The 57,671-nt window shown below is 67.4% G+C and carries 46 protein-coding genes and 1 riboswitch (1 of these 47 running past the window's edge); of the genes, 18 read left to right on the forward strand and 28 right to left on the reverse strand.

Going from position 1 to position 57,671, the window contains the following annotated elements; translation table 11 throughout:
* Nucleotides 1-87: 87 nt before the first annotated feature.
* The 3 genes from F2Q65_RS07795 to F2Q65_RS07805 are packed head-to-tail and all read right to left on the reverse strand — an operon-like array spanning nucleotide 88 to nucleotide 5,566.
* The gene (locus F2Q65_RS07795; RefSeq protein ID WP_150092110.1) at nucleotides 88-3,159 is read right to left on the reverse strand and encodes an efflux RND transporter permease subunit; all 3,072 of its coding nucleotides are present in this window, start codon (nucleotides 3,157-3,159) and stop codon (nucleotides 88-90) included.
* Nucleotides 3,159-4,310 carry an efflux RND transporter periplasmic adaptor subunit gene (locus F2Q65_RS07800; RefSeq protein ID WP_150092112.1) on the reverse strand — a complete coding sequence of 384 codons (1,152 nt, stop codon included), beginning with the start codon at nucleotides 4,308-4,310 and terminating at the stop codon, nucleotides 3,159-3,161. Before F2Q65_RS07800 ends, F2Q65_RS07795 begins: the two co-directional genes overlap by 1 nt.
* A complete protein-coding gene (locus tag F2Q65_RS07805; RefSeq protein WP_150092114.1) occupies nucleotides 4,307-5,566 on the reverse strand; it encodes a TolC family protein in 1,260 nt (419 codons plus the stop codon). The genes F2Q65_RS07800 and F2Q65_RS07805 overlap by 4 nt, the downstream gene beginning before the upstream one ends.
* 146 nt (nucleotides 5,567-5,712) lie before the next feature.
* Here F2Q65_RS07805 and F2Q65_RS07810 point away from each other — a divergent pair, with 146 nt between their 5' ends.
* The 4 genes from F2Q65_RS07810 to rpmG all read left to right on the forward strand — a co-directional run bounded on the left by F2Q65_RS07810 (nucleotide 5,713) and on the right by rpmG (nucleotide 7,395).
* On the forward strand, nucleotides 5,713-6,342 hold the full coding sequence (locus F2Q65_RS07810; protein WP_150092116.1) for a cytochrome b/b6 domain-containing protein: 630 nt from the start codon (nucleotides 5,713-5,715) through the stop codon (nucleotides 6,340-6,342).
* 161 nt (nucleotides 6,343-6,503) lie between these two features.
* The gene (locus tag F2Q65_RS07815) at nucleotides 6,504-6,740 is read left to right on the forward strand and encodes an EF-hand domain-containing protein (RefSeq protein ID WP_150092118.1); all 237 of its coding nucleotides are present in this window, start codon (nucleotides 6,504-6,506) and stop codon (nucleotides 6,738-6,740) included.
* Between the two features lie 222 nt (nucleotides 6,741-6,962).
* Nucleotides 6,963-7,199, forward strand: a complete 237-nt coding sequence (gene rpmB, locus F2Q65_RS07820; protein WP_150092120.1) for a 50S ribosomal protein L28 — start codon at nucleotides 6,963-6,965, stop codon at nucleotides 7,197-7,199.
* Nucleotides 7,200-7,227: 28 nt separating this feature from the next.
* Nucleotides 7,228-7,395, forward strand: a complete 168-nt coding sequence (rpmG, locus tag F2Q65_RS07825) for a 50S ribosomal protein L33 (protein ID WP_150092123.1) — start codon at nucleotides 7,228-7,230, stop codon at nucleotides 7,393-7,395.
* 89 nt (nucleotides 7,396-7,484) lie between these two features.
* Here rpmG and F2Q65_RS07830 read toward each other — a convergent pair whose 3' ends face one another.
* Nucleotides 7,485-9,515 (reverse strand): hydantoinase/oxoprolinase family protein, encoded by a 2,031-nt coding sequence (locus tag F2Q65_RS07830; RefSeq protein WP_150092125.1) that lies wholly within the window; start codon nucleotides 9,513-9,515, stop codon nucleotides 7,485-7,487.
* Nucleotides 9,516-9,635: 120 nt separating this feature from the next.
* Between F2Q65_RS07830 and mutM the strand changes: the two genes are divergently transcribed.
* Nucleotides 9,636-10,451 carry a bifunctional DNA-formamidopyrimidine glycosylase/DNA-(apurinic or apyrimidinic site) lyase gene (gene mutM, locus F2Q65_RS07835; RefSeq protein WP_150092287.1) on the forward strand — a complete coding sequence of 272 codons (816 nt, stop codon included), beginning with the start codon at nucleotides 9,636-9,638 and terminating at the stop codon, nucleotides 10,449-10,451.
* Nucleotides 10,452-10,587: 136 nt separating this feature from the next.
* Here mutM and F2Q65_RS07840 read toward each other — a convergent pair whose 3' ends face one another.
* From F2Q65_RS07840 to F2Q65_RS07865, 6 genes are all read right to left on the reverse strand, one after another.
* The gene (locus F2Q65_RS07840) at nucleotides 10,588-11,499 is read right to left on the reverse strand and encodes a Tim44 domain-containing protein (protein WP_150092127.1); all 912 of its coding nucleotides are present in this window, start codon (nucleotides 11,497-11,499) and stop codon (nucleotides 10,588-10,590) included.
* Nucleotides 11,500-11,668: 169 nt separating this feature from the next.
* The gene (locus F2Q65_RS07845; RefSeq protein WP_150092129.1) at nucleotides 11,669-11,920 is read right to left on the reverse strand and encodes a YfhL family 4Fe-4S dicluster ferredoxin; all 252 of its coding nucleotides are present in this window, start codon (nucleotides 11,918-11,920) and stop codon (nucleotides 11,669-11,671) included.
* A gap of 71 nt (nucleotides 11,921-11,991) precedes the next feature.
* The gene (gene coaD / locus F2Q65_RS07850) at nucleotides 11,992-12,468 is read right to left on the reverse strand and encodes a pantetheine-phosphate adenylyltransferase (RefSeq protein WP_150092131.1); all 477 of its coding nucleotides are present in this window, start codon (nucleotides 12,466-12,468) and stop codon (nucleotides 11,992-11,994) included.
* Between the two features lie 75 nt (nucleotides 12,469-12,543).
* Nucleotides 12,544-13,158 (reverse strand): 16S rRNA (guanine(966)-N(2))-methyltransferase RsmD, encoded by a 615-nt coding sequence (gene rsmD / locus F2Q65_RS07855; RefSeq protein WP_246156056.1) that lies wholly within the window; start codon nucleotides 13,156-13,158, stop codon nucleotides 12,544-12,546.
* Nucleotides 13,145-14,629, reverse strand: a complete 1,485-nt coding sequence (locus tag F2Q65_RS07860) for a M16 family metallopeptidase (RefSeq protein WP_150092291.1) — start codon at nucleotides 14,627-14,629, stop codon at nucleotides 13,145-13,147. The genes rsmD and F2Q65_RS07860 overlap by 14 nt, the downstream gene beginning before the upstream one ends.
* A gap of 52 nt (nucleotides 14,630-14,681) precedes the next feature.
* Nucleotides 14,682-16,100, reverse strand: a complete 1,419-nt coding sequence (locus F2Q65_RS07865; protein WP_150092133.1) for a M16 family metallopeptidase — start codon at nucleotides 16,098-16,100, stop codon at nucleotides 14,682-14,684.
* Between the two features lie 188 nt (nucleotides 16,101-16,288).
* On the opposite strand from F2Q65_RS07865, the gene ftsY reads away from it, so the two are divergent.
* The 6 genes from ftsY (at nucleotide 16,289) to F2Q65_RS07895 (ending at nucleotide 22,836) form a co-directional block, all read left to right on the forward strand.
* A complete protein-coding gene (gene ftsY / locus F2Q65_RS07870; protein ID WP_150092135.1) occupies nucleotides 16,289-17,599 on the forward strand; it encodes a signal recognition particle-docking protein FtsY in 1,311 nt (436 codons plus the stop codon).
* The gene (gene ftsE / locus F2Q65_RS07875) at nucleotides 17,596-18,264 is read left to right on the forward strand and encodes a cell division ATP-binding protein FtsE (RefSeq protein ID WP_150092137.1); all 669 of its coding nucleotides are present in this window, start codon (nucleotides 17,596-17,598) and stop codon (nucleotides 18,262-18,264) included. The genes ftsY and ftsE overlap by 4 nt, the downstream gene beginning before the upstream one ends.
* A gap of 7 nt (nucleotides 18,265-18,271) precedes the next feature.
* Nucleotides 18,272-19,465: a cell division protein FtsX gene (locus tag F2Q65_RS07880; RefSeq protein ID WP_150092139.1), complete on the forward strand. Its 1,194-nt coding sequence runs from the start codon at nucleotides 18,272-18,274 to the stop codon at nucleotides 19,463-19,465.
* A gap of 289 nt (nucleotides 19,466-19,754) precedes the next feature.
* A complete protein-coding gene (gene rpoH / locus F2Q65_RS07885) occupies nucleotides 19,755-20,615 on the forward strand; it encodes an RNA polymerase sigma factor RpoH (protein ID WP_150092141.1) in 861 nt (286 codons plus the stop codon).
* Between the two features lie 254 nt (nucleotides 20,616-20,869).
* On the forward strand, nucleotides 20,870-22,507 hold the full coding sequence (locus tag F2Q65_RS07890; protein ID WP_342782228.1) for a hypothetical protein: 1,638 nt from the start codon (nucleotides 20,870-20,872) through the stop codon (nucleotides 22,505-22,507).
* A 38-nt stretch (nucleotides 22,508-22,545) separates the two neighbouring features.
* Nucleotides 22,546-22,836 (forward strand): integration host factor subunit beta, encoded by a 291-nt coding sequence (locus tag F2Q65_RS07895; RefSeq protein ID WP_150092143.1) that lies wholly within the window; start codon nucleotides 22,546-22,548, stop codon nucleotides 22,834-22,836.
* 130 nt (nucleotides 22,837-22,966) lie between these two features.
* On the opposite strand, the gene F2Q65_RS07900 is transcribed toward F2Q65_RS07895, so the two are convergent.
* Nucleotides 22,967-23,371, reverse strand: coding sequence for a PilZ domain-containing protein (locus F2Q65_RS07900; RefSeq protein WP_150092145.1), 405 nt, complete (start codon nucleotides 23,369-23,371; stop codon nucleotides 22,967-22,969).
* Nucleotides 23,372-23,583: 212 nt separating this feature from the next.
* Between F2Q65_RS07900 and F2Q65_RS07905 the strand changes: the two genes are divergently transcribed.
* Entirely contained in the window at nucleotides 23,584-24,768 is a 1,185-nt protein-coding gene (locus F2Q65_RS07905) for an efflux RND transporter periplasmic adaptor subunit (protein ID WP_246156058.1), read from the forward strand.
* Nucleotides 24,765-27,893, forward strand: coding sequence for an efflux RND transporter permease subunit (locus F2Q65_RS07910; RefSeq protein ID WP_150092150.1), 3,129 nt, complete (start codon nucleotides 24,765-24,767; stop codon nucleotides 27,891-27,893). The genes F2Q65_RS07905 and F2Q65_RS07910 overlap by 4 nt, the downstream gene beginning before the upstream one ends.
* 42 nt (nucleotides 27,894-27,935) lie before the next feature.
* Here F2Q65_RS07910 and dnaE read toward each other — a convergent pair whose 3' ends face one another.
* The 6 genes from dnaE to gloA all read right to left on the reverse strand — a co-directional run bounded on the left by dnaE (nucleotide 27,936) and on the right by gloA (nucleotide 37,154).
* A complete protein-coding gene (gene dnaE, locus F2Q65_RS07915; protein WP_150092152.1) occupies nucleotides 27,936-31,586 on the reverse strand; it encodes a DNA polymerase III subunit alpha in 3,651 nt (1,216 codons plus the stop codon).
* 69 nt (nucleotides 31,587-31,655) lie between these two features.
* Nucleotides 31,656-33,416: a bifunctional isocitrate dehydrogenase kinase/phosphatase gene (aceK, locus tag F2Q65_RS07920; protein ID WP_150092154.1), complete on the reverse strand. Its 1,761-nt coding sequence runs from the start codon at nucleotides 33,414-33,416 to the stop codon at nucleotides 31,656-31,658.
* 3 nt (nucleotides 33,417-33,419) lie between these two features.
* Nucleotides 33,420-33,929: a ribonuclease E activity regulator RraA gene (rraA, locus tag F2Q65_RS07925; protein ID WP_150092156.1), complete on the reverse strand. Its 510-nt coding sequence runs from the start codon at nucleotides 33,927-33,929 to the stop codon at nucleotides 33,420-33,422.
* Between the two features lie 147 nt (nucleotides 33,930-34,076).
* Complete coding sequence (gene aceA, locus F2Q65_RS07930; protein WP_150092158.1) at nucleotides 34,077-35,393, reverse strand: isocitrate lyase; 1,317 nt, start codon at nucleotides 35,391-35,393, stop codon at nucleotides 34,077-34,079.
* Between the two features lie 172 nt (nucleotides 35,394-35,565).
* The gene (locus tag F2Q65_RS07935; protein WP_246156070.1) at nucleotides 35,566-36,717 is read right to left on the reverse strand and encodes a glycerate kinase; all 1,152 of its coding nucleotides are present in this window, start codon (nucleotides 36,715-36,717) and stop codon (nucleotides 35,566-35,568) included.
* A gap of 53 nt (nucleotides 36,718-36,770) precedes the next feature.
* On the reverse strand, nucleotides 36,771-37,154 hold the full coding sequence (gene gloA, locus F2Q65_RS07940) for a lactoylglutathione lyase (RefSeq protein WP_211353998.1): 384 nt from the start codon (nucleotides 37,152-37,154) through the stop codon (nucleotides 36,771-36,773).
* Between the two features lie 258 nt (nucleotides 37,155-37,412).
* Between gloA and F2Q65_RS07945 the strand changes: the two genes are divergently transcribed.
* Nucleotides 37,413-38,021: a SagB/ThcOx family dehydrogenase gene (locus tag F2Q65_RS07945; protein ID WP_170265598.1), complete on the forward strand. Its 609-nt coding sequence runs from the start codon at nucleotides 37,413-37,415 to the stop codon at nucleotides 38,019-38,021.
* A 207-nt stretch (nucleotides 38,022-38,228) separates the two neighbouring features.
* Here F2Q65_RS07945 and fba read toward each other — a convergent pair whose 3' ends face one another.
* The 6 genes from fba to F2Q65_RS07975 form a co-directional block, all read right to left on the reverse strand.
* The gene (fba, locus tag F2Q65_RS07950) at nucleotides 38,229-39,293 is read right to left on the reverse strand and encodes a class II fructose-bisphosphate aldolase (RefSeq protein WP_150092166.1); all 1,065 of its coding nucleotides are present in this window, start codon (nucleotides 39,291-39,293) and stop codon (nucleotides 38,229-38,231) included.
* 106 nt (nucleotides 39,294-39,399) lie between these two features.
* Nucleotides 39,400-40,842, reverse strand: coding sequence for a pyruvate kinase (pyk, locus tag F2Q65_RS07955; RefSeq protein ID WP_150092168.1), 1,443 nt, complete (start codon nucleotides 40,840-40,842; stop codon nucleotides 39,400-39,402).
* A 47-nt stretch (nucleotides 40,843-40,889) separates the two neighbouring features.
* Nucleotides 40,890-42,071: a phosphoglycerate kinase gene (locus tag F2Q65_RS07960; protein ID WP_150092170.1), complete on the reverse strand. Its 1,182-nt coding sequence runs from the start codon at nucleotides 42,069-42,071 to the stop codon at nucleotides 40,890-40,892.
* 169 nt (nucleotides 42,072-42,240) lie between these two features.
* Nucleotides 42,241-43,242 (reverse strand): type I glyceraldehyde-3-phosphate dehydrogenase, encoded by a 1,002-nt coding sequence (gap, locus tag F2Q65_RS07965; RefSeq protein ID WP_150092172.1) that lies wholly within the window; start codon nucleotides 43,240-43,242, stop codon nucleotides 42,241-42,243.
* Nucleotides 43,243-43,392: 150 nt separating this feature from the next.
* Nucleotides 43,393-45,405: a transketolase gene (gene tkt, locus F2Q65_RS07970; protein WP_150092174.1), complete on the reverse strand. Its 2,013-nt coding sequence runs from the start codon at nucleotides 45,403-45,405 to the stop codon at nucleotides 43,393-43,395.
* A 300-nt stretch (nucleotides 45,406-45,705) separates the two neighbouring features.
* Nucleotides 45,706-46,263: a thioredoxin family protein gene (locus F2Q65_RS07975; RefSeq protein WP_150092176.1), complete on the reverse strand. Its 558-nt coding sequence runs from the start codon at nucleotides 46,261-46,263 to the stop codon at nucleotides 45,706-45,708.
* A gap of 207 nt (nucleotides 46,264-46,470) precedes the next feature.
* Between F2Q65_RS07975 and metK the strand changes: the two genes are divergently transcribed.
* From metK to metF, 3 genes are all read left to right on the forward strand, one after another.
* Nucleotides 46,471-47,640: a methionine adenosyltransferase gene (metK, locus tag F2Q65_RS07980; RefSeq protein ID WP_150092178.1), complete on the forward strand. Its 1,170-nt coding sequence runs from the start codon at nucleotides 46,471-46,473 to the stop codon at nucleotides 47,638-47,640.
* Between the two features lie 35 nt (nucleotides 47,641-47,675).
* Nucleotides 47,676-47,758: riboswitch (S-adenosyl-L-homocysteine riboswitch) on the forward strand.
* A 21-nt stretch (nucleotides 47,759-47,779) separates the two neighbouring features.
* Nucleotides 47,780-49,186 (forward strand): adenosylhomocysteinase, encoded by a 1,407-nt coding sequence (gene ahcY, locus F2Q65_RS07985; RefSeq protein ID WP_150092180.1) that lies wholly within the window; start codon nucleotides 47,780-47,782, stop codon nucleotides 49,184-49,186.
* 370 nt (nucleotides 49,187-49,556) lie between these two features.
* Complete coding sequence (gene metF, locus F2Q65_RS07990) at nucleotides 49,557-50,447, forward strand: methylenetetrahydrofolate reductase [NAD(P)H] (protein ID WP_150092182.1); 891 nt, start codon at nucleotides 49,557-49,559, stop codon at nucleotides 50,445-50,447.
* Between the two features lie 510 nt (nucleotides 50,448-50,957).
* Here the strand turns inward: metF and F2Q65_RS07995 are convergent.
* From F2Q65_RS07995 to lptG, 5 genes are all read right to left on the reverse strand, one after another.
* On the reverse strand, nucleotides 50,958-52,487 hold the full coding sequence (locus F2Q65_RS07995) for an ABC transporter substrate-binding protein (RefSeq protein ID WP_246156060.1): 1,530 nt from the start codon (nucleotides 52,485-52,487) through the stop codon (nucleotides 50,958-50,960).
* Entirely contained in the window at nucleotides 52,484-52,951 is a 468-nt protein-coding gene (locus tag F2Q65_RS08000; protein WP_150092186.1) for a CYTH domain-containing protein, read from the reverse strand. The genes F2Q65_RS07995 and F2Q65_RS08000 overlap by 4 nt, the downstream gene beginning before the upstream one ends.
* A gap of 27 nt (nucleotides 52,952-52,978) precedes the next feature.
* Complete coding sequence (gene rlmD, locus F2Q65_RS08005; protein WP_150092188.1) at nucleotides 52,979-54,355, reverse strand: 23S rRNA (uracil(1939)-C(5))-methyltransferase RlmD; 1,377 nt, start codon at nucleotides 54,353-54,355, stop codon at nucleotides 52,979-52,981.
* A 5-nt stretch (nucleotides 54,356-54,360) separates the two neighbouring features.
* Entirely contained in the window at nucleotides 54,361-55,251 is an 891-nt protein-coding gene (cysM, locus tag F2Q65_RS08010; RefSeq protein WP_150092190.1) for a cysteine synthase CysM, read from the reverse strand.
* Nucleotides 55,252-55,536: 285 nt separating this feature from the next.
* The gene (gene lptG, locus F2Q65_RS08015) at nucleotides 55,537-56,598 is read right to left on the reverse strand and encodes an LPS export ABC transporter permease LptG (protein WP_150092192.1); all 1,062 of its coding nucleotides are present in this window, start codon (nucleotides 56,596-56,598) and stop codon (nucleotides 55,537-55,539) included.
* A 130-nt stretch (nucleotides 56,599-56,728) separates the two neighbouring features.
* On the opposite strand from lptG, the gene F2Q65_RS08020 reads away from it, so the two are divergent.
* On the forward strand, nucleotides 56,729-57,671 hold the 5' portion of the coding sequence (locus F2Q65_RS08020) for a leucyl aminopeptidase (RefSeq protein WP_150092194.1). The gene runs 560 nt beyond the window's last position; the window shows 943 of its 1,503 coding nt (coding positions 1-943); it begins with the start codon at nucleotides 56,729-56,731; the stop codon falls past the right edge of the window.

Genomic DNA, 57,671 nt, shown 5'->3' on the forward strand with positions numbered 1-57,671 from the left:
GTTGTGGCCTGTGGCGGATGCGCTTCGCTTATCCGCCCTACCGTGCATCCGTGTAGGTTATTTCTGAATCGTGCCTAAGCGGTTTCCTTAGGTGTCGCGCGCGCCGAAGCGCCGGTAGAGGATCGGCAGCAGGATCAAGGTCAGCGCCGTTGCTGTGACCAGTCCGCCGATGACCACGATGGCCAGCGGACGCTGGATCTCCGAGCCCGGCCCGGTGGAGAACAGCAAGGGCACCAGCCCGAAGGCGGCGATATTCGCGGTCATCAGCACGGGTCGCAGGCGGCGGCGCGCGCCTTCCACCACGACCTCGTCCATGGGGCGCCCGAGGGCGCGCAGCTGGTTGAAATAGGTCACCATGACCACGCCGTTGAGCACGGCGATGCCGAGCAGGGCGATGAAGCCCACCGAGGCCGGCACCGACAGGTACTCCCCGGTGATGGCCAGACCGAAGACCCCGCCGATGAGGGCGAAGGGGATGTTGGACAACACCAGCACGGCCTGGCTCACCGAGCGGAAGGTGGAGAACAGCACCAGAAAGATCAGCCCAAGCGCGATCGGTACCACCAGGGCCAGCCGGGCGGCGGCGCGCTGCTGGTTCTCGAATTGACCACCCCATTCCAGCCAGTAGCCGGTGGGGAGGTCGACCTCAGTGCTGACCAGGCGGCGCGCCTCCTCGACAAAGCCCACCAGGTCGCGTCCGTCCACATTGGCGATGACCACCGCCATCTGGTTGCCGCGCTCGCGCGTCAATGCGACGGGCCCCTCGATGCGCTCCACACGCACGAGATTGCTCAGCGGCACGACGCGTCCATCAGCCAATGCCAGCTGCAGCCCGGTGAAACGCGCCGGCGAATTGCGCTGCTCCTCGGCACCACGGATGACCAGCGGCCGGCGCTTGCCCTCCAGATAAACGGTGCCGATGGTGATTCCCTCGACCTGCGCACGTAGCAGGCCTGCCAGCGCGTCGGCATCGATGCCGAGGCGGCCGGCCTCCAGCGGATCGATGACAAGATTCAGATACTGGGCGCCCTCGTTGCGCGGCGTATAGACGTCCCGTGCGCCGCTGATCCCCTCCAGCACGGCCACGACCCGCTCGGCGGTCTGGTTCAGCCGGTCCTGGTCGGTGCCGAAGATCTTCACCGCCAGATCGCCGCGCACCCCGGTCAGCATCTCCGAGACGCGCATCTCGATGGGCTGGGTGAAGGCGTAGTCCACGCCGGGAAAACGCTCCAGCACCTGTCGGATGGACGCGATCAGCGCATCCTTGGTGGCAAAGCGCCATTGCTCCCGGGGCTTGAGCACCAGGAAGCTGTCCGTCTGGTTGAGCCCCATCGGGTCCAGGCCCAGTTCGTCCGAGCCGGTGCGGGCGATGATGGCCGCGATCTCCGGCACCTCCGCCAGCAGCGCCCGCTGGACGCGCTGGTCGATGGCAATGGACTCGGCCAGATTGATCGACGGCAGCTTTTCCAACTGCACGATCAGATCACCCTCGTCCATGGTCGGCATGAAGCTCTTGCCGATCTGGGTATAGACCGCGCCGGCGCTGATCAGCAGCGCCAGGGCCGCGCCGATCACCAGCGGCTCGCGGCGCAGCGCCCAGCCGAGCACGGGCATGTAGATACGGGTCAGCTGGCGCGGCAGCCAGGGCTCATGATGACCGCCGCCGGCGCCGAGCAGGTAGGAGGCAAGGACCGGGATCACCGTCAGCGACAACAGCAGCGAGCTGGCCAGTGCGAAGACGATGGTCAGCGCCACTGGCACGAACAGCTTGCCCTCCAGCCCTTGCAGCGTCAGCAGTGGCAGGAAGACGATGATGATGATGGCGATGCCAGAGGTGACCGGTACAGCCACCTCGCGCGCGGCCCGATAGATCAGGTGCAGTCGCGGCAGCCGTCCGCCCGCGGCGCCCCGGCCAAGCTGGGTAACGATGTTCTCCACCACCACCACAGCGGCATCCACCAGCATGCCGATGGCAATGGCCAGACCGCCCAGGGACATCAGGTTGGCCGAGAGACCGAACTGACGCATGAGGATGAAGGTGGCCAATGCGGACAATGGCAGGATCAGGGCAACGGTGAGCGCGGCGCGCAGATCGCCCAGGAACACCACCAGCAGCACCAGCACCAGCACCGTTGCTTCGATCAATGCCTTGGAGACGGTATGCACGGCCTTGTCCACCAGCACGCCGCGGTCGTAGAAGACATCGATATGCACGCCTTCGGGCAGGCTCGGTGCGAGCGCGTCGAGCTTGGCCTGGACCGCCTTGACCAGGGTGCGGGCATTGGCCCCGCGCAGCCCCAGCACCAGACCCTCCACCGCCTCTCCCTGGCCATTGCGGGTCACCGCGCCGTAGCGGGTGAGGGCCGACAGACGGACATCGGCAACATCGGCCACGCGGATCGGCTGGCTGGGCTCGCCGCCGACGACGATGGCGCCGATGTCGTCCAGCGTCTGGATGGCGCCCTCGCTGCGCACCAGCAGCACCTCCTCGCCCGCGTCCAGGCGTCCGGCGCCGTCATTGCGGTTGTTGGCCGCGATGGCTGCGTGCAGGACGTCGAAGCGAATACCGCGCGCCGCCATGCGGACGTTGTCGGGCACGACCTCGAAGGTGGTCACGAAGCCACCCAGAGAATTGACCTCGGCGACCCCCGGCACCGAACGCAGCGCAGGGCGGATGGTCCAGTCGAGCAAATCTCGGCGCTCAGCGAGCGTGAGATCGCCGCCTTCGATGCTGAACATGAACATCTCCCCAAGCGGCGTGGTCATGGGGGCGATGCCACCCTCCAGCCCCTCGGGCAGATCGGCCCAGATGGCATTCAGCCGCTCGGCCACCTGCTGGCGCGCCCAGTAGATGTCGGTCCCTTCGGCAAAATCCACGGTGATGTCGGTCAGGGCATACTTGGCCACCGAGCGCAGCATGGTCTGCCGCGGAATGCCGAGCATCTCGACCTCGATGCGACTGGTGATGCGGGCGGCCACCTCCTCCGGCGTCATACCCGGCGCCTTGACGATCACCTTGACCTGCGTGGTCGAGACATCCGGAAAGGCATCGATGGGCGTCTGCTGGAAGGCATTCCAGCCGCCGCCGACGAGCAGCACCACCGCCAGCAGCATCAGCAGCCGTTGGGTGAGCGCGAACTGGATCAGGCGCGCAAGCATCAGTCACCTCCGGATGTGGTACCGGCACCGGTTCCGGTCTCTGTGCCGGTCTCGGTTTGCCCGGGGGCCTGCAGCCAGGCGGCCTTGAGGGCAACGATGCCGCTGACCGCCAGCCGATCGCTGGCGCTCAAGGGCCCGCTGACCAGCGCAGTCTGTTCTTCCTCGCTGAGGAGCTCCACCTCACGGGCCTCGAACGCGCCCTCACGCGCAACGAAGACGACACTTTGCTCACCCTGACGCGCCAGGGCGGCGGCGGGCACACGCCAGCCGCTGTGGTCGGCCACGGCCGCCAACTGCACCTCCACGAACTGGCCCGGCCGCAGCTGTTCGGCCCCGGCGCGCACCTCTGCGATCACGGTCACGCCCTGGTCCTGTCCGTGGACCAAGCGACCAACGGTGACAACTGCACCCATCACATCGAATCTGGGCAGCACCACCCGGCTGCCGACATCGATGCCCGCCAGCTGAGCGACCGGAACATGTACCTGCAACCAGAGTGGCTCCAGCTGGGCAAGCCGATACAGCGGCTCGGCAATTTCCACGGACTGTCCAGTGCTCACCAACTGTTCCAGCACCACAGCATCCATGGGCGCATGGATCGGTAGCAGACTGCTGAGCCGTCGCTCCCGGGTCAGCGTCTCGATATCGCGCGGATCCAGGCCGATGAGTTCCAGGCGTTGTCGACGCTGTTCCAGCAGCATCGCCAGTTCGCGCTGCCTGGCCGCCGTCTCCAGCAGGCGGCGCTCGGCGATCACCCCTTCCTGATGCAACTGGCGGTCACGGGCAAGCTCGCCGTCGGCGAGTTCGAACCGGATCAGGGTCTCCAGATAGGCACTCTGGCCTTCCAGCAGACCGGGGCTGCGCAGTTCCGCCAGCACTTGGCCTGCGCTCACCCGCTCGCCCTCTGCCACCAGCAGGCTCTCCAGTACCCCGCTCTGCGCGGCCGCAACCACCCGCATCTGTCGATTGGGCACCTGCACCTCGGCGGGGTAGCGGGACGACAGCGTCTCGCTGGCGGCCACCGGTGGCGCCAGCACGATGCCGAAGGCGCGCTGCTGTTCGGCGTCGAATGCAATCAGGTCGCCTGCCCGGGCGGTACCGGACAGGAGCGGAATCAGCACGGCGAGTGCGTAGATCAACGGATGGCTCATTGCGGAATGACTCCCAGGGCTTGATTGAGTCTGGCCTGCGCACGGCCGCGCTCAAGGCGACTCAGCTCCAGCGCGATGCCGGCCTCTCGCGCACGCTCCTCGGCGCGCAATAGACTGGTCAGATCGGTCTCTCCCAGATCGAATGCGCGCCGCACCAGGCCCAGGGCCTCCTGCGCCAGCGCGTGGCGCTGCTCGGCCACGGCCAGGGCCGCGTCAGCGCCCTGCCGCTCGAGTCGGGCCAGCGCCAGGGAGCGCTCGGCCTCCAGTTGCACCTGATGTCGCTGGGTCGATCGCTCGGTGTAGGCGCGTTCGGCGGCGGCCAGTTCCGGAGCCGACTGCGCCGCCAGGCCGAAGGGGATGTTGATCTCCATCTGCACCATGTTCTGGATGTCGCCACCGCGCTGGTCCTGGGCGCGCTTGCCGCCAAGGCTCAGCACCGGGTGACCGACGCGGTCGCGCTGCGCCCGATCACGCTCGGCGCGGGCCAACACCAGGGCACCCTCGGCATCGCCGAGCAGGGGGTGATCCGCCGGCAGCGATCCGGCATTGCCCACCGGCTCGAGCAGGGGGGCCGGCAGCGCGGTTCGCCCGGTGAGCTGTGCATACCGGGCCATCGCATCCTGTGCCTCCAACGAGGCGGCCTGCCGCTCGGCCTCGCGCTCCAGGGCATCCTGGCGGGCGAGCAACAGGTCGACCCGCGGCAGTTCACCGGCTTCGACACGCGTCGCCACGTTATCTTGCAGGGCCTGCGCGGTCTTGAGCGCCTGCTCGGTCTGACGCAGTCGCCCCAGCGCAAGGGCTGCGCTCCAGGCTACCTCGCGCACGCGTCCAGCCATCTCCCAGCGCAGCAAACGGTCCAGGGCATCGGCCTGTCCGCCCAGCGCTGCGGCAATCTCCCGACGCACGCCGCGCTGCCCGGGCATCCATAACGGCAGGTCCACCATCGCCTCCCATTCATAGGCGCCGGTGTCATCCGTGAGTTGGTCGGACAGATACTTGAGGCGCAGGCTTGGATCTTCCGCCACCAGACTTTCTGCATGGCGGCGCACGGCCTGGCCCTCGCCGCGGATGGCGGCGACACGGGCCTGCTCCGCTGCACGGGACAACGCGGCGGAGACGTCCTCGCCAAGGGTGACGGCAGTGGCCGGCGGAACGGCCAGCGGGAGCGCCAGACCGAGGGCAAGACTGAGGACAAGACGGGGTGCCGATCGGCGCCCCTGGATCCGGCTTGCGGGAGATGACGAATGACTGTTCATGCGGTGTATTGTGCTTGTCGCATCCTGACCAATCGCTGACAACGCCCGACAGGCTCCGGTCAGCGCCTGGGGGCTAGGCTGTGCCCCGGTCGCGATCCGACGCGGTGCAGCGACCGACCACCTACACTGAATGCGAGGAGCCTGCCATGACAGCACACGCCACCGATGTCACCCGTAGCCCCACCGGGGCGTCGCAGCAAACAACCTCCGCTGCGGAGGCCCAGGTCTGGGACCCCCTGGTGCGGGTCTTCCACTGGAGCCTGGCCGCGGCCTTCGCCGTCGCCTTCATCGTCGAGGACCATCTGCTCGGCGTGCATGTCTGGGCCGGCTACCTGATGCTCGCACTGATCGCCGTCCGGCTGGTCTGGGGTCTGGTGGGCACGCGGCACGCGCGCTTCAGCGACTTCGTGCGCGGACCGCGCCAGGTGCTCGCCTACCTGCGGGATGCCGTCCGATTCCAGGCGCCGCGCCACCTGGGACACAATCCCGCCGGCGGGGCCATGATCGTGCTGCTGCTGGTGGTGATCACGGCAACGGGCGTCAGCGGCCTGGCGTTGTACGGCGCCGAGGAACTCGCAGGTCCGCTGGCGTCGCTGATGCAAGGCCTGCCGGCGGACTGGGGACACGCCCTGGAAGAGGTGCACGAGTCCCTGGCCAACCTCGCCCTGGGACTGATTGCCCTGCACCTGCTCGGCGTGGCGGTCTCCAGCCTGAGCCACCGGGAAAACCTGGTGCGCGCGATGCTGACCGGCCGCAAGCGCAGCGCACACCTGTAAGCACGCGCCACGGCGCCAGCCTTGCATCCAACGGGAGATGACCTGTGAAAACGACCCGACCGAACCCGACCCACCGCCCATCCGCACTGCTGCTCGCCGTGGTCGGATGTCTCGCCGCCGCTCACACCGCCCTCGCCCAGCCCGGCGGAGGACGCGGCCCCATGGGCTTTGCAAACTTCGATCGGAATGCCGACGGCGTCATCACCGAGCAGGAGTTCCAGCAGGCACGGGCCGAGCGCATCGCAGAACGCTCGCAACAGGGTTACCGCATGCGTAACCTGGCCGCCGCGCCACCGTTCACCGACCTGGATCTGGACGCCGACGGAGAGTTGAGCCCGCAGGAGTTCGCCGATGCCCAGGCCCGACATCGGCAACGAATGATGCGCCCGCCCCGGTAGTTACGGCCATGCGCCTACGTGACTGCAGCCGCCCGCAGCTTGACCGGCCCGGCTTAAGGCTGTATTTTAGGCGGTCTTGTTTCGGCTGGGCGTAGCCGTATGCCCGCCTCCCCGGCCGAACAGTCAGACGCATCAGGCCCCGGGGCCGTTCGTTCGATTTCCTGACACATCGGGCCGCCGATTCCACGGCGGTCTTGCAGTTTTCTCTTGAGGAGAGGGGCCATGTCGAAAGTCTGCCAGGTGACGGGCAAGCGTCCGATCACCGGAAACAACGTCTCGCACGCGCACAACAAAACGCGTCGTCGCTTCCTGCCCAACCTGCACTACCACCGCTTCTGGGTGGAGAGCGAAAAGCGCTGGGTCCGCCTTCGGGTCTCCACCAAGGGCATGCGCATCATCGACAAGAACGGCATCGACTCGGTGCTGTCGGACCTTCGCGCCCGCGGCGAGAAGTTCTGAGTCCAGGCACCCCTTCGGAGAACACACCATGGCTAAGGCAGCACGCGAAAAGATCCGCCTGAACTCCAGCGCGGGTACCGGTCACTTCTACACCACGACCAAGAACAAGCGGAATCAGCCGGGCAAGATGGAGATGAAGAAATTCGATCCCGTCGTCCGTCAGCACGTGATGTACAAGGAAGGCAAGATCAAATAATGATCCTGCCTGCCGGTTGCGCCCCGCGTACCGGAAGCAGTCTTCCTGAAACCCGCCTCGGCGGGTTTTTTCATGGGTCGAGATCCCAGTCAGTCATCCGACAGGGCCAGCGGATCATCGCCCCGCCACAGGTGCAGGTTGCTGGCGCGATCCCGCAGCAACTCCCAGCCGGGGGCCAGCCAGGTGGTGGCCACGGGATCCAGAACGATGGCCGGGCCGTGCAGCTGGGCGCCGACCGGCAACGCGCTCCGCGACAGCACGGGCACAGGCGCCTCGCAGCCGAAGACCTGAGTGGTCTCTGCGGTCGGTCGCTTTCCCTCCGAAAGCGGCTCTGAATTGGATGCAGACTCCAGCTCCTCCACCTCCGGCAGCATCACCGCCGGCGCCGGCGCGGTGAGGCGCACCCGCAGGTTCACCAGCTCCACCGGCAGGTCCAGGTCGTGCCCGTAGCGCTCGCGATGCAGCCGACGAAAGGCATCCGCCGCTGCTGCGCCACCCTGCCAGGGCACGTTCAGCGTGCAGGACTGGCCCCGATAGCGGAGGTCCAGGCTTTCTTCCCGCGTGATGCTTCCGGCTGTCACGCCTTCGGCGCCCAGGGCCGCCGCGCCTTCATCGCCGAGTTCGCGCAGGGCCGCGGCGATCTCCGCATCGCTACGCCGGGCCAGTTCGCCGAGCCAGGTACGGGTCAGCAGCCGTCCTGGCGGCGTCACCAGCATGCCCAGCGCCGACAGCACCCCCGCCCGCTCCGGCACCAGCGCTCGGGTCATGCCCAGGGCGTCGGCCAGGGCGCACACGTGCAGCCCCCCTGCCCCGCCGAAGGAACACAGATGGCTATCGCGCGGGTCCAGCCCCCGTTGCACCGAGATCACCCGCAGTGCACGTGTCATGTGCTCGTTGGCCAGATCGATGATGCCCAGGGCCGCCTGCTCCGCCGACAATCCCATGCGCCGACCGAGCCCGGACAGCGCGTCGCGGGCGGCGGCTAGGTCCAGTTGCATGCGCCCGCCGAGGAAGGCCGCTGCACGCAGCCGCCCCAGCACCAGGTTGGCATCCGTGACCGTGGGTTCGCGACCACCCTTGCCGTAGCAGACCGGGCCCGGGTCGGCACCGGCGGACTCCGGCCCTACCAGCAGCGCGCCGCCGGCATCCAGCCGCGCGATCGAGCCGCCCCCGGCGCCGATGGTGTGCATGTCCACCATGGGCACGGCCACCGGGTAGCCAGCGATGCGTCCCTCGGTGGTCAGGTGCGGTGCCCCGTCCACCAGGGCCACATCCGTCGAGGTGCCGCCCATGTCGAAGCTGAGCAGGCGCCGGATGCCGGCACCGCGGCCGACGAAGCCGGCACCGGCGAGCCCGCCCGCGGGCCCGGACAGCAACAGTCGCACCGCCTGGCGGGCGGTCTGCCCGGCGGCGACGGCCTCGCCGCTGGACTGCATCACCGACAGCCGTGCATCCGGCAGTTGCGCCTGCAGCCGACGGATGTAACCGCCCACCAGCGGCCCGAGCCGCGCATTCAGCCAGGTGGCGATGCCGCGCTCGTACTCCCCCAGCAATGGCAAGACCTCGGACGAGCGCGAGACGAACAGCGACGACGGCAGCGCCTCGGCGATGGCCCGCTCGGCGCTGTCGTCGATGAAGGAAAACAGCAAGTTGATCGCCACGGCCTCGGGACCGCGGGCAGCGACGACACGACCCAGCGCGTCCAGGTCCGCCGCCGTCAGCGGCTCCACCAGCGTGCCGTCAGCGGCCAGCCGACCGCCGGTCTCGACGCAGTCCGCCGCGGGCACCGGCGGCGGCCGGTCCTGGGGCTGCAAGGCATACAGCTCCGCGCGGGCCTGGCGACCGATGGCCAGCAGGTCGGCCAGCCCGCGATTGGCGACATACAGCGTCCGCGCCCCCTTGCCCTCCAGCACGGCGTTCGTTGCCACGGTGGAGCCATGCACCACCTGCAATGGCGTCCCGGTATCAGCCAGCGACAACCCCAGGTCGGCGATGCCCTGCAGGATGGCGCGCTCCGGCGCCTGCGGTGTCGACAGCACCTTGTGCACGCGCATGCGCCCGTCCTGCCAGAGCACGAAGTCAGTGAAGGTGCCGCCGGTGTCGATGCCAAGCCGTATCATGGGGTGAAGCATCGCAAGCCACAGGCGAGTCGGCAAGCCCGAACCGCAGAACACTTGGCAGCGACGGCGTCACGCGCTACTGTCCGACCCTATGCAAACCCCGCGATGGACCAGCCCCTGATGCCCGAACTGCCGGAAGTGGAGACCAGCCTGCGAGGCATCGCACCGCATCTGCAGGGGCGGCAGATCGAGCAGTTGATCGTGCGCGAGCGACGGCTGCGCTGGCCTATCGCACCCGACGTGGAGGCCGCCGTGGCCGGACAGCAGGTCCGCGATCTCCGGCGCCGCGCCAAATACCTGCTGCTGGACCTGGACACCGGCGCGCTGATGCTGCACCTTGGCATGTCCGGCAGCCTTCGCGTGCTGCCCGCGGATACACCGCCCGGCGCCCATGACCATGTGGATCTGCGGCTGGACGACGGCCACTGCCTGCGGCTGCGTGATCCGCGCCGCTTCGGCAGCCTGCATTGGGTGCCACCGCCGGTGGAGCAGCACCCGCTGTTGCGCGCCCTCGGGCCGGAGCCGCTGTCCGACGCCTTCCACGGCGACTACCTGTATCGCCTGTCCCGCGGGCGTCGCAGCGCAGTGAAGTGCTTCATCATGGACAGCCGGGTGGTGGTGGGCGTAGGCAACATCTACGCCAGCGAATCGCTGCACCTGGCGGGCATCCATCCCGTCCGGGCGGCTGGACACGTCGGCCGCGCGCGCTACGAGGCGCTCGCCGACGCCATCAAGGCGGTGCTGAACGCCGCCATCGAACAAGGCGGGACCAGCCTGCGCGACTTCGTGCGCGAGGACGGCAATCCCGGCTACTTCAAGCAGGCGTTGCGGGTCTACGGGCGGGAGGGGGCGCCGTGCCCGGGCTGCGGGCAGGCGGTGCGTCAGCGGCGCATCGGGCAGCGTTCCAGCTTCTTCTGCCCGCGCTGCCAGCACTGAGGATGGCGGCAGGTTACAACCGCTGAGGCGCGGAGAGCGCAGCGCAGCGCAGGCAGCAGCCTTGTCAAGTCTCTGCGCGTTCTCCGTGCTTTCAGCGCCTTTGCGCTAAGGGCGCCTTAGCAGTTTGCCTTCCGCGTCAGCCGGCCTGCTGGATGCCGTTGATCAGCCAGTCGCCGTCGGCGCTGTCCCAGGCGTGGGCCACGTGCCAGACCTCGTCAAGCGGTTTGGCCGGGCTGTTCTCGTCCTCGCGGATCAGGCCGGTGAAACGCACGCTGGCCACCACCTGATCCCCGTCGCGCTGCACCGACACCAGCTCGGCGTTCAGCGTGACCACCTCGGTGTAGTTGGGCGCATCGCCCAGGGATTCGCGCTCGCGCTTGATCTCGGCGAACAGCTGCGGAGAGGTGTATTCGCGGATGTCGCGAAAATCCGATTTGTCCCAGGCCGTCTGCAGGCGCACGAAGTGGGTCTTGGCACCATCGGCAAAGGTTCCGGCATCGAACCAGCCCGGCGCCTGAGACTCGCCGGAGGTCGCTTGTGCAACAGGCCCCTGGCCAGACATCGAGCTGGAAGTCCCGCCGAAGGGCGACGCGGCCTCGCGCGCCTGGACATCCGGCATGGCCGCACCCTGACCACCGTAGCCCGCCGCGGCCGCGGCAGGCGCCGGCCCTGCGGTCTTTCGGCGCAGCATGCGGAACAGCATGAAGCCGCCGAACACCAGCAGCGCAATGATCAGGAAGTCCATGATCTGGAAGCCCTCGAAGCCGTCGCCGAAGAACATCGACGCCAGCAGGCCGCCAGCGGCGAGACCGGCCAGGGGTCCGAGCCAGCGACTGGCACCGCTCTTCTGCGCACCTTGGGCGGCAGCCTGCGAGGCCGCCTGCTGCCGCGACGGCTGCGCTGACTGTCGGTCGGGGGCGGCGCGGGGGGTGGAATACTGCTTGCCCAGGCTCTTGCCGGAGCCGAAGCGCTTCGCCTCGGCGGCATCGGGCAGCAGCAGCGCGCCCGCGAACAAGGTCGCCATCAGGGTGACGATCAGGGTCTTCATGGGGTGTTCCTCAAAGCTTGGCCGTCAGGGTCGATTGGCCGCCAGAATCCATGGGCCGTCAGAATCGATGGGGCCCACAGGCTCGGTGGACCGCCAGCAGGGAAAGACGTGACCGCGCCGGGCGCAGGCCCCCGCGAGGGCCCGCACTCGGCGGATCGGCAATCGGCGCTCAGTCGCCGCCGGTGATGCGCTCGTACTTGGCGCGCAGTTCATCCTCGGTCTCGGTGTGGTCCGGATCGACGATGATGCAGTCCACGGGACAGACCTCGACGCACTGGGAGGTCTCGTAGTGGCCGACGCACTCGGTGCAGAGGTCGGGCTCGATGACATAGATCTCGTCGCCCTGCGAGATGGCCCCGTTCGGACACTCCGGCTCGCAGACGTCGCAGTTGATGCATTCATCGGTAATCAGCAATGCCATGGGAAAGGCTCCTTGGGCTACAACGGATGGTCATTGGATGTGTATTGCGGCACATTGGGATGCCGCGCAGTTTATCCAAACCGCTGGCGCAATGCAGCATGCACCTCGGGCGCGACAAAGGCGGAGACATCGCCGCCGAGCCGTGCGATCTCCTTCACCAGGGACGAGGAGATATAGGCATACTGTTCCGCCGGTGTCAGAAACAGGGTCTCGATGTCCGGCGCCATGCGTCGGTTCATGCCCGCAAGCTGGAACTCGTACTCGAAGTCGGAAACCGCGCGCAGGCCGCGCATGATCACATGCACCTGCAGGCGCCGGGCGAACTCCACCAGCAGACCGGAAAAGGCGACGACCTCGACATTGGGCATGTCGGCGCAGATGGTGCGCGCCAGGGCCACCCGCTGCTCCAGATCGAATGCCGGCGCCTTGCCGGTATCGCGCGCTACCGCCACGACCACGCGATCGAACAGCTTCGACGCCCGAGAGATCAGGTCGGCATGGCCGTTGGTGATGGGATCGAAAGTACCAGGATAGACGACGCTGCGCATGGGAACCACGGGTTCGGCTTGAATTGAGGCGCGAAGGATACCAAAACCGGCGCCCTGTCAGGGCATCACAACGGTCTAAGGCACCACCTCCGCCAGCGCATAGCGCACTTGCCCCGCCCGCTTGTCGCGGATCAGTTGCCAGCCGGCGGGCAGATCCGGCAGCGCCCGGGCGCCGTCCGTTTCCAGATAGATCAGCGAGCCGGGGCCGACCCAGCCGCGGCGCGCCAGCAGCTCACAGGCGGGCCCCAGCAGGTCGCCGTCGAACGGCGGATCCAGGAACACCAGGTCGAACCGGCGCGATGTCTGCCGACGCAGCCAGTCCAGCGCATCCGCCTGCGCCACCTCGATCTGCACGTCGGCCGAATCGGCAGCCAGCGCCGCCAGATGCCCCCGCAACTGCCGCGCGGCGGCTGCCGCCTGCTCCAGCAGCACCACACTGGCCGCGCCGCGGGAGGCCGCCTCCAGGCCCAGGGCGCCGCTGCCGGCAAAGCAGTCCAGGCACTCGCTGCCCTCGATCACCGGCGCCAGCCAGTTGAACAGGGTCTCACGTACCCGATCGCTGGTCGGACGCAGCCCCGGCTGCTCGACGAAGGCCAGGCGGCGGCCGCGCCAGCGCCCGCCGATCAGCCGCAACACACCGGGGCCGCGGCTACCCTGCCCCTTCGGCGTCTTCGGCCTATCCCTCGCCACCGGCGGCCCGGATCAGCGCCCGCACCGGAGCCTGGATTGGAACCTGCATAGGAGCCCCTGCCGAAGCCGGCGTCGCGGTCGCAGTCGCATCCCCCCCGGCGACGGACGGCGGCGCGGCCTCGGCGGGGGCCGATGCCCCGTTGTTCACCGTCTGACTCCGGCTGTCCTGTTCACCGCCCACCAGCACGGTGGCCAGCCGGTCCGGATGGATGCGGCGACGGTAGGCATCACGGATCTGCTCCGCGGTCACCGACGACACCCGCTCGTTGAAGCGCTCCAGATAGTCCAGCGGCAGATCGTAGAAACCGATCACCGCCAGGTAGCGGACCACGCTGCGATTGCTGGCGATGCGCAGCGGGAAGCCGCCGGTGATGTTCTTCAGCGCCGCATCCAGTTCGTCGGCGGTGGGACCGGAAGCGACGAAACGCTGCAGGGTCTCGAGCATGACCGAACGGGCCTCCTCGGCCTGTTCGTTCCTGGTCTGCAGGCCCATGACCATGGGCCCATTCTGCGACAGGGGCAGAAAGTAGCTGTAGGCGCTGTAGGACAAGCCGCGCTTCTCACGCACCTCGTCCATGAGCTGGGACACCAGCCCACTGCCGCCGAGGATGTGGTTACCCACATACAGCGGAAAGTAGTCCGGATCGCCCCGGCGCATGCCGGGCTGGCCCAGGTAGACGTGCGTCTGGCTGGAGGGGAAGTCGATGCGCTGCAGCTGGCCCTGGGACAGTGCCGCCACCGGCGGCAGGTCCGCCGGTCGCTCCCCCGCGGGCAGCCCCAGGCTGACCAGCTCGGCCACCACTTCGGCCTGCTCCCTCGTGAGGTCCCCCACCAGGGCCAGAGTGGCGTTGGCCGCGGTGTAATGGTGGCGGTGGAAGTCCCGCAGATGCGCCGGCCGCAGCGCCGAGACGGTCTCAGCCGTGCCGGACGGATCATCGGCGTAGGGGTGATCACCGAACACCATCCGGTACAGCGCCTTGCTGCCGACGGTCTTCGGGTCCTGCTCGGCCAGGCGCAGGGCAACCAGGGTGTTCTGCTGCACCCGCTCGAAGTCCTCGGCCGGGAAGTCCGGCGCCGTCAGCACCTTGGTCAGCAGATCGAGGGCCCGTTCCAGCGCCTCGGGGTCGGTCAGGGTGCGCAGGCTGACCCAGGCCATGTCGCGATCTGCACCGCTGCCGAGCTCGGCGCCGACGGATTCGATGCCCTCGGCGATGGTGTCGGCGCTCAGGCCGGCCGCGCCCTCGGTGAGCATGCCGGCGGTCAGGGACGCCAGCCCGTGGCGGTCGCCGTCGCGCGCACTGCCGGCGTCGAACACCACGCGCAGGTCCAGCATGGGCAGGTCGGGCGCGGCCACGAACAGGACCTCGGCGCCGTTGTCGGTGCGCCAGGTCTCGATCTGCGGCACCGCCGACGCCAGCGTCGGCAGGAGCAGCATCAGCGCACCCAGGGCCGCGGCGGCCCGACGCGCCATCAGGTGTGTCACCAGGCGCGCCATCGGGCGAGCCATCGCTGTCGTGGGTCGATTACTGCGCATCAGTCTGTCCTCTGCTCTGTCCGGCACGGGCCATGGCCGTCTGTGGCGCATCGCCGTCCAGCGGCTGCGGTTCGAGCACGGCGACGGTCCGTGCCTCCGGCACCAGGTACTTGCGGGCCACCGCCTGGATCTGCGCCGGGGTCACGGCCGACAGCTGCTCGACGTAATCGTCCACCAGTTCCCAACCCAGCCCCACGGTCTCCAGCTGGCCGAGTTGCATGGCCTGATAGAATACGCTGTCTTTCTCATACACCTTGTCTGCGATCAACTGGCTGCGGATGCGGGCCAGCTCGTCCGCCGCCACCGGCTCGCGGCGCAGACGTTCGACCTGCGCCAGCAGGGCCTGCTCCAGCGCCTGCACATCGCGGCCCTTGGCCGGAGTGCCGTCCAGCAGCAGCATGCCGGGCAGACGGGAGAAGGCGCTGTAACTGGCCCCGGCGGACGCAGCAATGCGCTCACCGCGCACCAGCTCCCGGCTCAGGCGCGCGCTGGTGCCGCCATCGAGCACCGACGACAACATCTCCAGCGCATAGGGCTCCCAGGGCGCTTCCGCATGCCCGAGGGCCGGCGTCTTGTAGCCGATGAGCAGGTAGGGCTCCTTGGCCGGCGCCTGCACTCGCAGCCGCTTCTCGCCGCGCTGGGGCGGCTCGACCCGCGGCTTCGGTGCCGTGATCGGCTCCGGCGCCAGCGGACCAAAGTGCGCCTCGGCCAGTGCAAGCACCGCCTCCGGCTCGACATCGCCCACCACCACCAGGGTCGCGTTGTTGGGTGCATACCACTGCCGGTACCAGCGCCGCAGATCTTCCACCTGCATGGATTCCAGATCGCTGGCCCAGCCGATGATGGGGATGCGGTACGGAGAGGCCTCGTAGGCAGCCGCGTTGAACTGCTCGTAGGTCAGGGATTCCGGGTCATCGTCGGTGCGCAGCCGGCGCTCTTCCTTGACCACCTCCAGTTCTTTCAGGAACTCATCCTCGGGCAGTGCCAGCCGGCGCATCCGCTCCGCCTCCAGTTCGAAGGACACCGGCAGACGGTCCGCCGCCATGGTCTGGAAATAGGCGGTGTAGTCGCGTCCGGTGAAGGCATTCTCATCGCCGCCGTTCTCGGCGATGATGCGGGAGAACTCCCCCGGCTCCAGGTTCTCGGTGCCCTTGAACATCATATGCTCGAGCAGGTGCGACACGCCGGTGACGCCGCCGTGCTCATAGCTGGAGCCGACCTTGTACCAGACCTGGGAGGTCACGATGGGCGCGCGGGCATCGCGCTTGACCAGCACCTTCAGACCGTTGTCCAGCGTGTGCTCCACCACCGCGGCGGCGGCGGGCGTCAGCGGCGCCAACGCCAGCCCCAGGGCGGCGAACAAGACCGCGGCGCCCCGGCGCGGCGCAATGGAAAGGTTGTCGAGCATAGGTCCTCCGTGGAGATGGGGGTATGATGGCGGCTCTCGGCGAAGTGGCGCCGCGGACCCGCGGTTGCAATGCGCCGTCTCGACGCGGCTCATCGATTGGTCCGCCGCCGGCGCCGCGGGTTCCGTGCCGCATGACCGGCCCAAGCTGCCGTGCGGGCCGCCCCACACAGAGACACACCCAGAAGCACATGTTTGGTTTCGGAAAGAAGAAGCGAACCCAGGTCGAGACACCGACGGAACAGGCCACGAAGGCCGGCATCGATCAGGGCGACGCCGACGCGCACGCGCCCCGCATCGTACCCGCCGCCGACAGGGTGGTGACCAGGGCGCCGGCGTCGGCACCGTCATCGGGGCCGGAGCCGAGCGCCGCGCCGGTCGGCATAGGCACCGCCGAAGCGTCAGCCCGGCCACCGGAAACCCGGGCCGCAGAACCACCGGTCCGGATACCGGCACGGGCACCAGTACAATCATCGGCGGCTCCGTCCGCATCCGCAGCTGCGGAGCAGAACGGTCAGGCCAACGGCCGGCTGGCCCAGGCCATTGCCGAGCACGCGGCGCGGCGCACCGACGAGCCCGAGCGCAAGCGCTTCCTGTCTGGCCTGCGGGCCGGGTTGGCGCGGACGCGCGAGGTGCTGAACGCCGACATCTCGGAACTGGTCACCGGCCGCAAGGAGATCGATCAGGACCTGCTGGACGAACTGGAGATGCTGCTGCTGTCGGCGGATGTGGGCATACCGGCCACCACGCGCATCATCGACGACCTGAGCTACCGCGTGAAACTGCGCGAGGTATCGGACCCCGCCGGCCTGCTGCGGGCGGTGCGCGCCCAGCTCGCCGAGATCCTGCGCCGCAATGATGCACCGGTGCGCCAGCCGGGCCGCGGCAAGCCGCAGGTGATCCTGATGGTGGGCGTCAACGGCGTCGGCAAGACCACCAGCATCGGCAAGCTCACCAAGCAGCTGCAGGCCGAGGGCAACACTGTGATGCTGGCCGCCGGCGACACCTTTCGCGCCGCCGCCGTCGAACAGCTGCAGGCCTGGGGCGAGCGCAACCAGGTGCCGGTGGTGGCCCAGCACGCCGGCGCCGACCCGGCCTCGGTCATCTACGACGCCCTGCAGGCGGCCACCGCCCGCGGTGTCGACGTGCTCATCGCCGACACCGCCGGGCGGCTGCACACCAAGGTCAACCTGATGGAGGAGCTGCGCAAGATCGGCCGGGTAATGAAGAAGATCGATCCGGACGCGCCCCACGAGGTGATGCTGGTGGTGGATGCCACCACGGGTCAGAATGCACTGCACCAGGCGGTCCAGTTCAACGAGATCCTGCCGCTCACCGGCATCACGGTGACCAAGCTGGATGGCACCGCCAAGGGCGGCATCCTGTTCGCCATCGCCGAGCGCTTGCCTGTGCCGTTTCGCTTCATCGGCGTCGGCGAGCGCATCGAGGACCTGCGGCATTTCGACGCCGAGGAATTCCTCGACGCGTTGCTGGCACCGTGATCCGCTTCGAACACGTCACCAAGCGCTACGCAGAACGCGGCGACGCGCTGCGGGACGTCAGCTTCACCCTGGAGCCTGGCGAGATGGCCTTCCTGACCGGCCATTCCGGCGCCGGCAAGAGCACCCTGCTGCGGCTGATCGGCCTGCTGGAGCGACCCACCCGTGGCCGGCTGTCGGTGGCCGGTCAGGACCTGGGCGCCCTGGGTCGACGGCAGATCCCGCTGCATCGGCGCCGCGTCGGCATGATCTTTCAGGACCACCGGCTGCTGCCCGACCGCAACGTCTTCGACAATGTCTCCCTGCCCCTGCTGGCGGCCGGCATGCACCCGCGGGAGCTCGGCAAGCGGGTGCGCGCGGCGCTGGACCAGGTCGGGCTGCTGCGGCTGGAGCACGCGCTGCCGACGTCCCTGTCCAGCGGCGAGCAGCAGCGGGTCGGCATCGCCCGCGCCGTGGTTGCCCGGCCGCCGGTGATCCTCGCCGACGAGCCCACCGGCAACCTGGACCCGGCGCTGTCCCGGGAGATCTTTCACTTGTTCGAGCGTTTCCACCAGGTCGGCGTCAGCCTACTCATCGCCACCCACGACCTGGAACTCATCGCCACCCAAGGCCATCGCACCCTGCGGCTGCACCAGGGCCGGCTGGTTGCCGACTCCGGCAACTGGTGACCGACCCATGGCCGGCCGATCGAACACCCGTCGTCCCGCCCTCCGCCGCCAGCCGTCTTCACCCTCAGGTCCGAAGGCGGGACCAAAGGCGAGCCAGAAGAGCGGCCGGCAGCCTGGCCACAACCCGGCCCGTGGGCGGCCGCAATCCCGCGTTGGAACGCGGCGGGAGCCGCCTTGGCTGGGCCGACTGCCGGGCCGCTGGCTGGGCAACCATCTGCAGGCAGGCGCCGACACCCTGCGGCGCCTGCTGCGGGCGCCGCTCTCCACCGGCCTGACGGTGGCCGCCATCGCCATCGCGCTGGCGCTGCCGGCGGCGCTGCGGGTGGTGCTGACCAACCTGGAGCAGATCAGCGCAAACTGGGATCAGGACGCGGCGATGACGCTGTTCCTGCGGCCCGGCGTGGATGAGCAACGCGGCGCCGAACTGGCAACGCAGCTGCAGGCCCGCGCCGACCTGGACACGGCCATCCTGATCTCGCGCCAGCAGGCGCTGGCGGAGTTTCGCGCCTACAGCGACTTCGGCGCCGCGCTGGACCACTTGACGGACAACCCGCTGCCGGTGAGCCTGTTGCTCTATCCCGCCGCGCCCTATCTGGTGCCGGGCCAGGCGCTCGGTCAGGAGTCGGAGCAGGCAGCGAATACGGCCCCGCCTGCAACACGGGACCTGTCATCGGATCAGCCGCCGGTGCATGCGCCGGTCGATCTGGAGCGTCTCGCCAGCGAACTGGAGGCCCTGCCGGAGGCGGATTTCGTCCGCGTCGACGCCCTCTGGCTGCAACGCTTCGCCGCCATCCTGGCACTGCTGCGCAACGCGGCACTGCTGCTGGCGGCGGTGCTCGGTCTCGCCGTGCTGCTGGTGGTCGGCAACACCATCCGGCTCGAGATCGAGCATCGCCGCGCCGAGGTGGAGATCATGAGCCTGGTCGGGGCCACGCCGGCCTTGATCCGACGGCCGTTCCTGTACATCGGTGCCTGGTACGGCCTGCTCGGTGGCCTCGGCGCCTGGTTGCTGATCGCGGCGTCCGTGCTGCTGCTGCACGCCCCCGTGGAGCGGCTGACCGGGCTCTACGACACCCGCTTCGACCTGCACGGCCTGGGCCTCGCCGAGTCCCTGATCCTGCTGGCCGCGGCCACGGGGCTCGGCATCGTCGGCGGCTGGATTGCCGTCGGCCGCCACGTCCGGCAGCTGGAACCCCGCTGACACGCCCGATTGCGAGGCGCAAAACCCCGCACAATACTGCGGATATGTCGGGTATACTCATCGCCGACGGCCGCGGAACTCCCGGCGATCCACTGATGTCGGATCGGCCTCAGGCCCGCCGCCCGCATCTGCGATCAGATCTGTCTTAAGAACTGCAGGCGGCGGGCGGAAATCCGGTCCAGGGAACCTTCCAGCCGAACCCTGCTCGAAAAACCCGGGGTTGATAGTTGTCAACGCGCCCTGCCGGTGCTAGCATAATTTCCGAGCATTTTACTTGGGTATCGCAGCCATGACTGACGCAACGACGAAAGACATTGCCGCAATCGGGTCCCTCTCCACCGGGACGATCGACGCGTACATCTCCAGTGCGTATCAGATCCCGGTGCTGACCCTCGACGAAGAACGCGAATTGGCGCTGCGCCTGCGCGATCAAGGAGACATGATGGCCGCCCGCCGGCTGGTGCTGTCGCACCTGCGCTTCGTCATCCGCATCGCCCGCGGCTACCTGGGCTACGGCCTGCCCCTGCCGGACCTTATCCAGGAGGGTACGGTGGGCCTGATGAAGGCCGTGCGTCGCTTCGAGCCGGACGTGGGCGTGCGCCTGGTCTCCTTCGCGGTTCACTGGATCCGCGCCGAGATCCACGAATACATCCTGCGCAACTGGCGCATCGTGAAGGTCGCCACCACCAAGGCGCAGCGCAAGCTGTTCTTCAACCTGCGCAGTTCCAAGAAGCGCCTCGGCTGGTTCACCAAGCAGGAGGTGGAAGACGTCGCCGCCGACCTGGGCGTCAAGCCCGAGACGGTGCTGGAGATGGAATCGCGGCTGTCGAACCACGACATGGCCTTCGACGGCTACGACGACGATGACGACGACGGCCCGTCCGCGCCGTCCACCTACCTGCCGGACATGCGCATGGAGCCGGCCACGGCGCTGGAGCGCGAGGACAGCGAGGCACACCAGCGCAAGCGGCTATTCGCCGCGCTCGAGGGCCTGGACGAGCGCAGCAAGACCATCCTGCGCGAGCGCTGGCTGACGGAGAAGAAGCAGACCCTGCATGAATTGGCACAGCAGTTCGGCGTCTCCGCCGAGCGCATTCGCCAAATCGAGAAGAACGCCATGAACAAGCTGCGCAACCAGCTCGAACTCTAGTCTTGCCGCACGCCACGAGCCACTGCAGGCCCGCCGCTCGGCGGGCCTTTGCGTTAGCCCCATATATGGCTGGCCACGCACTGGCACACAGCCCACAAACCCGATAATCTTGACGCAGACAAGGCCACTGCGCCCGACATCGGCTGACTCGTGACCAACGTCTACACAGGCAGACAGCCCGCAATACCATGACGCTTCCGGTTGACCACCGCCAAGGCCTCGGCGCACGACTTCTGTGCAGCCTGTCAACGAACTTGCTGCATCGACTGCCGCGACTGTCGTCGCGCCGGCTGCCGCACCACTTACCGCATGGTCCGCGTGGGCTGCCGCACCGGCCGTTCCCGGGCCTGGCTTCCGGTTCGCCGCGGGTCTGGTCAAAGGTCTGCCTGGCCGCCCTGTTGCTGCCCGGCGCCTTGCTGCCTGCCGCTGCCCGGGCCGACATCCCCGCCACACCGGTGATGACGCTGTACGAGTTCAACGGCCCGCTACAGGTGCCCTACTACCACATCGGGCCCGACGGCCCCGGCGCCCGGGCCGGCAGCCTGGCCCAGGGCACATCCGTGATCCCCTGCCTGGTGGTGCGCAACGGCCGGGCGCTGACGGACGCCCAGGGCACCCCGTATGTCGGCTTCGAGATCGTCGTGGACGCCGCCAAGGCCACCGATGGCTCGGCCACCGACACCTTCCGTCGCGCGGTCGCCGAGCGAAAACGGCTGCGCGTGCCGAATCACCACTGCCCCGACGACACCCGCCACGTCCTCAGCATCCGCGACCTCTACGCGCTGGAAAAGGCCCCGTTCTTCGATCCACCCGGCCGCGGCGATCCGGCGATCGCCGAAGGCGACGGCACAAGCGACCTCGATCGCCTCGTGCGCCGCTTCCACAACTCGCCCCAGTGCGCCACGGTCAATCGGCAGCTGACCGGGCGCCACGAACGGCTGGCCACCGCCTGGGACACATTCATCGCGGACAACGCCGCCCGCGTCGACAAGACCACGCTGGCGCGCGCAAAGCATCTGGACTACGCCATGCGCACCGCCATCTTCGAGGGCCACCTCGATCGCGGCTGCTCGGCCTACGGCGCCTGCGAACGTAACACGGTGGTGCTCTCGGTGCGCAACCGAGCCGTCGGCCAGTGTCTGCTGCGACAGGGCTGCCGCTTTCCGGGGGACTTCCAGGGCGTCGCATCGGCCACGTCGCAATACAACATCTGGGACGCCTACCTGACCCAGATCTCGGGCCTGACTGCCTGCTATCTGCGCACCGACCTGTCCGGGCTGAGCCCCTACGATCGCATCCAGGCCATGTACAGCCAGACCGTGGGCGACGCCGAGCGCATCCTCTACGGCAGCGACACCGACCTGCAGGCGCTGTTCCCCGGCAACGTCCTCGCCGACGTGACCGAACTGCGCCACTATTATCATCCGCCGGCCATGGGCAAGTGCTTTCCGGAGCACGACCGCATCGAATACATGTCCGGTGCCGTGGCAACCCGGGGCCGGGACCATGCGCTGATCGCCAACACCCGCATCCAGGTGGGCGACGCGACAGACGGCGGCTACCGCTTCAAGGAATTCCGCTTCGAGCAGGAGGCCACCGGGGATCGCATTCGCGTCGAGGACAACTATCCCGGCTTCGTCGTCGACGGCCGCAAGGTGCGTCTGGGCGGCGGCGGTGGCTGCACCGCCTACGGCGTCTCCAACGGCTGCCGCTTCGACAGCGTCGGCCGCTACCGGCGCACCCCCGGCTGGCTCACCGCCGGCCGGCCCCTGGCGCTGAACTGCCGCATCCAGGACCGGGGCGAATCCTGCCGCGGCAACGCCCGGCTGACATCCGTCAGCGTCGGCGGCGCCTGCGACATCGAGATGATGCCGGTCACTGGCGTGCACTGATCGAAGGCAACGCTAACCAGGGAGACGCTGAAATCACCATGACACGCGCAGAACTGATCGAACGTCTCACCGCGCAGCAGCCCCACCTGACCGAGACGGACATCGAACTCGCGGTGAGGACCATCATCGACCAGCTCAGCGACGCCCTGGCCGGCGGCGAGCGGATCGAGGTGCGCGGCTTCGGCAGCTTCACGCTGCGCTATCGCAGTCCACGGATCGGGCGCAACCCCAAGTCCGGCGAGCCCGTGTCCGTCGACGGCAAGCACATCCCCTACTTTCGCCCAGGCAAGGAACTGCGCGACCGGGTGAACGCGGCGGCGCATCCCTGACGCCCAGGGAACTGCTGAATCAGACCTGTCGCAAACGAGAATGATGCAGAAACCTGGAAACCGCGTTTTCAGCTTTCGTGCGAATTTTCGGCCTTGATCGGATCAGGCTGGCCAATAAATCAGCGTCTCCCTACGGCGACGCCGCCTCCCCGTCGCGCGCCACCACCAGCTCACGCAGGCGCTGGCGATCCGCCTGGCTCAGTTCCTCCAGCTGCACGCCCAGGCGATAACGCTCCTGATGCGCCGCCCGCGCGACCCAGCGCACCACACCGACGGCACGGACAGGCACAGAGAACGGCTCCTGGCCGCCCTGGGCCTGCGGATCTGCGGGGTCAGCGGCCGGATCGATCTCCATCAGCAGCCGCGTCTGCACCGGAAACAGCGTCGGCGACAGCAGCATCAGACCCAGCTCGCTGAGGTCCTCCGCCAGCAGCGCCCAGCGTTGAGCCGGATGGCCGATCACACTGACCTGCACCGGGTCACGATAGCCCACCCGCCGATACGCCCGCTTCTGCACCCCGTAGTCGTCTTGCATGGCCCTCGCCTCCGCTGCCGGGCAGGCGGTGCCCGTGCCCTCCGCCGCATCAGTTTAGGCTACACTCGCCCCATCGTCACCCGCCCTGCAGGAATCCCCTGATGTCCCATCGCCGGCTCCCCCGACCCCTTGGCACCCCCTTGCCTGCCCCGCATCCATGCACGGAGGCGACGGGGGGCGTAACCGGAAGCGATGCCCGCCGCAGGGCGCTTGTGCTGGGGCCTCTTCTGGCAACCCTGCTGGTTGCCCTGCCCCTGGCTGGCTGCCGTCAGGAGCCGGCACCGGCCCCGCCCTCGCAGCCCCCCTCCGTGGTCGCGGTGAAGGCCGTCGCCAAACCCATCGAACAGCAGGCCTCGTTCGTCGGCCGTGTGGTCGCAGTCAATCGGGTGGAACTGCGCGCCCGCGTCGAGGGCTTCCTGGACGAGCGTCGCTTCACCGAGGGGCAGCCGGTCAAGACCGGCGACCTGCTGTTCCTGATCGAGCCGGACCAGTACCAGGCGGCGGTGGAGCAGCGCCAGGCGGACGTGCAGAAGGCCGAGGCCGACCAGCTCAACACCAGCGCCCAATTGAAGCGCGGTCAGGAACTGCTGGCGGACGACAACATCGCCCAGGCCAAGGTGGACGAACTGCAGGCGGCGGACTCCATCGCCAAGGCCAACATCGCCCAGGCGCAGGCGGCGCTCAACCAGGCGAAGCTCGACCTGAGCTACACCCGCATCGTGGCGCCGGTGGACGGCCGCATCGGTCTGGCCAGCTACACCGTCGGCAACCTGGTGGGGCCGAGCTCCGGCACCCTGGCGACCATCGTCAGCCGTGACCCTATCTATGTGGAGTTCCCGGTGACCCAGCGCGAACTGCTGGAGGCCCGCGAGACCATCGAGCAGAAGGGCGGCAACGCCAAAAACGTGCAGGTCCGCGTACGGCTGCCCGACGGCAGCCTGTACGAGCAGGTTGGCTACCTGGATTTCGTCAATGTCACCACCGATCCGGAAACCGACTCGGTGACCCTGCGCGCGTCCTTGCCCAACGCCGACGGCACCCTGGTGGACCGCCAGTACGTCGGCGTGTTGCTGCAGTCGGGCACGCCCACAAGCGCCATCCTGATCCCCCAGTCGGCGCTGCAGTTCGACCAGCAGGGGCAGTACGTCATGATCATCGACGCCGACGGCAAGGCCCAGGTGCGCCGCGTCGAGACCGGACAGGCGCGCGGCACCGAGGTCATCGTCAGCGAGGGTCTGAAGGCGGGTGAACTGGTCATTACCCAGGGTATCCAGAAGGTACGGCCCGGTCAGGCGGTGAAGGCAACTCCGGCTCCGGCAGAAACAGCGGCATCTAAATCGACATCGGCATCGGCAGACACAGCGGCACCGGCTGCGGCCAAGGGCGACACGCCATGATCTCCTCCGTCTTCATCGACCGGCCGAGGCTGTCCATCGTCATCTCGGTGGTAGTCACCCTGGCCGGGCTGATCGCCATCGGCCTGATCCCGGTGGCGCAGTTTCCGGACATCGTGCCGCCCCAGGTCACGGTCAGCGCCAGTTATCCCGGCGCCAGCGCCGACGTGGTCGAGTCCACGGTCGCGCAACCCATCGAGTCCCAGGTCAACGGCGTCGACAACATGCTGTATATGCAGTCGACCAGTGCCAACGACGGCAGCTACACCCTGACCGTCACCTTTGCCCTGGGCACCGATCCGGACATCAACACGGTCAACGTGCAGAACCGGGCGAACCTGGCCAATGCCCAGCTGCCGGAAGAGGTGAAGCGCCAGGGGCTCACGGTGCAGAAGAAGTCCAATGCCATGCTGCAGGTGGTGGCGCTGTATTCGCCCAAGGAGTCCTACGACGCCCTGTTCCTGAGCAACTACGCCACCATCAACATCATGGACACGCTGGCGCGGGTGCCCGGCGTCGGCCAGGCGACACAGTTCGGCGCGCTCAACTACAGCATGCGCATCTGGCTGGACGTGGACCGCCTCACGGCGCTGTCGCTGACGCCCACGGACGTGATCAACGCCATCCAGAGCCAGAACGTGCAGGCCGCCGTCGGGCGCATCGGCGCCCAGCCCATGAGCGATGATCAGCAACTGCAGCTGACCCTGCAGACCCAGGGCCGCCTGGCCGACCCGAAGGAATTCGAGCGCATCGTGGTCCGTGCCAAGGCGGACGGCTCCACGGTCCTGGTGCGCGACCTGGGCACCGTGGAGCTGGGCGCCCAGAGCGCCGACGCCTTCAGCCGGCTGGACGGCCACCCCGCCACTGCCATTGCCATCTACCTGGCCCCCGGCGCCAACGCCGTGACCGTTGCGGACGACATCCAGGCGGCCATGGACCGGCTGGCCGAACGTTTCCCGGACGACCTCGCCTACCGCCTGGTGTACGACACCACGGACTTCGTCAAGTCCAGCCTCGAGGACGTGATCCACACGCTGTTCGAGGCGTTCGTGCTGGTCATCATCGTGGTGTTCCTGTTCCTCGGCAGCTGGCGCGCCACCCTGATCCCGCTGGTGGCCGTGCCAGTGGCGCTGGTGGGCACCTTTGCCTTCCTGCTCGCCATCGGCTTCTCGGCCAACACCATCTCGTTGCTGGCGGTGGTGCTGGCCATCGGCATCGTCGTGGACGACGCCATCGTCGTGGTGGAAAACGTCGAACGCATCATGGAAGAGGACGGCCTGCCGCCGCGCGAAGCCGCCAAGAAGGCGATGACGCAGATCACCGGTCCCATCATCGCCGTGACCTTGGTGCTGCTGTCGGTGTTCCTGCCGGTGGCCTTCATCCCCGGCATCACCGGTCAGCTGTTCCAGCAGTTTGCCGCCGTGGTCGCCTTCTCGATGCTGATCTCGGCGATCAACGCGCTGACCCTGTCGCCGGCCCTGTGCGCCGTACTGCTGAAACCCGGCGGCCAGCGACGCGGCCTCATGCGCCATGTGCTCGGCGCCATCGACCGCGTGCGCGACGGCTACGGCCATGCGGTGGCCCGACTGGTGCGCTTCTCCACCCTGGTGCTGCTGGTGGTGGGGGTGTTCGGGCTGGCCACCGGCTGGCTGTTTAAGGTCACGCCCACCGGCTTCCTGCCGGAGGAGGACCAGGGCGCCTTCATGGCCGTGGTGCAGTTGCCCCAGGGGGCGTCGGTGAATCGCACCGCCGCGGTGCTGAAGGAGGTGGAGCAGATCGTCATCGCCGATCCGGCGGTGGAGCACGTGGTCACGGTCACCGGCTACAGCATCCTGGACGGTGCGGTGGAGTCCAATGCCGCCACCGTCATCGGCCGGCTGAAGCCGTTCGACCAGCGCACCACACCGGAGCTGTCGGTGGATGCCGTCATCAACCGGATCGCGGCGCAGACCGCCGGCATCCCCAACGCCCGGGTCATGCCCTTCAATCTGCCGCCCATCATCGGCCTGGGCACCGGCAGCGGCTTCGAATACCAGCTGCAGGATCTGCAGGGCCGCTCGCCGCAGGAACTGGCCGGCGTCATGCGCGCGCTGGTCATGGCGGCCAACCAGGATCCCGCCCTGGAGCGGGTCTTTTCCACCTGGGCCACCGACAATCCGCAGATCTACCTGGACATCGACCGCGACAAGGCGCAGACCCTGGGGGTGCAGATCAGCGATGTCTTCAGCGCCCTGCAGGCCATCCTGGGCGGCTATTACGTGAACGACTTCAACAAGTTCGGCCGCGTCTGGCAGGTCCAGGTCCAGGGTGAGCAGATCGATCGCGCGCGCATCGACGACCTGTACCGTATCCATGTGCGCAACGCCAACGGCGAGATGGTGCCCCTGCGCGCCTTCCTGTCGACGCGCGTGGTGCTGGGTCCACAGCTCATCCAGCGCTACAACAACTACGGCAGCGTGACCATCCAGGGCGAGCCGGCACCAGGCTACAGCTCCGGTGAGGCGCTGGCGGCCATGGAACGGATCTCCGCCAAGACCCTGCCGTCGGGCTACGGCTTCGAATGGACCGGCACCGCCTTCCAGGAGAAGGAGGCTGGCGGCAAGACGCCCATCGTGCTGGGGCTGGCAGTGCTGTTCGCCTATCTGTTCCTGGTGGGGCTGTACGAGAGCTGGTCCATGCCGGCGGCGGTGCTGCTGAGTGTCACCGTGGGGCTGCTCGGCGCCATGACGGCGCTCTGGGTTTCAGGCCTGCCGAACGACCTCTATGCCCAGGTGGGCATCGTCGTGCTGATCGGGCTGGCGAGCAAGAACGCCATCCTCATTGTGGAGTTCGCCATCGCGCAACGCGCGGCCGGGGTGTCCATCCTGGAGGCCGCTGCCGGTGCCGCCAGGCTGCGTATCCGGGCGGTGCTGATGACCAGCTTCGCCTTCATCCTGGGGCTGGTGCCGCTGGTCATGGCCAGCGGCGCCGGCGAGGCAAGCCAGCGGGGCGTGGGTACCGCGGTGTTCGGCGGCATGCTGGCCGCATCACTGATCGGCGTGTTCCTGATCCCGATGCTGTATGTGGTGTTCCAGCGCCTGCGCGAGCGCTTCCACGGCGGCGCCGTCAGCCGGGGTGCCGCAAACTGACCGGCTGACCGGCTTGCGGTCTGGCTTCTGGTCTGGCTCCGCTCAGCCGGCAACCGCCAGACGCGGCGGACCGCCCAACTCCGGCAGGCTCGGGCGCAGCTGCAGTTCGCGCTGGTAGACCACCTCGACCCCGGCATCGCCCAGCAGACGCCGCAGCTGCTTCAACAGGGCATCGGTGGGATCCACACGCCAGGCGTCGCCGCAACGCATCCGGCCTTCGGCGCCGGGACGGCGATAGTGCAGCCGCAACCGCAGGCCCTGCGGGGCACGATGGGCGTCCAGGATCGCATGCAGCGCGCGAATCCGTGTCTCGGCCTGGGCGTGATCATGTGGATCGGCCAGGTCGAGACGCAGCAGCAGATGATCCGCCAGTTCCGCCCGTGCCGCGGCCAGGCTGCGCACCTCGCGGGCGATCAGCGTCCAGCCATTGGTGAAGTCGTCCGGCTTCAGGTTGCCGGACACCACCAGGATGGCGTCCGGCACCAGCAGCTCGCGCACCTGTTCGTAGACATCGTTGAACACGGTCGCCTCGATGCGGCCGGTGCGGTCGTCCAGCGTCAGCGAGGCCATGCGACCTCGGGCGGTCTTGTTGCTGCGCATGGCCACCACCAGTCCCGCCACGCTGCGGCTGTCCCGGTCGCCGCCGCGCAACGGGATCACGCCGGGGCTCGACACCCCCTGCGCCCATTCCAGCAGCTTGCCGATGCGCTGCGACACCATGGCGTTCAGCTCGTTGTCGTAGCGGTTGATGGGGTGCCCGGTCAGATACAGCCCCAGGGTCTCCTTCTCTCCCTGCAGGCGCTGCTCCTCGTCCCAGGCAGGCCAGCGGCGGGCGGCGATCTGCGGATCCGGCTCGCAGGCGTCGTCGGGCGCCGCGTCCAGGGCGCCGAACAGATCACCCTGCCCGGCCTGCTCGCGCTCGTGCTGCTGCTCCGCCAGGCCCAGGGCCAGCGGCAGCTGGTGCATCAGCGTGGCCCGGCCGTCGGCGCCGGCGTCCGCCAGATCATCCAGTGCCCCGGCGCGAATCAGCGCCTCGAGCACCCGCCGGTTGGCCTTTTGCAGGTCGATGCGCCGGCAAAAATCCCAGATGTCCCGGAACGGCCCGTCACGCCGGCGCGCCTCGAGCATTGCCGCGATGGCCGACTCGCCGACGCCCTTGATGGCACCGAGGCCGTAGATCACCGTTCCCCCTGTGGCCTCTTCGCGGTCGTCGGCCCGGGTGCCGCCGTGACTGCTGAACCTGAACTCGGAACGATTGATCTTCGGCGGCTCCACCCGCAGCCCCATGGACCGGCACTCGTCGATCAGTGTCACCACCTTGTCGGTGTTGTCCATGTCCGCCGACAGCACCGCCGCCATGAAGGCCGCCGGATAATGCGCCTTCAGCCACAGGGTCTGATACGAGACCAAGGCATAGGCGGCGGAATGGGATTTGTTGAACCCATAACCGGCAAATTTCTCCATTAAATCAAAGATATAGGTCGCCGTCTTGGGCTCGACACCGCGCTCCGCGGCACCGCGCTCGAAGATGGCGCGCTGCTTGTCCATCTCCTCGGCCTTCTTCTTGCCCATGGCGCGACGCAGCAGGTCGGCCCCGCCCAGGGAGTAGCCGGCCAGCACCTGGGCGATCTGCATGACCTGCTCCTGGTACAGGATCACGCCATAGGTGGGCTTGAGGATGGGTTCAAGGTCCGGATGCGGATAGGCCACCTCGGCGCGGCCGTGCTTGCGGTCGATGAAGTCGTCCACCATGCCGGACTGCAACGGCCCGGGGCGGAACAGGGCCACCAGCGCGGTCATGTCCTCGAAGCTGTCGGGCTTGAGCTTCTTGATCAGCTCCTTCATGCCGCGGGATTCCAGCTGGAACACCGCCGTGGTCTCGCAGCGTTGCAGCAGCGCAAAGGCGTCCGCGTCCTTCGGATCGATCAGATTGATGTCCAGCGGCGCCTGCTGCCGCGCCTGGCGCTCGGCATTGATGGTGGCCAGCGCCCAGTCGATGATGGTCAGGGTGCGCAGGCCCAGGAAGTCGAACTTGACCAGCCCCGCCTGCTCCACATCGTCCTTGTCGTACTGCGTCACCAGGTTCTCGCCGCCGGGCTCGCAGTACAGCGGCGCGAAATCCGTCAGCCGGGTCGGCGCGATGACCACGCCGCCGGCATGCTTGCCGGCATTGCGCGCAACGCCTTCCAGCTTGCGCGCCATGTCGATCAGCGCGGTCACGGCCTCGTCCTGCTCGTAGGCGGCCTTCAGGTCGGCGCTCTCCTCCAGCGCCTTGTCCAGGGTCATGCCGAGCTCGAACGGCACCATCTTGGCAACCTTGTCGACGAAGCCGTAGGGATGCCCCAGCACCCGGCCGACGTCGCGCACCACGGCCTTGGCCGCCATGGTGCCGAAGGTGATGATCTGCGACACCGCGTCGCGGCCGTACTTGCGCGCCACATAGTCGATGACGCGGTCGCGCCCTTCCATGCAGAAATCGATATCGAAGTCCGGCATGGACACGCGCTCCGGGTTCAGGAAGCGCTCGAACAGCAGGTCGTGCTCGATGGGATCCAGATCAGTGATCTTTAGCGCATAGGCCACCAGGGAGCCGGCGCCGGAGCCACGCCCCGGCCCCACCGGGATGCCGTTGTCCTTGGCCCACTGGATGAAGTCCGCAACGATGAGAAAGTAGCCCGGAAAGCCCATCTGGCAGATGACGTCGAGCTCGGTCTGCAGCCGCTCGTCGTAGACCCGGCGCCGTTCGGCGAAATCCGCCGCCGTGCGCTCGAAGGTCCGGTCCAGCCGCCACTCCAGTCCCTTGCGCGCCTCGGCGGCAAAGAAGGAGTCGATGGTCATGCCCTCGGGCACCGGCGAGTCCGGCAGGAAGCTCTTGCCCAGGGTCAGCTCCAGGTTGCAGCGCCGGGCGATCTCGACGGTGTTCTCCAGCGCCTCCGGGATGTCCGAGAACAGCTCAGCCATCTCCTCGGGCGTGCGCAGATACTGCTCCGGGCTGTGGCGGTGCGGCCGGCGGGCGTCATCCAGCGTATGCCCGCTGTGGATGCAGCAGCGCACCTCATGGGCATCGAAGTCCTCGGCCTGCAGGAAGGCCACGTCGTTGGTGGCCACCACCGGCACGCCGCGAGCAATGGCCAGGTCGACGCTCGCCTCGACGCAGGCGTTGTCGCCGTCGCGACCGGTGCGCATCAGCTCCAGGTAATAGCGGTCGTCGAAGGCCCGCAGCCAGTCATCCAGCAGGCCCTCGGCGTCCGCCCGTCGGCCGTTCACCAGCGCCCGCCCCACGTCGCCCTGGGAGCCGCCGGACAGCGCGATCAGTCCGTCCGACGCCTGCAGCACCCAGTCGCGCTGCACCTGCGCCAGCCCCTGCTGCTGGCCCTCGGTGTAGGCCCGCGAGATCAGGCGGGTCAGGTTCTTGTAACCGGACAGGTCCTGCGCCAGCAGCACCAGGCGATGGGGCTTGGCCGGCTCCTCCGGGTTCAGCACCGCCAGTTCGGTACCGGCAATGGGCTTGATGCCGGCCGCCAGCGCGGCCCGGTAGAAGCGCACCAGGCAGAACAGGTTGGACTGATCCGTCACCGCCACCGCCGGCATGCCGGCGGCCGCCGCGGCCTTCACCAGGGGCTTGATACGCACCAGGCCGTCGACCAGGGAGTATTCGGTGTGCAGATGCAGATGGACGAAGCTGGGTTCCATGGAGCCGCATTCTACCCCATCGCTGCCGTACGACCGGATTGCGCCGGTGAATGCTGACTATGCGACGGATCAGGTCGAAGGGGAAGGGTTGGCGGGAAGACGGGCGGACTCCGCGCTGAAACGGCGTTGCAGCGGATAAGGAAAGACATCTTCGACACAGCCGGCGCGGATGGCGGCCTGGCGCGCGCGCCACCAGGCGGGATCGAAGATCTCCTGGTGCAGCGGCAGAAAGGCCTTGCGGAAGCGCGGATCGGTGAGCAGGAAGGTCTCGAACTCCTCCGGGAAGACATCGCCAGGGCCCGCCGTGTACCAGGGCGTCGCGTCGAATTCCATCTCCGGGAAGGGTGGCTCAGGGATGTCGCGGAAGTTGCATTCCTCAAGGTAACAGAGTTCGTCGTAGTCGTAGAACACCACGCGGCCCTGGCGCGTGACGCCGAAGTTCTTGAACAGGAAGTCACCGGGAAAGATGTCCGCCGCCGCCAGCTGCTTGATGGCGTCGCCATACTCCTGCGCCGCATGCACGATTTCATCGTCGTCGGCGCTGGCCAGGTACAGGTTCAGCGGCGACATGCGCCGCTCGATGTAGAGATGCTTGACGATGACCTGATCGCCATCCATCGCAATGGTATTGGCGCACTCGGCGCGCAACAGCGCGATCAGCTCGTCGGAGAAGCGCTCCCGCGGGAAGGCCACGTGGGAGTACTCCCAGGAGTCGGCCATACGCCCCACCCGGTCGTGCAGCTTGACCAGACGGTACTTCTCCTCGACCTGCTCGCGGGTGATCTCCTTGGGCGGCGGAAAGCGGTCCTTGATGACCTTGAATACATAGGGAAACGACGGCAAGGTGAACACGCACATGACCATGCCGCGAATGCCCGGCGCCACCACCAGCTGGTCGCTCGAATAGCGCAGGTGCTTGAGAAAGTCGCGATAGAACTCCGCCTTGCCGTACTTCTGCAGGCCGATGGCGGTATAGAGCTCGGCCTTGCCCTTGCGCGGCATCAGCGGGCGCAGAAAGTCCACCACCGCCGCCGGCACCTCGGTGTCCACCATGAAGTAGGCCCGCGAGAAGCTGAACACGTCGCTGATCTCGTCCTCGCCGGTGAGCAGGGTGTCGACAAAGAGCCCGCCCTGCTCGTCGTTGAGGATGGGGACGACGAAGGGCACCTGATCGGCGCCGTTGATGGCCTTGCCGATGATGTAGGCGGCCTTGTTGCGAAAGAAGGGCTCGCAAAGCACCAACACCTGGAAGTTCTGGTGCCGCGCGCGGTTGGCCGGGAAGCGCTGGCGAATGGCGCGCATCAGGTTGCGCACGTCGTGGCGCAGGTTGCGGAACGGCACCCTGAAGTCCAGATCCATCAGCAGGTCGCCGATGACCTGGGCAAAGCCGTCGCGGGCCGGATAGTAGGGGCGGAAGATGGGCACCTCCGCCTCCAGATGCTCGGTGGAGAGCATCGGCCAGACGAAGATGTGAGCGTTGTTGTAATAGCGGCGGTCGAACAGCCGGCAGAAGACCGAGTTGTAGAAGGTCTCCGCTAGCTCCGGCTGACGGTGCTGGGGCAGCAGGCGGGAGTATTCGATCTTGACCCGCTTCCACAGGCCAGATTCGGCACTGCGCAGGTGGAACTCCCGGCGCAGCACGGCCACGGTCTCGGACACGCGGCAGTCGTAGAAGTCGATGCGCTCCCGTGCCGTGATCTGCACGCCGGTCCAGTCCGCCTGCTCGAACCGCCGTCGGGCCGCTGCGGTACTCTCGCGGAACAGCCGGTAGTGACGATCGAACCCATCGAGGATGGCCTCGGCGACCTGCTTGGCTTCGACCCAGGCCATGGGTCAGTTTCCCGTCTGCACCTGATCCGGCAATAGCGGCGCATCGGCGATCAGCAGGCCGTCGCCGTCACCATAGACCCAGTCCCCCGGACACACTTGCACCCCGGCGATCTCCACCGGCAGATCACGCTGCCCTTCGCCACGCCGGACGCTCTTGCGCGGGATCGCCGCCAGCGCCTTGATGCCGAGATCCATGGTCGCCAGCCGCGCGCTGTCACGCACACAGCCCTGAATGACAACGCCGGCCCAGCCATTGCTGACCGCGCTCTCGGCGATCAGGTCGCCGAGCATGGCGCAACGCAACGAGCCGCCGGCGTCCACCACCAGCACCCGCCCTGCCCCTGCCTCAGCCAGGGTCTCCTTGATGCGGGAATTGTCCTCGAAACACTTGACCGTCACCGCCTGGCCAAAAAAGCGCGTGCGCCCGCCAAAGTCACGAAACACCGGCGCGCAGACACGGACGGTCTCGCCATGGGTGTCGTACAGATCTGCGGTACTGAATTCAGGTGGCATGGAGCATCTCCGGCCAGGCGACTGTAAAGATTAACCGCAGAGCCGCGGAGGACACAGAGCACGGAAGAGAATACTTCAAGATGAAGCCTCCGTGTCGTCTCTGCGTTCTCTGCGACTCTGCGGTAAGACTTGAAGCTGGCAGCTCTCTTAGAACTGCTCTTCTTCGGTGGAGCCGGTCAGCGCGGTCACGGACGACGCACCGCCCTGGATGGTGGTGGTGACGTCGTCGAAATAGCCGGCGCCCACCTCCTGCTGATGGCTGACGAAGGTGTAGCCCTTGTCGCGAGCCTCGAACTCCGGCTGCTGCACCTTCTCGACATAGTGGCGCATGCCCTCGCCACGGGCGTAGTCGTAGGCCAGATCGAACATGTTGTACCACATGTTGTGGATTCCGGCCAGGGTAATGAACTGGTACTTGTAGCCCATCTCCGAGAGCTCGTCCTGGAACTTGGCGATGGTGGCGTCGTCCAGGTTCTTCTTCCAGTTGAACGACGGCGAGCAGTTGTAGGCCAGCAGCTTGTTCGGGTTCTTTTCCAGCACCGCCTGGGCAAACTCGCGGGCGAAGCCCAGGTCCGGCGTGCCGGTCTCGCACCACACCAGGTCGGCGTAGGGGGCGTAGGCCAGGCCGCGGCTGATGGCCTGCTCAAGGCCGTTGCGCACCCGGTAGAAGCCCTCGGCCGTGCGTTCGCCGGAGACGAAGGGCCGGTCGTTGTCATCCACGTCCGAGGTCAGCAGATTGGCCGCTTCGGCGTCGGTGCGCGCCAGCACCAGCGTGGGCACGCCACAGACGTCCGACGCCAGGCGCGCGGCGACCAGCTTCTGCACCGCCTCTGCCGTGGGCACCAGCACCTTGCCGCCCATGTGGCCGCACTTCTTCACCGCCGCCAGCTGGTCCTCGAAATGCACGCCGGCAGCACCCGCGGCGATCATGTTCTTCATCAGCTCGAAGCCGTTGAGCACGCCGCCGAAGCCGGCCTCGGCATCGGCCACGATGGGCAGGAAGTAATCGATGAAGCCCGCATCGCCGGGACCAACACCCTTGGACCACTGGATCTCGTCGGCGCGCTTGAAGGCATTGTTGATGCGCCGCACCATGGTCGGCACCGAGTCATAGGCGTACAACGACTGATCCGGGTACATGGTCTCGGAGGTGTTGCCGTCGGCGGCAACCTGCCAGCCGGACAGGTAGATGGCCTCGATGCCGGCCTTGGCCTGCTGCAGGGCCTGCCCGCCCGTGATGGCCCCCATGCAGTTCACATAGCCCTTCTTGGCACCGCCGCGCACCAGCGACCAGAGTTTCTCGGCACCGTTACGGGCATAGGTATATTCTGGCTGCACGCTGCCGCGAAGCCGCACGACGTCTGCTGCGCTATAGCCGCGCTTCACGTCGGTCCATCGGGGGTTTTCGGCCCAGTCGGTCTCCAGGGCCTGGATCTGCTGCTCACGGGAAAGGGGCTGGCTCATCACATTCTCCTCAGTGAAATTCGACCGGTGCCCGTTGCGCGCCACGCGGAGGCGCCGCTGGCGGTGCACCGGCTAATCGTTGACCGAACGCGTCGGTTTAGGAGAAGGTACTCGCTGGTCCAGTATGTGAAAAGCCAATTGGATAAATTTTAGCTATTGGTTTTGCGAATCCTCATTGCACCGCAGACCGACGCCCGGCGATGAAGATGCGCAGCACCTGCTCCGCCGCCCGCTCCAGCAGCCGCTGGGCCTGCGCCTGTGCCCGCTCCAGCGTCATTGGCTCGTGGCACAGGCTGACCAGCGCCTGAAATCCCGCCGCCTGCGGATCGGCCAGCCCGCCATCTTCACCCCAGGGTACTGCCCCGGCAATGCCGATGCAGGGCACGCCCAGCCGCGCCGCGCGCGCCGCGACCGCCCCGGGGGCCTTGCCGAAACCGGTCTGGGCGTCGATGCGCCCCTCCGTGGTCAGCACCAGATCGGCGCCGCACAGGTGGGTGTCGAAGTCCACCAGATCCAGCACCAGCTCGGCGCCGGGGCACAATCGACCGCCGCAAAAGGCGATCAGTCCCGCACCCAGCCCGCCCGCCGCCCCCGCGCCGGGCAGATCCCGCACATCAACGCCAAGGTCGCGCCGGACCAGGTGTGCCAGATGGGCAAGCCCCTGCTCGAGCAGCTCCACCTGCTCCGGACGCGCGCCCTTTTGCGGGGCATAGGTCCGCGCCGCGCCCCGGGGTCCGAGCAGCGGGTTGTCCACATCGCAGACCACATCGATTCGCGTGCCGGCAACGCGCGCATCGACCCCGTCGACGTCGATCCGCCGTATGCGCGCCAGATTGCCGCCCACCGGCGCCACCTGCTCGCCCGCACCATCCAGAAACCGGTAGCCGAGCGCGGTGGCCATGCCGATACCGCCGTCGTTGGTGGCGCTGCCACCAAGGCCGATCACCAGCCGCTCGGCGCCAAGATCCAGCGCCCGCCGCATCAGCTCGCCGCTGCCGCGGGTCGTGGTGGCCGTGGGATCGCGCTCCGGCCCCGCCAGCAGCGCCAGCCCACTGGCCAGGGCTGTCTCGATAATGGCCGTGCGCCGGGCCGGCAGCCAGGCAACCGGTGCCTCGACCTGACCCCGGCGTGGGCCGGCAACCCGAAAGCGCAACAGCTCCGCCCCCAGAGCAACACCAAGCACCTCCAGCAGTCCGTCGCCGCCATCCGCCACCGGCAGCTGCACGATCTCCGCACTCGGCAGGGCCCGCCGCACCCCCGCCGCCAGGGCATCCGCAGCGACACTGGCGGTGCAGCTATCCTTCAGCGCATTGGGTGCAAGCACGATCTTCAACTGCCCCTGCCTCCGTCGGGGTTATCCTTGTCCAGTAGGCGAGCTCAACGCCTGCCGATCATCTCGACCGGATAGCCGTCCGGGTCTTCGATGAACGAGATGATGGTGGTGCCGGCATTCATCGGGCCGGCCTCGCGCAGGATCCTGGCGCCTTTCTGGCGTGCTGCCTCGGTGGCCTGGTACACGTCGTCCACCTCGATGGCGATGTGGCCATAGGCGTCGCCCAGGTCATAGCGGTCAGTGTCCCAGTTGTGGGTGAATTCGATCACCGTGTTGTCCGATTCATCCCCATAGCCGACGAATGCCAGGGTGAAACGCCCCTGCGGATAGTCCTTCTGCCGCAGCAACCGCATGCCCAGCACCTGGGTGTAGAAATCGATCGAGCGCTGCAGGTCGGTGACCCGCAGCATGGTGTGCAGGATTCTCATGTCGTGCTCCTCTGGTGTCAGGCGGACGGATTGCGGATATAGTCTACTTGACCCCACCCAGGTCTTGTCTTTCGCTTCGCGGTGTGTGGACCCGACCTGGCCCCTATTCTTGACCCAGCGTCCCTGATCGGGATTGAGGCTATCCGCATGCGTCGGGACATGGGCCATCTGGTGTATTTGGCGATTGTGCTAAGCCTTGCGATAGCGCTGATTTCCATGGCGCTCATTTGGCAGGCGCCGGACACTAAGGAGCCGAGCATGGCCGAGCAGACAGATTACGCACTCCCGCCGCCCACGATGGCCTCGGACGTTCCACTGCAGGCGGTCCTCCGCGGCCGCCGGACCGTTCGAGCCTTTGCGCCAAGGCCGATCGCTCTGACGGATGTGGCACAACTGCTCTGGGCCGCCCAAGGCATCACATCCGACAGGGGGCTGCGAACGGCGCCCTCGGCCGGCGCCCTCTACCCCCTGGAGCTGCACTTGGTGGCCGGCGAGGTCGAGGGGCTGCCCGCGGGAAGCTACCGTTACAGCCCGCGGCATCACCGTCTACGGCTGGAGGTGCCGGGTGACCTGCGGGCAGCCGTTGCCGCCACGGCCCTGCAGCAGGACTGGCTCGCCCAGGCCCCCGCACTGGTGGTGGCGGGCGCCGTCGAAGCGCGGACCATGGTGAAATATGGCGAGCGGGGGATTCGCTATGTGCACATGGAGGTCGGGCATGCGAGCCAGAACCTGTTGCTTCAGGCGGTCGCCTCGGGGCTGGGCGGCGCCACGGTCGGGGCCTTCAACGACGCGCGTCTCAAGCACCTGCTCAAGCTGCCGAAAGCGGAATTGCCACTGCTGATCCTGGCGGTCGGGCATCCGCGCTAGCGCTGCTGCGAGGCACCGACACGCCGCCAGCGTTTCGCAGCTTCCTGGCGAACTGCAGACCACAAGCATGGGGTGATGCTGGCCGCACAAAAAAGGGGCGCCAGGCGCCCCTTTATCGTCAGTCTCGACCGTCGATCCCCGATCCCGCGACCCCCACCCAGGCAGGGGGCAGGAGTCCGAGGACCGGGGTCGCGGGTGCCGCTTAGATCACTTGATCTTCGGGTCGAGCTCGCCCTTGGCGTAACGCGCGGTCATGTCATCCAGCGACATCACCTTGATCTTGCTGGCGTTGCCGGCGGTACCGAAGGCCTCGTAGCGCGCCTTGCAGATGTCCTTCATGGCCACGGTGGCAGCGGCGAAGTACTTGCGCGGGTCGAAGTTCTTGGTGTTCTGCGCCAGGTGGCGACGGATGGCACCGGTGGAGGCCATGCGCAGGTCGGTGTCGATGTTGACCTTGCGCACGCCGTTCTTGATGCCCTCGGCGATCTCCTCGACCGGCACACCGTAGGTCTCGCCCATGTCGCCGCCAAACTCGTCGATGATCTTCAGCCAGTCCTGGGGCACCGACGAGGAGCCGTGCATGACCAGGTGGGTGTTGGGGATGCGGGCGTGGATCTCCTTGATGCGCTCGATGGCCAGGATGTCACCGGTCGGCGGACGGGTGAACTTGTAGGCGCCGTGGGAGGTGCCGATGGCGATGGCCAGGGCGTCGACGCCGGTCTTCTTGACGAAGTCCGCGGCCTCTTCCGGATCGGTCAGCAGCTGGTCGTGACTCAGGGTGCCCTCGGCGCCGATGCCATCTTCCTCGCCGGCCTGGCCGGTTTCCAGGGAGCCCAGGCAACCCAGCTCGCCCTCCACCGAGACGCCGCAGGCGTGGGCGATCTCGACCACCTTGCGGGTGATGTCGACGTTGTATTCGTAGCTGGTCGGGGTCTTGCCGTCCTCGCCCAGGGAGCCGTCCATCATCACCGAGCTGAAGCCCAGCTGGATGGAGCGCTGGCACACCGGCATGGAGGTGCCGTGATCCTGGTGCATGCACACCGGGATGTGCGGCCATTCCTCGATGGCGGCCAGGATCAGGTGACGCAGGAAGGGCGCGCCGGCGTACTTGCGGGCACCGGCGGAGGCCTGGACGATGACCGGGGAGTCGGTCTCGTCGGCGGCCTCCATGATGGCGCGCATCTGCTCCAGGTTGTTGACGTTGAACGCCGGCACACCGTACTGATGCTCGGCGGCGTGATCCAGCATCTGACGCAATGAGATCAGGGCCATTAGGGTTCTCTCCTCTGCTTTCTCTCGGACTGAAGTTGAACGGACTCGTCAGGGTTTCGGTAGACCGACTGGCAGATGGCCGGGCAGCCGACCGGACCCAGCTCGGCTAGTCGTCGGCGAGCAGCTCGTGCTCGCCGACCCGCATGATCTTCATGATGTTGGTCTGCCCCTCGACACCGGAGCGGTCGCCCTTGGTGATGATCACCAGATCGCCGTCCTGCACCGTGCCGCTGCGCTTGAGTTCCTCGATGACCTCGCGGTTCACCTCGTGGATGTTGGTACTGACCACGTCGAACCGAACCGGGTAGACACCCCGGAACAAGGTCACCTTGCGCTGGGTGAGGGGCTGGCGGGTCATGGCGTAGATGGGGATGCCAGAGCTGATGCGCGACATCCATTTGACCGCCGAGCCGGACTCGGTGAGCGCGGCGATGGCCTTCACACCAAGATGGTTGGCGGTATACATAGCGGCCATGGCGATGGACTCGTCGACCCGGCCGAAGACCGAGTCGATGCGGTGGCCGGAGCGACGGGTGTTCTTCTCGGCCTCGAGACAGATCCGGTCCAGGGCCTCGACCACCTTGGGCGGATTCCTGCCGATGGACGACTCGGCGGACAGCATGACCGCGTCGGTGCCATCCAGCACCGCGTTGGCAACGTCGAACACCTCGGCGCGGGTCGGGATCGGATGCTCGATCATCGACTGCATCATCTGTGTGGCGGTGATGACCACGCTGTTGCGATCCCGCGCCAGGCTGATCAGGCGCTTCTGCACCGCCGGCAGCTCGGCATCGCCGATCTCCACGCCCAGATCACCCCGGGCCACCATGATGGCATCGGCCGCGTCGATGATGTCCTCCACCGCCCGCAGGGCCTCGGCCCGCTCCACCTTGGCGACGATGCCGCCATGGCCACCGGCCTCGCGAAACAGCTCCCGCGCCAGCCGCACATCGTCGCCGTTGCAGACGAACGAAACCGCCAGATAGTCGGCGTCGAGCTCGGCAGCAAAGGCGATGTCGGCCTTGTCCTTGTCGGTCAGCGCCGGCGCCGACAACCCGCCACCCTTCTTGTTGATGCCCTTGTTGTTGGACAGGGTGCCACCGACCACCACCTGGCAGTGGATGCGGGGGCCGTCGACCTCGTCCACCAGCAACTCGATGGCGCCGTCGTCCAGCAGCAGGGTATCGCCCGCGGCGACATCGTCCACCAGGCTCGGCAGGGTGGTGCCGACGCGGGACTGGTCGCCGGCGTCCAGCGGACACTCGGCATCGATGGTGAAGCGCTCGCCGCAGAGCAGCTGGATCGGGCCCTGGGCGAACTTGCCGATGCGGATCTTCGGTCCCTGCAGGTCCATCAGCAGGCCGACCTCACGACCGGCGGCGGCAGCGCGCTCACGCAGCAGGGCGGCGCGGGCGCGGTGCCGGTCGTGGCTGTCGTGGGACAGGTTCAACCGCACCACGTCGAGTCCGGCGCGAAGCATCGCGTCGAGCACCTCGGGTTCGTCCGTGGCCGGGCCGAGGGTGGCGATAATCTTCGTACGTCTTGGCATGCTTGATTCTCGTCTGACGTGATGCGGTCGCGGGTTTGCGGGTGGTCTCAGGCCTTGGCCCGGGCCTCCAGCATGGCCACGGCGGGCAGGGTCTTGCCTTCGAGGAATTCCAGGAAGGCGCCGCCGGCGGTGGAGATGTAGGACACGCGGTCGTAGATGTCGTACTTCTGGATCGCGGCGATGGTGTCGCCGCCGCCGGCCAGGGTGAAGGCGTCGGTCTCGGCAATGGCCATGGACACGGTCTTGGTACCTTCGCCGAACTGGTCGAACTCGAACACGCCCACCGGGCCGTTCCAGACCACGGTGCCGGCCTTGCTGATGATGTCGGCCAGTTCCTTGGCGCTGTCCGGGCCGATGTCGAAGATCATGTCGTCGTCGGCAACCTCAGCCGCCGGCTTCAGCACCGCGGGCTCGTTCTCGTCGAACCGCTTGCCGCAGACCACGTCGGTGGCGATGGGGATGGTGGCGCCGCGGGCGGTCATCTTTTCCATCAGGGCCTTGGCGGTGTCCACCAGGTCATCCTCGCAGAGGGACTTGCCGACGTTGTGGCCGGCGGCCTTGAGGAAGGTGTTGGCAATGCCGCCGCCGACCACCAGCTGGTCCACCTTCTCCGACAGGGCCTCGAGCACGGTCAGCTTGGTGGAGACCTTGGAGCCGCCGACGATGGCGACCATGGGCCGGGCCGGCTGGGCCAGGGCCTTGTTCAGCGCATCCAGTTCCTCTGCCAGCAGCAGACCGGCGCAGGCCACCGGCGCAAACTTGCCGGCGCCGTGGGTGGAGGCCTGGGCACGGTGGGCGGTGCCGAAGGCGTCCATGACATAGACGTCACAGAGGGCCGCGTACTGCTTCGACAGGGCCTCGTCGTCCTTCTTCTCGCCCTTGTTGAAGCGCACGTTCTCCAGCAGCACCAGCTCGCCGTCGGCGACCTCGGGGGCGGCGTCCAGATAGTCCTTCACCAGGCGCACCTCGCGGTCGAGCTTGGCGCCCAGGTCGGCGGCCACCGGCGCCAGGGAATTCTCATCGGAGTAGACACCCTCTTCCGGGCGGCCCAGGTGGGACATGACCATGACCTTGGCGCCGGCCTCCAGGCAGTGCCTGAAGGTGGGCATGGACGCGGTGATGCGCGCGTCGGACGTGACCTTGCCGTTCTTGACCGGCACGTTCAGATCGGAGCGGATCAGCACCCGCTTGCCGGCGAGATCGAGGTCGGTGAGCTTGGTGAAGGACATGGCTGTCTTCCTCAGTGAATCATGCTGTTGATGAAAGCGATCTGGAAAGCCGTAAAGGGCTTTCCGGATGGCTCATTGGGGCGAGCTACCAGCCTCCAGCCTCCAGCCTCCAGCGAAGAGCATGCTTCCCTGGTAACGCATATCTGGCTGGAAGCTGGCGGCTGGCCGCTTACTTCGCTACATGCTCGACCAGGCGCAGCATGTTGCAGGTGTAGCCGTACTCGTTGTCGTACCAGGCGACGATCTTGACGAAGGTGGAGTCCAGCATGATGCCGGCCCCGGCGTCGAAGATGGACGGGGTGCCGTGGCCACGGAAGTCGGTGGAGACCACCTTCTCGTCGGTGTAGGCCAGCACGCCGGCCAGGTCGCCGGACTCGGAGGCGGCCTTCATGGCGGCACAGATCTCTTCGTACTTGGCCTCCTTGTTCAGTTCAACGGTCAGGTCGACCACGGAGACGTCGGAGGTGGGCACGCGGAAGGCCATGCCGGTGAGCTTGCCGTTGAGTTCCGGCAGCACCTTGCCGACGGCCTTGGCGGCGCCGGTGGAGGACGGGATGATGTTCTCCAGGATGCCGCGACCGCCGCGCCAGTCCTTCATGGAGGGGCCGTCGACGGTCTTCTGGGTGGCGGTGGCTGCGTGCACGGTGGTCATCAGGCCGCGCTTGATGCCCCAGTTGTCGTGCAGCACCTTGGACACCGGCGCCAGGCAGTTGGTGGTGCAGGAGGCGGCGGAGACGATGGCCTGGCCGGCGTAGGTGTTGTGGTTGACGCCGTAGACGAACATCGGCGTGCTGTCCTTCGACGGCGCGGACTGGACGACCTTCTTGGCGCCGGCCTCGATGTGCTTCTGGCAGGTCTCTTCGGTGAGGAAGAAGCCGGTGCACTCGATGACCAGCTCGGCGCCGATGTCGCTCCACTTCAGGTTGGCCGGGTCACGCTCGGCGGTCAGGCGGATCTTCTTGCCATTGACGATCATGGTGTTGCCGTCGACGGCGATGTCGCCCTGGAAGTTGCCGTGCACCGAGTCGTACTTGAGCATGTAGGCCAGGTAGTCCGGCTCGAGCAGGTCGTTGATGCCGACCACCTCGATGTTCGGGAAGTCCTTGGCGATCGCGCGGAAGGCCATGCGGCCGATACGGCCGAAGCCGTTGATACCAACTTTCAGGGTCATTGACGTACTCCTGGTGGATGAAATTGGGGTGGATGAAATTGGGGTGGATGAAAACCGGCAGTCTGTCGCCGCACCGGCACTACCCGGGCACCGCGGGGATTGCGCGGGGGAGCCACGAGCGGGTGCGGCGGTGCGGCGAGGGATCGATGCCTAGAGCAGGCTGTTCACGGCCTCGACCACGGCGTCGGTGGTGACGCCGAAGGCCTTGTAGACGTCGCCGGCCGGGGCCGACTCACCGAAGGTGTCGACACCGATGACCTTGCCGTGCATGCCGACGTACTTGGGCCAGAGGCTGGAGACGCCCGCCTCCACGGCCACGCGTGCACGCACGGCATCCGGCAGTACGGACTCCTTGTAGGTGGCGTCCTGGGCATCGAACGCATCCATGGACGGCATGGAGACGACCCGCACCTGACGGCCGGCCTGGGCCAGCTGCTCGGCGGCGGCCATGGCCAGTTCCACCTCGGTGCCGGTGCCGATGATGATGGCGTCCGGCGTGCCGTCACAGTCGCGCAGGATGTAGGCGCCCTTCTCGATGGCGCGGAGCTGCGCGTCGGTGCGCGGCATGTGCGGCGCGTTCTGGCGCGAGAAGATCAGCGCCGTGGGGCCGCCGGTACGCTCGATGGCCAGCTTCCAGGCCACCGCGCTCTCAACCGCGTCGCAGGGGCGCCAGGTGGACATGCGCGGGGTCAGGCGCAGGATGGACACCTGCTCGACCGGCTGGTGGGTGGGGCCGTCCTCGCCCAGGCCGATGGAGTCATGGGTGTAGACGAAGATGGGGTTGATCTTCATCAGCGCCGCCATGCGCACGGCGTTGCGGGCGTACTCCATGAACATCAGGAAGGTGGCGCCATAGGGCTTGAAGCCGCCGTGCAGCGTGACGCCGTTCATCACCGCGGACATGCCGAACTCGCGCACACCGTAGTAGACATAGTTGCCGGAGGCGTCCCGGGGACCGACGCCCTTGCAGCCGGACCAGAGGGTCAGGTTGGAGCCGGCCAGGTCGGCGGAGCCGCCAAGCAGTTCTGGCAGCAGCGGGCCGAAGCCGTTGAGTGCGTTCTGCGAGGCCTTGCGGGTCGCGATCTTCTCGGCCTTGGCGTCGACCGCCTTGATGAAGTCCCAGGCCTTGGCGTCGAAGTCGGCGGGCAGTTCACCGCGCATGCGCCGCTCGAACTCGTCCGCCTCGGCGGGGTGCTCGGCACGGTAGGCGGCGAAGCGGTCGTTCCAGGCGGCCTCGGCCTCGGCACCCCGTGACCGGGCATCCCAGCCGGCGTAGACGTCATCGGGGATGTGGAACGGGCCGTGCTTCCAGCCCAGGGCCTCGCGGGTCAGCGCGATCTCGTCGTCGCCCAGGGGCGCGCCGTGACACTCCTCTTTGCCCTGCTTGTTCGGCGAACCGAAGCCGATGATGGTCTGGCAGCAGATCAGGGTCGGCTTGTCGCTGACGGCGCGGGCCTCTTCGATGGCCGTCTTGATGGCATCTGCGTCATGGCCGTCCACCTTGCGGATCACATGCCAGCCGTAGGCCTCGAAACGCTTCGGCGTGTCGTCCAGGAACCAGGCCGGGGTGTCGCCGTGGCCGCGGACCTCGCCATCGATGGAGATATTGTTGTCGTCGTAGAAGGCAATCAGCTTGCCCAGACCCAGCGCACCCGCCAGGGAGCAGGATTCGTGGGAGATGCCTTCCATCAGGCAGCCGTCACCGAGGAAGCAGTAGGTGTAGTGGTCGACGATATGGTGGCCGGGCTTGTTGAACTGGGCCGCGAGCACCTTCTCGGCCAGGGCCATGCCGACGGCGTTGCTGATGCCCTGCCCCAGCGGACCGGTGGTGGTCTCGACACCGGGGGCGTAGCCGTATTCCGGATGTCCCGGGGTGCGCGAATGCAGCTGGCGGAACTGCTTCAGGTCCTCGATGCCGAGGTCATAGCCGGTCAGATGCAGCAGCGAATAGATCAGCATCGAGCCGTGACCGTTCGAGAGCACGAAACGGTCGCGGTCGGCCCAGTCCGGATTGGCCGGATTGTGCTGCAGGTAGTCGTTCCAAAGGACTTCGGCGATGTCCGCCATGCCCATCGGCGCGCCCGGATGGCCGGACTTGGCCTTCTGCACCGCGTCCATGCTCAGCGCGCGCACGGCGTTCGCAAGATCTTTGCGTGAGGACATAAGTCGCTCCTGTCGTCTCGTTATTGATGATGATTCGCAGACTGCGGCCGACCGCCAGCGCGGACCGGCTTTGGGTGAGGCGGATGGAACGGACACGGCAGGGCGCCCTGGTTTCCCCGGTCGACATCGGCGTATTGTGACCCAGAACGCCTGCGTCTGCCAGAACGCTGCCCGTCTCCAGTCGGCAAAACGATTTATTAATCCCTAATATTAAGGATTACCGGCACTGATCGGCAACCCCCAGGTGCATCCGGCGATGCGTGCGCCACCGCCGGACGCCCTGACCGGGGGCGTTGCGGGTCACTCGCCACGCCATTTGATCGAGCAGCCCATGCTGGGAATCTGCTGTTCCGGCCCCCTGCCGGTGCGCGCCACCTGTGCCATGGCCTCGAACAGGTCACGCCGTGCGTCCGCCGGCGCGGTCTCCTTGCGGCTGGCATCCAGGCGGCCGCGATACTGCAGGCCGAGCTGTGCGTTGTAGCCGAAGAAATCCGGCGTGCACACCGCCCCGTAGGCCCTGGCGACCTCCTGGGTCTCGTCCAGCAGGTAGGGAAACGGATAGTCGAAGGTCTCGGCGACGTGCTTCATGTTCTCGAACGAGTCTTCGGCGTACTCGGCGGGATCGTTCGACTGGATGGCCACACAGCCGATACCGAGGCCGGCCAGCTCGCGGGTGTCGCGCACCAGCCGCTCGCGCACGGCCTTGACGTACGGGCAGTGGTTGCAGATGAACATCACCAGCAGACCGTTCGGGCCCGCGCATTCATCGCGTGACCAGGTACGGCCATCCACGCCGGGCAGGGAGAAATCCGGGGCCGGCAGATCGAACTCGCAGACGGGTGTCTCCAACGAAACCATGCTTCAGTGCTCCTGTTGTCCGAAATCAGGCGGCAAGCCGCGAAACGGCCTGCCGCGGGCCTGCGGACGCCCGTACCGGGCGCCCGTCCGGGGCCAGATGTTGCCCCGGGTGCGGCCGAAGCCAAGCCCTGCCCTGTCATTCCCGGGCATTCTTGGCTACACTGCCGGGTTCTACTCAACCCTGACTTGATCGAGCATCTCACAGCAATGGCCAACGATTACGTGTTCACCTCCGAATCCGTTTCCGAGGGACATCCGGACAAGGTCGCGGATCAGATCTCCGACGCCATCCTTGACGACATCCTGACCCAGGACCCCAATCCGGCCCTCGCGCGCGTGGCCTGCGAGACGCTGATCAAGACCGGCGCGGTGGTGGTGGCCGGCGAGATCACCACTGACCATTGGGTCGATCTGGACGTGCTCGTGCGCCAGGTGGTCAACGACATCGGCTACACCAGCTCAGATGTCGGCTTCGACGGCTCCACCTGCGCGGTCATGTCGCTGATCGGCAAGCAGTCGGCGGACATCGCCCAGGGCGTCGATCGGACCAGCCCCGAGGAGCAGGGCGCCGGCGACCAAGGCCTGATGTTCGGCTACGCCACCAACGAGACCGACGTGCTGATGCCGGCCCCGATCACCTACGCCCACCGCCTGGTGGAGCGCCAGTCGGAGATGCGCAAGGCCCATGTGCTGCCCTGGCTGCGCCCGGACGCCAAGAGCCAGGTCACCATGCGCTACCGCGACGGCAAGGTGGTGGCGGTGGATGCCATCGTGCTGTCTACCCAGCATGACCCGGACGTGGACTACGACCACCTGCGCGAGGCGGTGATGGAGAACATCATCCAGCCCGTGATCCCGCCCGAGTGGATGCACCGCGACACCAAGGTTCATATCAACCCCACCGGCAGCTTCGTCATCGGCGGCCCGGTGGGCGACTGCGGGCTCACCGGTCGCAAGATCATCGTCGACACCTACGGCGGCATGGCGCGCCACGGCGGTGGCGCCTTCTCCGGCAAGGACCCGTCCAAGGTCGACCGTTCCGCCGCCTACGCGGGGCGCTACGTGGCCAAGAACGTGGTCGCCGCCGGCCTGGCGGACCGCTGCGAGATCCAGGTCTCCTACGCCATCGGCGTTGCCGAACCCACATCCATCACGGTGGAGACCTTCGGCACCGGCAAGATCGACGAGGCACGCATCGCCGAGCTGGTGCGCGCGCACTTCGACCTGCGCCCGTACAACCTGATCCACATGCTGGACCTGGTGCGCCCGATCTACCGCAAGACCGCGGCCTACGGCCATTTTGGCCGCGAACTGCCCGAGTTCACCTGGGAGCGCACCGACAAGGCCGAGGCCCTGCGCGACGCCGCCGGAATCTGAGCGGGCATCTGACGCCCAGACCCTTCTCCCAACCCTCTGCCGAGGAGCGTTGCAACGGGGCCCGACGGCCCCGCCAGGCTCGGCGGGGGGCGCTTTGTTCAAACGGCGCTCACTCTGATAATCACAGGAGCTGACTACCATGAGTGAGTTTACCGACTACAAGGTTGCCGACATGTCCCTGGCCGATTTCGGCCGCAAGGAGATGGTCATCGCCGAGACCGAGATGCCCGGCCTGATGGCCCTGCGCGAGAAATACGGCCCGTCCCAGCCGCTGAAGGGCGCGCGCATCACCGGCAGCCTGCACATGACCATCCAGACCGCAGTGCTGATCGAGACCCTGGTCGAGCTCGGCGCCGAGGTCCGCTGGGCCTCCTGCAACATCTTCTCCACCCAGGACCACGCCGCCGCCGCCATCGCCGCCGCCGGCATCCCGGTCTATGCCTGGAAGGGCGAGACCCTGGAGGAGTACTGGTGGTGCACCGAGCAGGTGCTGAACTGGCCGGACGGCCAGGGCCCGAACATGATCCTGGACGACGGCGGCGACGCGACCCTGCTGGTGCACAAGGGCGTCGAGTATGAAAAGGCCGGCGCCGTGCCCCAGGCCACCGCCGACGACAACGAGGAATGGACCGCCATTCTGGGCGTGCTCAACCGCACCTTCGATCGCGACAACCACCACTGGCATCGCACCGCCGAGGGCATCAAGGGCGTCACCGAGGAGACCACCACCGGCGTGCATCGACTGTACGATATGTTCAAGAAGGGCGCGCTGCTGTTCCCGGCCATGAACGTCAACGACTCGGTCACCAAGTCCAAGTTCGACAACCTGTACGGCTGCCGCGAGTCGCTGGTGGACGCCATCAAGCGCGCCACCGACGTCATGATCGCCGGCAAGGTCGCCGTGGTCTGCGGCTATGGCGACGTCGGCAAGGGCTCCGCCGCCTCGCTGCGCGGGCTGGGCGCCAACGTCTGGGTCACCGAGGTCGATCCCATCTGCGCCCTGCAGGCGGCAATGGAAGGCTACCGGGTGGTGGATCTGGATGACGTCTGCGATCAGGCCGACATCTTCGTCACCGCCACCGGCAACAAGGACATCATCACCGTCGCGCACATGGAGCGCATGAAGGATCAGGCCATCGTCTGCAACATCGGTCACTTCGACAACGAGATCCAGGTCGACGGCCTGAGCAAGTACGAGTGGGACGAGATCAAGCCCCAGGTCGATCAGATCAAATTCCCCGACGGCCACCGCATCACCCTGCTCGCCCGCGGTCGCCTGGTGAACCTGGGCTGCGCCACCGGCCATCCCAGCTTCGTGATGTCGAACTCCTTCACCAACCAGGTGCTGGCCCAGATCGAGATCTTCACCAAGCCCGAGGAATACCCCGTCGGCGTCTACATCCTGCCCAAGCACCTGGACGAGGAAGTGGCGCGGCTGCACCTGGAGAAGATCGGCGCCAAGCTGACCAGACTGCGCCCGGATCAGGCGGAGTACATCGGCGTGACGGTGGACGGGCCGTACAAGCCCGAGCACTACCGGTACTAGGCGTCGCGGAGGGCGTCCGGGCATCATTGCGCACCGGGATCAGCCGTTTATCGACGGCTGATCGCCCGAAAATGGCCCCGGATCGGCCGGGGGATCGGCCGGGGGATCGGCATCCCCACCCCCATGAGCGGGGCGGCTGATCTCCCATGCCGACGATCTCTGGTCGTGGGTCTGGCTGCGGCCGCGGACCAAGGCCCCTGTCCAAGCCACCCCGCGCCGGCCTTCGCTGCCGGCCGTGCGCGAGCGCGCCAGTTCAGGCCGCAACCGTTCAGGCCGCGCCACCTCAGATCGAGCCAGCTCAGGCCGGATCGCGTTCGCGCCCGGCGCTCCGGACCCAGCCAGCCAACCCTGATTTCCATCGGTTCATCCCATGAGCAACACCCCAACGCCATCAGGCAACCGGCCCGACATCCGGTCCCGCAACTTCAGCTTCGAACTCTTTCCACCCAAGACCGCCGACGGTCTGGACAAGCTCAAGCTCGCTGTCCGTCGGCTCCAGGCCGTCGGGCCACTGTACTTCTCCTGCACCTACGGCGCCGGCGGATCCACCCGCGAGCGCACCTTCGAGACCGTCGACTGGCTCCGCGAGCAGGGCATCGAGACCGCCCCGCATCTGGCCTGCATCGGCTCGGACAAGGACGAGATCGGCGCCATCGTGCGCCGTTACATCGACGAAGGCATCAGCCGCATCGTTGCCCTGCGCGGCGACCTGCCCTCCGGCATGGGCCGCACCGGGTTCGGCACCTTTCGCTATGCGAACGAGCTGGTGGAGTTCCTGCGCGCAGAATTTGGCGACCACTTCCATATCGAGGTCGCCGCCTACCCGGAATTCCATCCCCAGGCACCGTCCGCCGACGCCGATCTGGCCAACTTCAAGCGCAAGGTCGAAGCCGGCGCCGATGCCGCCATCACCCAGTACTTCTACAACGCCGACGCCTACTTCGGCTTCATGGACGACTGCGAACGCCTGGGCATCGACATCCCCGTTGTGCCCGGCATCATGCCTATCACCAACTACAGCCAGCTCGCACGCTTCTCGGATGCCTGCGGCGCCGAGATCCCGCGCTGGATTCGCAAGCGCCTGGAAGGCTACGGTGACGACCGCGACGCCATCCGCGCCTTTGGCCATGACGTGGTGCTCGACCTCTGCCGGCGGCTGCTCGACGGCGGCGCCCCCGGCCTGCACTTCTACACCATGAACCAGTCCGCACCGACACTACGGCTGTGGGAAGACCTCGGCCTGCCGACCTCCGCAGCCTGATCCGCTCGTAACGGCCACCCGCGACGCCCGCAGAGCCGTTCCGCAGGGACCGCGTTCCGCAAGGACGCGGTTCTCCGGGGACGCCGTCCCCCAAGGACGCCGCTCTACGGGGACGCCGGTCTCACGGTGTTCATTGCACCCGGCACTGCGCTCCATCGCAATGGACGCCGGCATGCGCCCTGGATGTCCGCTGCAGGACGGCCATCGGGACAATGACTGCCTGGAAACGGCAAAAAAGAAAAAGCCGCTCCAAAGAACATCAGGGAGCGGCCGCAAGAGGAGGAGTGGATGGTTTCGCGTCTAAGTGTAGCAGCACGATTCAAACATGCATTTGATAATCCGCAATTACTGGACATTTAGTAGCAAAACCGTTGTTTCTCCAAAAATACGTCAGGCCCTGCCTGAAAATCGAGCATCCAGAATCAAAGTGACGGTATAATTAACTAACGGCAATCATGGTGACGGTATTTATCATGAACCGTAGGTGAAAGTTCTCTAATTAATGTACTGTCACTGTATTAACCGCGATGACGGGGACGGCTCCGCTCCATGGACATGGACCTGGTCCAGGCCGTCGTAGTTGCCGTCGGCGGCCAGGTGGTAGCCGACGATGTCGTCGCGGGCGGCGTAGAACTGATCTTCGTACCACAGGGGTACATAGGGCAGATCGGCGTGGAGCCGGGCCTGCAGCTGCCGGTACAGGGCGGCGCGGCGCGCCGGGTCCGGCGCCTGTTGCGCCTGCTCGATGAGCGCATCCACCACCGCGCTGCGGTACCGACCGCGATTGGCCCCCGCCGGAGGCAGCGCTGCGCTGTGGAAGACGTAGCGGAAGATGTCCGGCGTGCGAATGCCGACCCAGGTCAGCCCGTAGAGCTGGAAACGGCCCGCCTTGATGTCGCCGAAGAAGGTGCCCCAGTCGTAACTCTGGATGCGCAGATCGATGCCCACGGCGGCCAGCTGGGACTGGATGACCGTGGCCAGCCGGAGCCGGAACGGATCGCTCGAGGTCTTGTAGCTGAGCACCAGCCGACGTTCGCCGGACCAACCCGCATCGGCCAGCAGCGCCCTCGAGGCGGCCGGATCGTACAGATGACCGCGCAGCTCCGGCGCCCCGGCCCAGTGTTCCGGCGGGAACATCGCCTCGGCAGTGCGCCCGCCCCCGCGAAACAGATACCGCAGGACCGCCTCGCGATCGATGCCGTGGGCAACCGCCCGCCGCACCCGTGGGTCGCCAGTGGCCGGATCCTCCAGGTTGAAGCCCAGATAGGAGAAATTGACGCCGTCGATGCGCTCCATCCGGATCCCCCGCCGCCGGCGCAAAAAGGCCACCAATTCCGGTGCCAGATCGTTCTGCAGCAGATCGATCTCGCCGCGCAACAGTTTCATCACGCGGACATTCGGATCCTTCACCGTGACCAGCTCGAAGCGCTGGCGATCACGGCGACGCTCCAGCAGAAGGCGGCCCGGCTCCGGCCAGTCCAGCAGGCGGAAGGTGCCGCTGCCCACCGGCACGCGCTGAAATCCCTGGCCGGATTCGATCAGGCCCGCCGGCAGGATGCCGACGCCCAGATAGGCCGGAAACAGCGGATCCGGGGCTTGCAGGCGAAACTCCAGCCGATCCGCATCCAGCACTTCGACCGCGTCGATAAGCGACAGCGTGGCCCGGTGCGGCGAGGCCGTGGCCGGATCCAGCACCGATCGGTAGGTAGCCGCGACATCTGCGGCCGTGAGCCGTTGTCCATCGGCGAATCGACGCCCGCCGTGCCCCAGCGTGAACCGATAGCGGGTGGCGTCGCGCTGCTCCCAGGTCGCCAGCACCGGCACCGGCCGACTGGCGGCATCAAAGTCCACCAGCGGCACATACAACAGCCGGTTGACGCGGGCGGAGGTGGCATCCGTGGCCAGCCGCGGATCCAGGTTGCGGACCGGCCCGGCGAGACCGAAGCGCAGCACGTCGTCGCGGCGCCGAGCCGGCGCCGGGGCGCAGCCACCGAGCCAGGGCAGCGCCAGCGAGGCGGCCAGAAAACCGCGCCGCCTCACCAGGTGCTGAAGGGATGCTGCGCCAGACTGGCGTTGTAGTAGCGGCGGTCACCGGTGACCTCCCGACCGGCCCAGTCCGGCCGCTCGAAGGCCTCGTCCTCGCTGTCCAGTTCCACCTCGGCCATCACCAAGCCGGCATTGGCACCGGCGAAGACATCCACCTCCCACAGATGTGCGCCGCAGCGCACCCGATAGCGGGTCTTCTCGATGGGGGGCGAGACCGCCAATTCTTTCAGCATGGCCTCGGCGTCCGTCACCGGAATGGGGTACTCGAACTCGCTGCGGCTGATGCCCGTGGGCTGCCCCTTCACGGTCAGAAAGGCGGCATCGCCCTTGACCCGCACCCGCAGCGTGACCGCCTGATTGCCGGTCAGATAGCCCTGCACCATCTGCGCCTCGGACTCGATGTCCTCGCGCCAGGCGTCCCCTTCCACCAGAAACTTGCGCTCGATTTCGGTTGCCATGGATCTCCCTCAGGGCGGTGAGCGGATTCAGCGCTCGAACAGGGCCATCGACTCCAGATGCGCGGTATGCGGAAACATGTCCATCGCCCCCGCCGCCAGCAGCCGGAAGCCCAGCCCGTTGACCAGATAGTCTGCATCACGCGCCAGCGTCGACGGATAACAGGAGACGTAGACCAGTCGGCTCGCGCCGCTGTCCGCGATCAGGTCCAGCACCTCGCGGGCGCCGCTGCGGGGCGGATCCAGTAGCACCTTGTCGAACCGTTGCCGCCGCCAGGACGCCGGCTCCAGATCGCCGTACAGGTCGGCGCTGTGGAAATCGACATTATGGATGGCGTTGCGTTCCGCATTGGCCCGCGCCCGACGGACCAGCCCCTCGTCACCCTCCACGCCGACCACCAGTCGGGCCTGTCGCGCGATGGGCAGGGTGAAATTGCCCAGCCCGCAGAACAGGTCGAGCACCTGCTCGTCCGGCTGCACATCCAGCAGCGCCAGGGCCTGATCCACCATGCGCCGGTTCAGTTCCAGGTTCACCTGGGTGAAATCCGTGGGATCGAAGCCGATGCGCACCTGATGCCGAGGCAGGCTGTAGTACAGGTCGATCGCCTGCCCCGGCAACGGCCGCACCGTGTCCACGCCGCCCTCCTGCAAATAGACATGAAAGCCGTTGTCGGTACCGAAGGCCTGCAAACGCGCGATGTCTGCATCCGACGGGGGATCCAGCACGCGAAACACCAGCACCACCGGTCCGTCGCCCTGGGCCACCTCGATCTGCGGCAGGCGCTCGCGGATGTCCAGACCCTCGATCAGCTGGGCCAGGTCCGAAAGGCGCGTGCCGACGCTGGGATGCAGCACCTCGCAGCGCTCGGTGTCGGCTATGAAGGCCGAACCCCGTTCGCGAAAGCCCACCAGCACGCGCCCCTTCTTCGCCACCCAGCGTACGCCCAGGCGCGCCTTGCGCCGGTAGCCCCAATGCTGATCCTGCAGCGATACCGGTTGCGACCCTGGTTCGGCCTCCGGCTGGACCGGCTCACCGGCGGTCAGCGGCTCAAGCCAGCGCATCGGCTCCACCTTGCCGATGCGCCGCAGCACATCCTGCAGGATCGCCTGCTTGGCCTGGATCTGCGCCTCGCTGTCCATGTGCTGCAGCGAGCACCCGCCGCAGACGCCGAAGCTGGCGCAACGCGGCGTCACCCGCTGCGGCGAGGGCGTCAGCACCGCGTCGACGACGCCCTCGTCATAGCGACGCTGGACGCGGGTGTAACGCAAACGCACCCGCTCGCCGGGCAGCGCCCCATGCACGAACACCGCCTTGCCGCCGACATGGGTCAGGCCGCGGCCGTCGTGGGTCAGATCTTCGATCAGCGCCTCCACCGGCTCCGGCAAGGCCTTGCGTTTCTTACCCATGGCCGTCAACCCGGATAGACGCCGGTGGACAGGTAGCGATCGCCCCGGTCACAGATTATCACCGCGATGACCGCATCCTGCACCTCAGCGGACAGCCGCAGCGCCGCCGCCACCGCACCGCCAGAGGAGACGCCCGCAAAGATGCCCTCGCGGGCCGCCAGCGCGCGCATGGTGTCCTCGGCCTCCTGCTGCGACACGTCGATGATGCGATCCACCCGCGAGGCGTCGTAGATCTTCGGCAGATAGGCCTCGGGCCAGCGACGGATGCCCGGAATGCTGGCGCCCTCCTGGGGCTGCACGCCGACGATCTGCACCGCCGGGTTCTGCTCCTTCAGGTACCGGCCGGTGCCCATGATGGTGCCGGTGGTGCCCATGGCGCTGACGAAATGGGTCACCGCCCCGGCGGTGTCGCGCCAGATCTCCGGACCCGTGGTCTCGTAATGGGCCTGCGGATTGTCCTGGTTGGAGAACTGATCAAGCCGCGTGCCGACACCCTGGGCCTCAAGCGCCAGCGCCAGGTCGATGGCCGCCTCCATGCTGCCTGCCTTCGGTGTCAGCCGGATCTCGGCGCCATAGGCGGCCATGGCCTGGCGACGCTCGACGCTCATGTGCTCCGGCATGATCAGCAGCATGCGGTAGCCCTTGATGGCTGCGGCCATGGCCAGGGCGATGCCGGTGTTGCCGCTGGTGGCCTCGATCAAGGTGTCACCCGGGCGGATCTGGCCGCGGGCCTCCGCCCGGCGGATCATGCTCAGGGCCGCACGGTCCTTGACCGAACCGGCCGGATTGTTGCCTTCCAGCTTGGCCAGGATGCGGTTGCCGGTGTCCCCCGGCAGGCGCTGCAGACGCACTAGCGGGGTGTTGCCGACGAAGTCTTCGATAGTGGGAAAATCCATGGCGTCGCGGAGGCTCGTTGGTTCAAATCGCGCGCAGCAGGACTGCGCAATTGGTCATTGTGCATCAGCCCGGGCCAGCACGGAAGGCGTGCGCGGGCGTACTGCAATTCCAAATTCAAACCGCAGAGGCCCAGAGAACGCAGAGATCAGCCAGCGTTTTCCTCAGCTTCTCTGGGTGCGCTTTGCGTTCCCTGTGTCTCTGCGGTTAATCAAGCTGCGGCAAAGCGGCAAATTTGAACGTGCTGGCGGGCGTTCCGATCCAGGCGGGTGATGCCGAGCGTCGACCTAACCGGCACGGCGCAGCAACAACAGGGCGCCGGCGACGAACAACAGCGGCGGCAGCAGCGCGGCCAGCGCCGGATCGAAGCCGTACAGCAACGCAAAGTAGGCAAAGCTGCGGCTGACCAGGTAAAAGGCGATGCCGATGACGATGCCGAAAAAGATCTTCACGCCCAGGCCGGAGCTGCGCGCAGAGCCCAGCAGGATCGGCGTCGACACGAAGATCATGGCCAGGATCAGGAACGGATGCACCAGCTTGGCCCACAACGCCACCTGATAACGGTCACCGTCCTGTTCGCTCTGCTGCATGTAGCGCACGTAGCGGTACAGCCCCAGCACCGACAGCGCATGGGGCTCGGCGACGATGAGTTTCAGCAGGTCCGGGTCCAGCAGGGAATTCCAGCCGGCCTCGTCGATACGCTCCACCCGCACACCCTCGGCAGAGACATGGCTGCGCTCGATCCCTTCCAGCATCCACATGCCGTCGCGATAGGTCGCCGCACGGGCGTGGGTAGCGGACACCAGTTCGGTGCCGCTGACCCGGTAGATGGAGATGTCGCGCAGCTCCGCGCCCGGCTTGACCTCGCGGATATTGATGAAGCTGTCGCCGTCCCGGGCCCACAGGCCGCTCTCGGTCAGCTGCATGGTGTCGCCGGTCTTGGCCGCCTGCCGCATGGTCAGTGCATGGCGCTCCGCCGGGGGCGCCAGCGCCTCGCCCATGGCCACCGCCAGGATCGCCAGCAGCAGGCCGCCGAGCATGGCCCCCAGCACGATGCGGCCCACCGAGACACCGGCGGCGCGCATCGCCACCAGTTCCGAGCGCCCGGCGAGGGTGCCAAGCCCCACCAGCGCGCCAATCAGGGTCGCGATCGGGAACACCTGGTAGGCGTAGCGCGGCAGGCTCAGGGTGACGAACAGCGCGGCATCGGCAAAGCGGTAGTTGTGGGTGCCGACATGGTCCATCTCGTCGGCGAGCAGGAAAAAGGCCAGCAACGGCAGCAGCACCGCCAGGGTCAGCAGCGTGCCGCCGATGACGGCACCGGCGAGATAACGATCGAGAATCCTCACGGTCGGTACGAATCCTGTAGACTCCAAGGCCGCGAAAAGTAACACAGCCGGCCGGCAAGCGGGCCCGTCGTCGCGTCTCGCGCCCGCATCGCCCGCTGCCGCCGCCAGGCCCCGGCAAACGGAGACCCCCATGCAGTTCGACATCAGAAGCGGCGACATCGCCAAGGCCAAGACCCCCTGTCTGATCCTGGGGGTGTTCGACAAGGGCCGACTGTCCCCGTCGGCGGCGGCCGTGGACAAGGCAAGCGGCGGCGCCCTGACAGCCCTGCTGGGCAAGGGCGATCTCGGCGACCAGGCCGGCAGCACCCTGGTGGCCTACGATCTGCCGCAGATCGCCGCCGAGCGCGTGCTGCTGCTGGGCCTGGGCAAGCGCAAGGCGTTCACCCGCGGGGCCTACATCAAGGTGCTGGACGCGGCGCTGAAACGCCTGGCGGACATGCGTGTCAGTGACGCCTTGTGCGCCATCGCCGACCTGCCCAGGGACATCGACCCCTACCACGGCGCGCGCATCGCCCTGCTGCGGGCCGCCCAGGCCGGCTACCGCTACGAGCACACCAAGAAACCCGCCCGTGAGGCGGCGCCGGCCCTGCAGCGCCTGGACCTCTGGCTGGCGCACAAGAAGGACGCCGACGCCTTTGCCCTGGCCGCCGCCCATGGCCGGGCGATCGGCGCGGGCGTGACGCTGGCCCGCGAGCTCAGCGACCTGCCCGGCAACATCTGCACACCGACCCATCTGGCCGAGCGCGCCCTGGAACTGGCCGAGCGCTACGACACCCTGAGCACCGAGATCCTGGAAGAGGAAGACATGCGCCGGCTCGGCATGGGCGCCCTGCTGTCAGTCTCCAGCGGCAGCCGCCAGCCGGCCAAGCTCATCGTCATGCGCCACCGCGGCGCCGGTGCACGCAAGGACGCCAAGCCCGTGGTCCTGGTGGGCAAGGGCCTGACCTTCGACGCCGGCGGCATCTCCATCAAGCCGGCCGAGGCGATGGACGAGATGAAATACGACATGGCCGGCGGCGCCAGCGTCTTCGGCGCGCTGCTGGCGGCCTGCGAGATGCAGCTGCCGCTGGACG

Source organism: Thiohalocapsa marina (genome assembly GCF_008632335.1).
In the GTDB taxonomy this organism is placed as follows: Bacteria; Pseudomonadota; Gammaproteobacteria; order Chromatiales; family Chromatiaceae; genus Thiohalocapsa; species Thiohalocapsa marina.

Bases quoted from the DNA above. Each gene is read 5' to 3' on its own strand.
- F2Q65_RS07795 (WP_150092110.1), bottom strand. From the start codon at position 3,159: ATGCTTGCGCGCCTGATCCAGTTCGCGCTCACCCAACGGCTGCTGATG.
- F2Q65_RS07800 (WP_150092112.1), bottom strand. From the start codon at position 4,310: ATGAGCCATCCGTTGATCTACGCACTCGCCGTGCTGATTCCGCTCCTG.
- F2Q65_RS07805 (WP_150092114.1), bottom strand. From the start codon at position 5,566: ATGAACAGTCATTCGTCATCTCCCGCAAGCCGGATCCAGGGGCGCCGA.
- F2Q65_RS07810 (WP_150092116.1), top strand. From the start codon at position 5,713: ATGACAGCACACGCCACCGATGTCACCCGTAGCCCCACCGGGGCGTCG.
- F2Q65_RS07815 (WP_150092118.1), top strand. From the start codon at position 6,504: ATGGGCTTTGCAAACTTCGATCGGAATGCCGACGGCGTCATCACCGAG.
- rpmB (WP_150092120.1), top strand. From the start codon at position 6,963: ATGTCGAAAGTCTGCCAGGTGACGGGCAAGCGTCCGATCACCGGAAAC.
- rpmG (WP_150092123.1), top strand. From the start codon at position 7,228: ATGGCTAAGGCAGCACGCGAAAAGATCCGCCTGAACTCCAGCGCGGGT.
- F2Q65_RS07830 (WP_150092125.1), bottom strand. From the start codon at position 9,515: ATGATACGGCTTGGCATCGACACCGGCGGCACCTTCACTGACTTCGTG.
- mutM (WP_150092287.1), top strand. From the start codon at position 9,636: ATGCCCGAACTGCCGGAAGTGGAGACCAGCCTGCGAGGCATCGCACCG.
- F2Q65_RS07840 (WP_150092127.1), bottom strand. From the start codon at position 11,499: ATGAAGACCCTGATCGTCACCCTGATGGCGACCTTGTTCGCGGGCGCG.
- F2Q65_RS07845 (WP_150092129.1), bottom strand. From the start codon at position 11,920: ATGGCATTGCTGATTACCGATGAATGCATCAACTGCGACGTCTGCGAG.
- coaD (WP_150092131.1), bottom strand. From the start codon at position 12,468: ATGCGCAGCGTCGTCTATCCTGGTACTTTCGATCCCATCACCAACGGC.
- F2Q65_RS07860 (WP_150092291.1), bottom strand. From the start codon at position 14,629: ATGGCGCGTCGGGCCGCCGCGGCCCTGGGTGCGCTGATGCTGCTCCTG.
- F2Q65_RS07865 (WP_150092133.1), bottom strand. From the start codon at position 16,100: ATGCTCGACAACCTTTCCATTGCGCCGCGCCGGGGCGCCGCGGTCTTG.
- ftsY (WP_150092135.1), top strand. From the start codon at position 16,289: ATGTTTGGTTTCGGAAAGAAGAAGCGAACCCAGGTCGAGACACCGACG.
- F2Q65_RS07880 (WP_150092139.1), top strand. From the start codon at position 18,272: ATGGCCGGCCGATCGAACACCCGTCGTCCCGCCCTCCGCCGCCAGCCG.
- rpoH (WP_150092141.1), top strand. From the start codon at position 19,755: ATGACTGACGCAACGACGAAAGACATTGCCGCAATCGGGTCCCTCTCC.
- F2Q65_RS07895 (WP_150092143.1), top strand. From the start codon at position 22,546: ATGACACGCGCAGAACTGATCGAACGTCTCACCGCGCAGCAGCCCCAC.
- F2Q65_RS07900 (WP_150092145.1), bottom strand. From the start codon at position 23,371: ATGCAAGACGACTACGGGGTGCAGAAGCGGGCGTATCGGCGGGTGGGC.
- F2Q65_RS07910 (WP_150092150.1), top strand. From the start codon at position 24,765: ATGATCTCCTCCGTCTTCATCGACCGGCCGAGGCTGTCCATCGTCATC.
- dnaE (WP_150092152.1), bottom strand. From the start codon at position 31,586: ATGGAACCCAGCTTCGTCCATCTGCATCTGCACACCGAATACTCCCTG.
- aceK (WP_150092154.1), bottom strand. From the start codon at position 33,416: ATGGCCTGGGTCGAAGCCAAGCAGGTCGCCGAGGCCATCCTCGATGGG.
- rraA (WP_150092156.1), bottom strand. From the start codon at position 33,929: ATGCCACCTGAATTCAGTACCGCAGATCTGTACGACACCCATGGCGAG.
- aceA (WP_150092158.1), bottom strand. From the start codon at position 35,393: ATGAGCCAGCCCCTTTCCCGTGAGCAGCAGATCCAGGCCCTGGAGACC.
- gloA (WP_211353998.1), bottom strand. From the start codon at position 37,154: ATGAGAATCCTGCACACCATGCTGCGGGTCACCGACCTGCAGCGCTCG.
- F2Q65_RS07945 (WP_170265598.1), top strand. From the start codon at position 37,413: ATGGCCGAGCAGACAGATTACGCACTCCCGCCGCCCACGATGGCCTCG.
- fba (WP_150092166.1), bottom strand. From the start codon at position 39,293: ATGGCCCTGATCTCATTGCGTCAGATGCTGGATCACGCCGCCGAGCAT.
- pyk (WP_150092168.1), bottom strand. From the start codon at position 40,842: ATGCCAAGACGTACGAAGATTATCGCCACCCTCGGCCCGGCCACGGAC.
- F2Q65_RS07960 (WP_150092170.1), bottom strand. From the start codon at position 42,071: ATGTCCTTCACCAAGCTCACCGACCTCGATCTCGCCGGCAAGCGGGTG.
- gap (WP_150092172.1), bottom strand. From the start codon at position 43,242: ATGACCCTGAAAGTTGGTATCAACGGCTTCGGCCGTATCGGCCGCATG.
- tkt (WP_150092174.1), bottom strand. From the start codon at position 45,405: ATGTCCTCACGCAAAGATCTTGCGAACGCCGTGCGCGCGCTGAGCATG.
- F2Q65_RS07975 (WP_150092176.1), bottom strand. From the start codon at position 46,263: ATGGTTTCGTTGGAGACACCCGTCTGCGAGTTCGATCTGCCGGCCCCG.
- metK (WP_150092178.1), top strand. From the start codon at position 46,471: ATGGCCAACGATTACGTGTTCACCTCCGAATCCGTTTCCGAGGGACAT.
- ahcY (WP_150092180.1), top strand. From the start codon at position 47,780: ATGAGTGAGTTTACCGACTACAAGGTTGCCGACATGTCCCTGGCCGAT.
- metF (WP_150092182.1), top strand. From the start codon at position 49,557: ATGAGCAACACCCCAACGCCATCAGGCAACCGGCCCGACATCCGGTCC.
- F2Q65_RS08000 (WP_150092186.1), bottom strand. From the start codon at position 52,951: ATGGCAACCGAAATCGAGCGCAAGTTTCTGGTGGAAGGGGACGCCTGG.
- rlmD (WP_150092188.1), bottom strand. From the start codon at position 54,355: ATGGGTAAGAAACGCAAGGCCTTGCCGGAGCCGGTGGAGGCGCTGATC.
- cysM (WP_150092190.1), bottom strand. From the start codon at position 55,251: ATGGATTTTCCCACTATCGAAGACTTCGTCGGCAACACCCCGCTAGTG.